This is a genomic window from Stenotrophomonas sp. YJH_SMC_120, assembly GCF_059368675.1.
The window spans coordinates 57,216-113,126 of sequence record NZ_JCAFRY010000009.1 but is presented as its reverse complement, the minus strand read 5'-3'; the positions used below and the strand labels follow the sequence as shown (position 1 = coordinate 113,126).

Here is a 55,911-nt window from a genome sequence, read left to right as displayed (position 1 = left end):
ATCACGCGTTCGCGCAGCGGCTCGGCCACGGCCATCGCCAGCAGCAATCGCGCCATGCGAACAGGATCTCCCTCGCGCAGCAGCCCACGCTGTTGCTGGCGCGCCAGCCAGTCGGCCAGCAGCGCACGGCCGCGTTCGATGCCGTTGTCCAGATAGGCCTGCAGCAGCGCGTCCTTGCCGGGAAAGTCGGTGGCCAGCAGGCGGAATACCTGCACCGCCTGCGCCGACAGCGCCTGCGCGCACACCGCGTGCAGGATGTCCTGCAGCAACGGCACGACCTCTTGGGCATTGCGCGCATCGCGCTGCAGTTGTGGCGCGAAGCCGTCGGTCCACTCACGCACCGCCAACCCAACCAGTTCCTCGCGGTTGCTGGCGTGGCGGTAGACGGTCTTCTTCGCCACCCCGGCGTGCGCCGCCACCGCTTCGATGGTGGTGGCCTCGTAGCCCTGCGCCAGCAGCAGTTCCAGCGTGGCCTGCAGCACGGCGTGGCGGACTTCGGCTTCCGGCCGCGCAGGGCGGCCGCGGCGGCGGGTCGGTGATGTGGGCTCGGGCACGGTGGTGCTGTTCATTGCGCCCATCTTACCGCATCCGGACAATTGCGAAACGAAGAACGTTTCCGTATTGTCGGGACTCCCAACACCGCAGGAGACCCCGATGGATACCGCTGTGAACGCACGCGCCTGGCTGGACCACCACGATCTGCTGGACCCGGCGCCGATGCATCTGGAGACCGGCATCCAGCGCCGCGAAGACGGCACCCTGCTGGTGGCGGTGCGCACCGATCTGCACGGCTGCAAGGGCCGCATGCTGGACTGGTGGTTCACCTTCTTCGAGACCACCCAGCACATCCGCTGGTGGCATCCGGTCGATCATGTCGAGCATCGCGGCTGGGACGCGGCCTGGCAGCGCGGGCGCAGCTACCACGGCGCCAGCATCCATGCGGTGGAATCGCTGGCCGACATTCCGCCGGTGGCGGCGCGCCTGAAGTTCCATGACCCGCGCACGTTGCTGGTGCCCGAGCGCCTGCAGGCGGCACAGGATGCAGGCGATGTATCGGCGGTGATCGCCGCGCGCATCGGCTTCGGCGACCACGTCCGCCTGGATGCAAACGCTGATCCCTGCGACGGGCAGATGCTGCACGTGGCGCGCGATACGCCGTTTGGCTGTGTGCTGCGCAGCCGCTTCGTGCTCGGCCTGGACAGCACCGATCCGCACCGCGATGCCGGCGATGCCGTCGGGCTGGGCCTGCTCAAGCACTGCTACACGGAGTTCAGTTTCCTCTCGCGCCTGCTGCCGTCGCTGTACTACGGCGAGCGCGCCAACGGCGAAGCGGTGCCGTTGCCGTGGTGAGCGGTGCAGCGGTCATTCGACCAGTGCGTCGTAGCCTTCGCCACTGAACTGGATCAGGCAGAAGCCGTGGCCGAACGGATCGGCCAGCACGGCGATGCGTCCCCAGCGACGCTCGCGCACGGATTGCTCGAGCGTCGCTCCGGCTGCGACTGCACGTACCAGCGCGGCTTCGATGTCATCCACCACCCAATCCAGGTGCAGCGGCGTCCAATGGCGCTCGTAGTCGCGCACGTCGCCGTCTTCGGTGGCGGCGCTGCCGGCGTCGTTGTGCAGCAGGTAGAGCGGCGTTGGCCCACCGAGCAGCTCCACGGCGCCCGGGCCGAGACGGCGGCCGATGCGCAGGCCGAAGGCCCGGATGTAGAAGTCTTCGGCGGCGGCCAGGTCGGGCACGTCGAGGTTGACGATGAAGCTGTGGACAGTGGCGTTCATGGCAGCGATGGGCGGCATCCGGTGGTCGCAGTCTAGTCCTGCCGCGTGCTGCGACCCGTTCATCTCCTGCGCGGATTCGGGCAAGCTGGGCGGTCTCTATCGACAAGGACATCCATGAGCGCGCTATCCGGCATCGAACAGGCCACCGGCCAGACCTTCCCGCCCCTGTTCAAGCAGTTGCATGCAGCGGGTCGGTTGAGCTGGGGTGCTACCCATCCGGAATGGTCCGAGGTGGTATTCCCGGCGCTGCAGGCAGAACCGCCGGTGCTGCTGTACGCCCAGGACTATGAGCCGTTGGAACACGATGAACTGCTCGAGGCGTGGCAGGAGCTGACCGCGGAGGATCATTACAATCCCCTGCGCACTGACCTGCAGTTGCTGCCCTTTGCGCGGACCGGCGGCGGCGACAGCTACTGCTTCTGGAGCAACGCGCCCGGCTTTGCCGAGCCCCCCGTCGTGCTGGTGTGGCATGACGATGATCGTGCCGATGTGCTGGCCGCCAGCTATCAGGATTTCCTGTTCCGCAAGATGGTCGAAGCCGTTGCTGACTACCAGGGGCCGTACACGCTGCTGTCGCACGGCGAGCTGGCCAGCAACCTGCGGCGCTGGCTGCGGAGCCACCAGCCGTTCCTGCGCGATGACCAGTACGCAGCCCTGCAGCGGCTGTTCGCCCGCGTTGACGATATCGCTGAAGGGAACATCAGCGACGAGGATGCACAGGCCATCGTCTCTGAGGTGATCGGCTTCGAGCGGTTGGACGAGTCGTTCGCCTACGTGCGCGAGGACGCCTGAAGGCCGGGGTCGGATCCGCGCGCAGCGTGGCTCTGACGCCTTGTGCGCCGAACAGGGGTCAGAGCCCTTTCCGTTGGAAAGGGATCCGACCCCGTGGGGGATCAGCCCGCGGCCGGGTAGTCGAGGTAGCCTGCTTCGCCGCCCCCGTAATAGGTGCTGCGGTCGGGCGTGGCCAACGCGATGTTGCGCTGCAGGCGTTCGACCAGATCCGGGTTGGCGATGAACGGCTGGCCGAACGCGGCCAGGTCGATGGTGCCCGCTTCGACCAGCTGCAGGGCGCGTTCGCGGGTCATGCCACCTGCCAGGATGACGGTGCCACCGTAGGCCTGCCTGAACTGCCGCAGGAACGCCTCGCCCAGCACCGACCGGCCCGCCTGCAGGTTGTCGTTGAGGTGCACGTAGGCCAGCCCGCGCTTGCCCAGTTCCTCGGCCAGGTACAGATAGGTGGCTTCATTGTCGGGATAGAACGGCATGTCGAAGGTGAGGTTGTTCGGTGCCAGGCGCACGCCGATGCGATGCGCACCGATACGCTGCGCCATCGCATCGACGGTGTCCAGGATCAAGCGCGCACGATTGGGCAGCGAGCCGCCGTAGCGATCATCACGCTGGTTGATGAGCGGGTTGAGGAACTGCTCGAACAGGTAACCGTTGGCGGCATGCAGTTCGATGCCGTCGAAGCCGGCCGCAATGGCGTTGTCCGCCCCGCGCACGAAGTCGTCGACGATACCGGGTATCTCCGCAGTCTCCAGTGCACGTGCCGGAGTGGGATCGGCGTGGCCGCGGCTGCCATCGTCCAGGTACACGAACGAGGTGTTCTTCGGTGCGCTGGCCACCGGGCGGGTACCGGCGCTGACCGGTTGCCCACCGTCGGGCTGCAGCGAGGGATGCGACATGCGGCCAACGTGCCAGAGCTGGGCGAAGATCGTGCCCTGTGCGGCATGCACCACCTCGGTGACACGCTTCCACCCGGCCACCTGCTCGGCCGACCAGATGCCCGGCACGTCGATGTAGCCCTGGCCCTGCGGCGAGACAGGCGTGCCTTCGCTGATGATCAGGCCGGCGCTGGCGCGCTGCCGGTAGTACTGCGCGGTGAGTTCGTTGGCGACCGCTCCGGGGTTGCGGGCACGGGTCATCGGCGCCATCGCGATGCGGTTGCGCAGGGAAGTGCCTGCAAGGTCGAAGGGGCGGAACAGGACGGCGGTCATGTCGGTCATCTCGGTGCGGGGGAAGGCGCCAGCGGCGCGATGCACACAGGATGGAGTTGACATGCGGGCGCATAAAGCGCTTCGATCTCCCTGGGTGCGGGACTATTTGTCCCCAATGGAGCGCGATAGATGCTGCCGCTGGAATCGTTGAATGGCCTGGTCACGTTCGTCACCACGGCCCGCTCAGGCAGCTTCACCGAGGCCGCCGACGCGCTGGGTATCTCGCGCTCGGCGGTGGGCAAGGCCATCGCCCGGCTGGAAGCGCGGCTGGGGGTGCGCCTGTTCCACCGCACCACGCGGCGCATCGCGCTGACCACCGATGGCGAGGCGTACTACGCATCGTGCGCGGCGGCGCTGGAAGAAATCTCCGCCGCCGAGGCCTGCCTGGGTTCGGCCGGCTTGCCCAGCGGGCGGCTGCGCATCGACATGCCATCCTCGTTCGGGCGCCTGGTGGTGCTGCCGGTGCTGTTGCGGCTGTGCCGGCAGTACCCGGACCTGCAGTTGACGATGACCTTCACCGATCATTTCGTCGATCCCGTCGAGGACGGCATCGACCTGCTGATCCGCTTCGGCGGGCTGCACCAGGCCGAGCATCTGGTGGCGCGGCGGCTGGGGCGCCAGCGACTGGTCACCTGCGCATCGCCGGAGTACCTGCAGGCCCACGGCGTGCCGCGCACGGTGGAGGAACTGGCGCAGCACCGCAGCATTGTTGGCTTCCGCCACGGGCAACCGGTGTGGTGGCGGATCGGTAGCGAGGAGGACGAAGGGACATTCATCCCGAATGCGCCGTATCAACTCAATGACGGCGACGCGGTGATCGAGGCGGCCATCGCCGGGCTTGGTATCTGCCAGATGCCGGTTTCACTGGTACGACGCCACCTGGATTCCGGCGCTTTGCGGTCGGTGCTGGATGCGCACATGCAACGGCACATCGATATCCACGCACTGTGGCCACCGACGCGCCACCTGCGGCCCAAGGTGCGCTACGTGGTGGATGAGCTGACCCGGTTGGCGGGTGAGGGATTGTTCGATTGAGCCGGCCAGGATTGAGTTCGTGACTTCGGCTTGTATACTGTCCCCCAGTATAGTTCCGAGGTGGCCTCGCCATGCCGCACTCCCCCGAAGAGAAGAAGAAGGTCCTGGCCCGCGTGCGCCGCATCCGTGGCCAGTGCGATGCGCTGGACCGCGCGCTGGAAGCTGGCGCCGACTGCGGGCCGGTGCTGCAGCAGATCGCCGCCATCCGTGGCGCGGTCAACGGCCTGATGTCCGAGGTGATGGAGGCCCATCTGCGCGAGGAGTTCGGGCAACCCGCCGCCTCCGACGAACAACGCGCCGAACGCGTGCGCGACATGAGCGCGTTGATCCGTTCGTACCTGAAATAAACGACGGCGCAACATGACGCCGCCCATCCTGTCATTGCCTGTCTCTGGAGAGTCCACCATGAAGTCCCGTGCCGCCGTCGCCTTTGGTCCCGGCCAGCCGCTGCAGATCGTCGAGATCGACGTCGCCCCGCCGAAGAAGGGCGAAGTGCTGGTGAAGATCACCCACACCGGTGTCTGCCACACCGATGCGTTCACGCTGTCCGGCGATGATCCGGAAGGCCTGTTCCCGGTGGTGCTGGGCCATGAAGGCGCCGGCATCGTGGTTGAAGTTGGCGAGGGCGTGACCAGCGTCAAGCCGGGCGACCACGTGATTCCGCTGTACACCGCCGAGTGCGGCGAGTGCCTGTTCTGCAAGAGCGGCAAGACCAACCTGTGCGTGGCCGTGCGCGCGACCCAGGGCAAGGGCGTGATGCCCGATGGCACCAGCCGCTTCAGCTACAACGGTGAGCCGCTGTACCACTACATGGGTTGCTCGACCTTCAGCGAGTACACCGTGGTGGCCGAAGTGTCGCTGGCGAAGATCAATCCGGAAGCAAACCCGGAACACGTCTGCCTGCTCGGCTGCGGCGTCACCACCGGCATCGGCGCGGTGCACAACACCGCCAAGGTGCAGGAAGGCGACAGCGTGGCGGTGTTCGGCCTCGGCGGCATCGGCCTGGCGGTGATCCAGGGTGCGCGCCAGGCCAAGGCTGGCCGCATCATCGCGGTGGACACCAATCCGTCCAAGTTCGAACTGGCGCGCGAATTCGGCGCCACCGACTGCATCAACCCGAAGGATTTCGATAAGCCGATCCAGCAGGTCATCGTCGAGATGACGACCTGGGGCGTGGACCACAGCTTCGAGTGCATCGGCAACGTCAATGTGATGCGCGCGGCGCTGGAATGCGCGCACCGTGGCTGGGGCCAGAGCGTGGTGATCGGCGTGGCCGGTTCGGGCCAGGAGATCTCCACCCGTCCGTTCCAGCTGGTGACCGGGCGCAAGTGGATGGGCACCGCCTTCGGCGGCGTGAAGGGCCGCAGCCAGCTGCCAGGCATGGTCGAGGATGCGATGAAGGGCGATATCGAACTGGCCCCGTTCGTCACCCACACCATGGACCTGGACAAGATCAACGACGCCTTCGACCTGATGCATGAAGGCAAGTCGATCCGTTCGGTGGTCCACTACTGAGCCGCGTCATGGGCTGGTTCGATGCCCTGCGCCGGCCGCGTGCGGAAGACCCGCGCGCGGCTCTGGTGGTGTCGATCGAGCAGGCGTTGCGTGCGCTGGGCTGGGTCGACGGCGAGGTGGGACCACCGCGTGCGGTGACTTCGGCCTTCGGCAGCGACGATGGCATGCCGTTCGAGCAGTGGCTTGCGCAGGTATTCCTGCCGCGCCTCTACGAGGCCCGCGCCGACGGCCAGTGGCCACCGCGCAGCGACGTGGCGGTGGCGGCGTATCGCAACCTGGACGGCCAGCCTGGCGTCGAATCGTTGCTGCGCCTGCTGGCACAGCTGGATGAACTGATCAACCAAGGCATCCACGCCGGGCGTGGATAAGCCGACCAAGGTCGGCATCTACCAGAAGCACGCGTGCGCTGACGCGCCGCGCAGGAGAGCACCATGGAACGCATTGAACACCGCGCCTGTTTTGGCGGCTGGCAGGACGTCTACCGCCATCATTCGACCACGCTGGGCTGCGACATGCAGTTTGCCGTGTACCTGCCACCGCAGGCGGAAACACAGAAGCTGCCGGTGCTGTACTGGCTGAGCGGCCTGACCTGCACCGAGCAGAACTTCATCACCAAGGCCGGCGCACAGCGCTACGCCGCCGAACACGGTGTGATCATCGTTGCGCCCGACACCAGCCCGCGCGGTGATGACGTGGCCGATGTCGAGGGCTACGACCTGGGCAAGGGGGCAGGGTTCTACCTCAATGCCACCCGCGCACCGTGGGCGAAGCACTACCGCATGCATGACTACGTGGCGCAGGAGCTGCCGGCGCTGATCGAGGCGAACTTCGCGGTGACCGACGCGCGCGCGATCAGTGGCCATTCGATGGGCGGCCATGGCGCGCTGGTGATCGCGCTGCGTAACCCCGGGCGCTATCGCAGCGTGTCGGCGTTTTCGCCGATCGTCGCGCCCAGCCACGTGCCGTGGGGGCAGAAGGCCTTCCATGCCTATCTGGGCGACAACCCGGCCGACTGGGCGCAATGGGATGCCTGCGAGCTGATCGCTATGGCTGACGAGCGCCTGCCGCTGCTGGTCGACCAGGGCGAGGCGGACGAGTTCCAGCAGACCCAGCTGCAGCCGCAGCGCCTGCAGCAGGCCTGCGATGCCGCCGGCCATCCGCTGACCCTGCGCCTGCAGCCCGGCTACGACCACAGCTACTACTTCATCGCCAGCTTCATCGGCGAGCACATCGCCCACCACGCCCGCGCCCTGCAGGGCTGAGCGCCCTGGGAAAAAGGGGACGGAGGGGATTAAGTCGCATTTGCCGCTGTGCCGCAAACGACTTAATCCCCTCCGTCCCCTTTTTCAGCGATGGATCACACCCTTATGGCGCCGCCCCGCGCTATCGTGCGCGTAGACGGCCTTGCGGATCGGGGGGATGCATGCCGGTAGTGCTGGCGCTGCTGTATGTGCTGTGCCATGGCCTGGTGCTGGCCCTGTGGCCTGGCCCCGCCGGGGTAGGCTCCTTCGTTTTCCTGACCGGCGCACCGCTGCTGGCCGCCGCCGCGTGCCTGGTGCGGGCGCAACGTGACCGCGCCGCTCTGGGCTGGCGTTCTACCGCGATGGCACTGCTGCTGTGGGCCGGCGGCATGACGTTCAACATGGTGGATGCGCTGGGTGCCGGCCGGGCTGACTTCACCCCACGCGTCAGCCTGTTGTTGTACGTGCTGTATGGCGTGCCCCTGGTGTTCATCCTGGCGCGGGCACGCCGCGAGCGCCTGAGCATCAGCCTGATCGACGCGGCGATGGCGGCGCTGCTGGGTGTGCTGTTCTTCGTGCACACCGCATCGTTCGCCGCCCGTGTCGAGGTCGACGCCCATGCGATGTCCAACATGCAGCGCATGTTCGACATCCAGAACCTGTGTATCGCCGCGTTCGCCGTGGTGCGATGGCTGGCCGGCGACGTGCCCGAACGGCGCAGGTTCTTCCGCGCACTGGCGCTGTACGCACTGGCCTATCTGCTGGTGGCCTACTACATCAACCACTACACCTCCGATGATGCATTCGGTGCGTTCAACGATCTGCTGATCGACGTACCTTTTCTGCTGATCGCCTGCTTGGCGCTGGACACGGCGCCGGACACAGGCACCACGGCACACCCGCGGCTGGCGAGGACGGTGCAGGCCGCCGGTCCGATCATCCTACCATTGCTGCTGCTGGTGGTCGGCACGCTGGTGGTCGATCATGCGCGGCCGTTGGCCGTTGCCGGCTTCGTCGTAGCCACCCTTGGCTTCGGCCTGCGCAGCGTCCTGCTGCAGACCGATCTTCTGGAACGCCAGGCAGCACTGGATCAACTGGCGCGGCAGGATGGCCTGACCGGCGTGGCCAACCGCCGCGAGTTCGACGCACGGCTGACGTCCGAGTGGAATCGCGCACGGCGCAGCGGCACCGAGCTGGGCCTGCTGCTGGTGGATATCGACCACTTCAAGGCCTTCAACGACCAGCACGGCCATCCAGCCGGTGATCGTTGCCTGCAAGCGGTGGCCGGGGTGCTGAAGGCCATAGCCGGTCGCGGTGGTGACAGCGTTGCGCGTTATGGCGGTGAAGAGTTCGCCGTCATCGTGCCCGGAAGCCCGTTGTCGGGCGTGCTGGCGCTGGCCGAGCGGCTGCGCGAAGCGGTCGAAGCGCTGCCATTGCCGGAAGGCCCCGTCAGCATCAGCGTCGGCGTGGGTTACCTGCATCCGCCGGCTCTGGCCAGTGCCGATCAGTTGCTGGCAGACGCCGATGCCGGCCTGTATGCCGCCAAGCGGGCTGGCCGCAACCAGGTGATCCTGCATGCGCACGTGCTGGACGACGAGGGCAGCACGCACGGAACGATGGACTGCTGAGCAGCTCTCTGCATGCGATCACACGGGGGACGCGACGGCTTATCGCTGCCGCAACCAGCCGGTCGGATCGAGCAGCCTCAGCCCGACCGGTGACAACGAGCGCTGCCGCAACGGCAGGTTTGCCGCCTGCACGGCCATCGCACAGCGTGCCAGTTGACGGCGCAACGGTGCCAGCGTGTCGTCTTCGCGGGGCCGCGCATGCCGCCATTGTGCGATGCGCAGCAGGCAGACCAGCAGGTCCAGCTCGCTGGCGGCAATGAAGGGAGAGCCGGCCGGCAGCAGATCGATCGGAGCGGCGGGGGTGGCCAGCAGCGGCAGCAGGCCGATGAAGGCGTCGCATCCCTCCTGGCCAACCCCGAGTCCGCTCAGCTGGGCAAGGCCATCGGCCTGCAGATCGGGGTCGCGCAACTGCCGTATCGCGCCCAGCAGCGCCTGTTCGCCGCGGCCGAACTGTCGACCGAAGGCGCGGTAGTTGACCCGGGTGGGAAACGACGGGGAACGGGAGGCCATGGTGGCTAGGGCTGTGGGTCGCGGGTTTCCACCAGCACCGGACAGGGCGCGTGGTCGATGGTCCATTGCCCGATCGAGGGTTCGAACAGGCGTTCCAGCCGGGACAGGTGGCGGTGGCCGATGACGATCAGGTCGCACTTCAGGCGCCGGGCCTGCTCGCTGATCACTTCGCCCGGGTCGCCGGAGGGAATCTGCGCGATGGCGTCGACGCCGCGTTCGCACAGCTCGGCCAGGGCTTCGGCCAGCACTGCTTCGGCCCGCGAGCGCTGGCGGGCGGCTTCCGGGTACTCGATGCGGTCGGCTTCGCTGGCATTGGCCGCCAGCGCGAATTCGGGGTCGAGCACGCACAGCAGGTGCAGGCGGCTGTGGGGGCCGGCGATGGCGGCGGCCAGGTCCAGCACGCGTGCGTGCTGGGGGCTACCATCCAGGGCGACCAGCAGGGTATTGAACATGGATGTCTCCTTGGCAGGCCGGGGATGGTCGCCGATGTCACCGCGCGCACCCATGCCGTGCGCGGCAGTCAATGAATGCGTCGAACGCAATCCACCGTGGTTGCAAGTGCCGTAAAGTCATCTGATTTACTGGAGACTCTCATGCCCCTGCCGGACCTGAACCTGTTGCTGGCACTGGACGTGCTGATTGACGAATGCAGCGTGGCCGCCGCCGCGCGCCGGATGAACCTGAGCGCGCCGGCGATGAGCCGTACCCTGGGCCGGGTCCGCACCGCGCTGGGCGACCCGGTGCTGGTTCGTGCCGGCCGCGGTCTGGCGCCCACGCCCCGCGCCCTGCAGCTGCGCGAGCAGGTCCGCGATGTGATCGAGCAGGCCCACCGCGTCTTCAACGCCGGTCGCGAAGTAGACATGCGCGTGCTCGAGCGGACCTTCAGCGTGCGTGCCAATGATGTGTTCGTCGGTGGTTTCGGCGGACGCCTGCGCGAGCTGTTCCGCCAGCAGGCGCCGCGCGCAGTGCTGCGCTTCGTGCCCGAAGGCGATACCGACGACGATGCGATGGCGCAGGGCCGGATCGACCTGTACATCAGCACGGCCGGCAAGCATGCGCCCGATACCAAGGTGCAGAACCTGTTCAGTACCTCGTTCATGGGCGCCGCGCGCGAAGATCATCCGTTGTTCGATGAGGAGATCAGCGCCGAGCGTTTTGCCGCCTGCGACCACATCGCGGTGTCGCGCCGCGGCCTGCCGCGTGGTCCGATCGACGATGATCTGGCCGCGCTGGGCCTGCAGCGGCGGGTGGCGCTGATCAGCCCGACCTTCCACGGCGCGATCTTCGCGGCGGCCGAATCGGACCTGATCCTGCCGCAGATGCCGAGCGTGATGCTGGAGCGGATCGTCAGCATGCGCCTGCCGCTGCGCCTGTTCCCGCTGCCGATCCCGGTGCGGACCGCCGCCATCGTGCAGGCCTGGCATCCACGCCTGGACAACGACGCCGCCCACCAGTGGCTGCGGCGCTCGATCAAGACCATGTGCGAAAGCGCAGGGGAGGCCCCGCGCTGACATCTGCAGGCGTGCGCCTGGCGCACGCCTGGGATGCGGGTCGCGCCATTTTTCGCAGGGTACCGGCTCCCTAGACTGCGCTCCCCGGAGTTTCACTGAGCGCATTCCAATGACCCCCAACATGCCGTGCACCGCACGGATAGGTGCCCGGCGATGAGTACGCCGGCCGCCGCTGTCCCGGCCGCCGCAGCGCCCCGTCCTGCCGCCGCCCCCGGGCTCGATCGCCGCATTCTGGTCGGCCTGTGTGGCGTGCTGCTGGCGGTGCTGGTGTCGGGCTTCAACGAGAACATCACCAAGGTCGCCCTGGCCGACATCCGTGGCGCGATGGGTTTCAGCGTCGACGACGGCAGCTGGGTCGTCGCCCTCTACAGCGCGATGTCGGTCAGCGCGATGGCCTTCGCACCGTGGTGTGCCGCCACCTTCTCGCTGCGCCGCTTCGCATTGGCGATGATCGGTGGCTTCATGGTGCTGGGCGTGCTGTGCCCGCTTGCCCCGAACCTGCAGGTGTTCCTGCTGCTGCGCGCGCTGCAGGGTCTGTGCGGTGGCGCGCTGCCGCCGCTGCTGATGAGCGTGGCGCTGCGCTTCCTGCCCCCGGGCATCAAGCTGTATGGCCTGGCCGGCTACGCGCTGACGGCGACGTTCGGCCCAAGCATGGGCACGCCGCTGGCCGCGTTCTGGGTCGAGCAGGTGGGCTGGCACTGGGCGTTCTGGCAGATCGTGCCGTACTGCCTGGCCGCCATGGCGATGGTCGGCTGGGGCCTGCCGCAGGACCCGCTGCGGCTGGAGCGTTTTGCCCAGTTCGATGGCGTCGGCCTGCTGCTGGGCCTGCCGGCGCTGGTGCTGCTGGTGCTGGGCCTGGTGCAGGGCCCGCGGCTGAACTGGTTCGACTCGCCGATGATCACGCTGATGATCGGTGGCGGTGCCGGCCTGATGGTGCTGTTCATGATCAATGAATGGTTCCATCCGCTGCCGTTCTTCAAGCTGCAGCTGCTGGCCAACCGCAATCTCAGCTACTCGCTGGTGACGCTGGGCGGCGTGCTGTTCGTGCTGCTGGCAGTGATCTCGATCCCGTCCGGGTTCCTGGCCAGCGTGCAGGGCTACCGGCCGCTGCAGACCGCACCGATGCTGCTGTGGGTGGCGCTGCCGCAGGTGATCGCGCTGCCGCTGGTGGCGGCGCTGCTGAACATCCGCGCGGTGGACTGCCGCTGGGTGCAGGCCACGGGCCTGGCGATGCTGGCGCTGGCCTGCTGGCTGGGCTCGCACCTGGACGTGGCCTGGATCCGCGACAACTTCCTGTGGGTGCAGCTGCTGCAGGTGTTCGCGCAACCGATGGCGGTGCTGCCGCTGCTGATGCTGGCCACCGGCGGCCTGGCGCCGCAGGACGGCCCGTTCGCCTCGGCCTGGTTCAACACGGTCAAGGGCTTCGCTGCCGTGCTCGCCGGTGGCGTGCTGGATGCCGTCGCCCAGGGCCGCCGTCATTTCCATTCCACCGTGCTGGTCGACCGCCTTGGCGAGCAACCGTGGCTGGCCGATGGCCCGCAGCTGGGCGCGCGCCTGCATGCACAGGTACAGGCGCTGACTTCGGCCGACCTGTACTGGGTGGTCGCACTGGTGGCGCTGGCCTTCATTCCCCTCATTGCCTGGATGCCCACCCGCATCCATCCGCCACGTGCCGTGGCCTGAACCTTTCGCAGGAACCCCCTCATGACGATCAATCGAACCACCCTCAACACTGGTCTGGGCCTGGGCGTGCTGGCCCTGGCCGTCGGCGCGTGGCTGCTGCTGCGCGATGGCGGCCACCAGACCACCAACAATGCGTACGTGGTGGCCGACTACACCCTGGTAGCGCCGAAGATTCCCGGCTTCGTCAGTGCCGTGGAAGTCGAGGACAACCAGTCGGTGAAGGCCGGTGATGTGCTGGCCCGCATCGACGACCGCGACTACCAGGTCGCCCTGCAGGCGGCCCGTGCCGACCTCGCCAATGCCCGTGCACAGCTGGCCAATGCGCAGGCCGCACTGGCCCAGCAGGACTCGTTGATCGCGCAGGCCAGGGCCAGTGTCGATGTCAGCCGTTCCGAACTGACCCTGGCCAGTGCCGACCAGCAGCGTTACCGCGAACTGGCCCGTGACGGCGCCGGTACCGTGCAGAACGCGCAGCAGGCGCAGTCGAAGCAGGCCGTGGCCAGTGCGCATCTGCAGCAGGGCCAGGCCGCGCTGTCGACCGCACGTCAGCGCACCGACATCCTCAGCGCGGGCGTGCAGGCTGCACAGGCGGCGGTGCAGCGTGCGGAAGCGGCGCAGGCACGCGCCGAACTGGATCTGTCGCACACCGTGCTGCGCGCACCGATCGATGGCATGGTCGGTCGCCGCGCAGTGCGCGTGGGTGCCTACCTGACGCCGGGTACGCCGGTGGCTGCGGTGGTACCGCTGAAGCGCGCCTTCGTGGTCGCCAACTTCCAGGAAACGCAGATGACCCGCATGCAGGCCGGCCAGCAGGTCGAACTGAAGGTGGACGTATTCCCGGGCAAGCCGCTGCGCGGGCACATCGACAGCATTGCACCAGCCACCGGCGTCACCTTTGCTGCCGTCGCACCAGAGAACGCCACCGGCAACTTCACCAAGGTGGTGCAGCGCATTCCGGTGAAGATCGTGCTGGAGCCGGGCCAGCCGCTGCTGGACCAGCTGCGTGCCGGCATGTCGGTGGAAGCCAGCGTTGACCTGGGCAGCCGCGCGCGCGCGCAGAGCGTGCAGCACAGTCCGGGCCACAAGAGCGGGGAGGGCGCATGAGCGCAGTCACCGTGTTCCGCACCTTCGTTGCGACCAGCCTGTGCACGGCCCTGGCTGCCTGCACGATGGGTCCGGACTTCGTACGCCCGCAGGCGGAACTGCCCAGCCACTGGCAGGGTGAGGCCGTCGCCGGCAACGCCATCGACCAGGACGCGGCCTGGTGGGCCGGTTTCGACGATCCGCTGCTGGGGCAGCTGGCCAACCAGGTGCTGGCGGCCAACCTGGACCTGCAGCTGGCGGCCAACCGCGTGCAGCAGAGCCGTGCTGCACGCGGCATCACCGGCGCCGATCGCCTGCCCAGCGTCAGCGCGAGCGCCAGTGGCGTGCGTGCACGCAACAGCGAGGTGGGCCTGAATGATCCGTCCGGCAACGGCGGCCGTGATGACTACGGGCTGTTCCAGGCCGGTATCGGCCTGAGCTGGGAACTGGACCTGTGGGGCCGCGTGCGGCGCCAGGTGGAAGCGGCCGAAGCGCGCGTGCAGATGGCCGAGGAGGATGCACATGCAGCGCGCATCGCGCTGCTGGCGGAAACCGCGCGTGATTATCTGCAGCTGCGCGCGACGCGGCAGCTGCTGGCGATCACCGAGGACAACCTCAGCATCGCCCACGACATCAAACGCCTGACCGAAGCACGCCAACGCCAGGGTGTGGCCAGCACGCTGCAGGTGTCCAGCGCGGCCGCGCAGGTGGCATCGCTGCAGGCACGCATCGCGCCGTTGCGGCATCGCGAATCGCAGCTGCGCAATGCGCTGGCGTTCCTGCTGGCGCAGCCGCCGCAGGCGCTGGACGCGCAGCTGCAGGATGCACGCCGTGACTGGCCGGCGTTGCCGGCCGTAGCGATGGGGCTGCCCAGTGAACTGGCCGAGCGTCGCCCGGACATCCGTCGTGCCGAAGCGGCACTGCATGCGGCAACGGCAGGCATCGGCGTGGCCAAGGCCAGTTTCCTGCCGCGCATCACCTTGAATGGCGACGCCGGCTTCCAGGCCAAGCAGCTCGATGATCTGGATGGCTGGAACGCGCACCGTTTCAGCATCGGTCCGTCGATCAGCCTGCCGATCTTCCAGGGCGGACGGCTGAAGGCCAATCTCGCGCTGAGCAGGCTGCAGCAGCAACAGTCGGCCCTGCAGTTCAGCCGTACCGTGCTGCAGGCATGGCACGAAGTGGATGACGCCATGGATGGCTACAGTGCCGAGCAGCAGCGCACGGTGCAGCTGCACGTGGCAGTGGATGAGAGCGAGACGGCACTGGGGGCGGCGCGCCGGCAGTACCAGGCCGGCGTGGTCGACATGCTGGACGTGCTGACCACCCAGCGCATCGCACTGGACAACCAGGCCGCGCTGGCCAACAGCCAGGCCACCGCCGCGATCGCGCGTGTAGAGCTGTACCGCGCGCTGGGTGGAGGCTGGTAGTGCCGGCCGCTGGCCGGCACCTTCATGGATGTTGCGGATGCCGGCCAGCGGCCGGCACTACCTCGCGTCCCGGTAGTTGCCAACCAAGGTTGGCAACTACCAGGGCAGGGCCTCAACGCACGTCGCGCAGTTCCCAGTGGCTGCCGGCCAGCAGGCGCAGGCGCTGCTTGAACACGTCACTGTCGATGCGGGTGGTGGCGACCAGGTTGATGCGCAGGTCCTTCTGCTCGCCGGTCACGGTGGCCTCCGGATCGGTCACGCCCCACTGCGGTTCCACCGCGTCCGGGTCGGGCTGCTTCGCCTTCCAGCGCTCGAACAGCGTGCCGCTGCGCAGGGCGTCCTGCAGCTCTTCGGCGAAACCGGCGGCGCCCTGCGAGTGGAAGGACAGGTCAGGGTCATTGCCACGGGCCTTGGACGGGTCGGGCAGGCTGATGTGGTACTGCGCAGGCATGGAGTTCTCCTTGAAGTGCGGCAAGACTGGCACAACCGCAGTGGAATCGATGTGCAGATTCCGGCCGTGGCCAGCGCTCATTCGAACCGATGCGGCCCATCGGCGAAGCCTACGGTGACCGCGCCCTTGCCGACGTTGACCATGCCGGTCAGGCTCATCACCGATTCGTACACGGTCACGCCATGGGTGGCGCAGACCTCTTTCAGCTGTGCGTAGCCGGGCAGGGCACGCAGCTCGTCCAGTTCTCCGCCGTAGCTGACGCACACCGTCGGCGTCATCAGTCCGGCACGTACGCGCTGGCCGACCACCGCGAACAGCTTCTGCACGGCATTGTCGAAGCCCTTGATCTTGGCTACCGGCCCGGTTTCGCCGCGGTAGCCGTGCAGCACCGGCTTGATGTCCAGCGCGCTGCCCAGCGCCGCACTGAGCAGGCCGACACTGCGGTCGCCCTTGTGCCGTGCGCGCGCGCGCATGTAGTACAGGTCACGGGTGACCATGTAGCCGTGCACGTTGCCCGCCAGTTCCTCCAGCCGCTCGCGGATCTGCTGCACGCTGGCGTTGCTCTCGCGCAGGCGCACGGCTTCCACCGCCGTAACCGCCTGCGCGGCGAACAGGTTCTGGGTATCGAGCACGCGCAGCGCGAACGGTGAGTTGTAGCCTGCCGCCTGGCGCACCGGCTTGTAGTCGTTGAGGATGGCGAAGCTGGCCTGCAGTGCGTTGTCGTGGATCGGGCTGCGGGTCTTGGTGATGGTCATGCAGAACACGTGGTCGTAATCGATCACCAGCTGCTGCAGGAACAGGTCGCGGATCTGGTTGACACTGAAGGGAATGGTTTCCGCCTCGGCGCCGTGTTCGGCCACGTGCGCGTGCAGGAAGCTCAGCGTGGCCTGCTCATCGCGGTGATCGGCCAGCACGGCTTCGCCGATGCGGACGGTGATCGGCAGCAGCACGATGTTGTGCTCGGCAATGAAGTCCTGCGGCAGGTCGCAGGCCGAGTCGACGACGATTCCGATGCGCATCCGCGGCTCCCCCTCCAGGGCGGTTGTAGGTTCGGAAACGTGAAATCTATCTCAAAACCAGAGCCCGCGCCCGAGGGAAACGCGCCACCCCTGTTCAGCGATCGCGCTGCACCGCCACCGGCAGGCTGTCCAGGCGTTGCCATTCGGGCTGCTGCAGCAGGGCAGGATCGGCCAGCACGGCCGCCATCAGCGGATGGGCGTCGTTGCCCCAGAACAGTTCCTGGTCGATGGCCAGGGTTGGGACCCCGAACACCCCGGCGCCGATTGCGGCCTCGGTGTTGCGCCGCAACTGTTCCTTGACCGCCGGGGCGGCGATGGCGCTGGCGACATCCTCGATGCCCAGCTGCGCACCTGGTTCGCGCAGGGCTTCGGCGCTGTCACCGGCATGGCCGTCGCGCCAGATCCAGTCGAACAGCACGTCCACCGCCTGTGCGCTGGCTCCGGCGGCCAGGCACAGGCGTAGCGCCGACAACGGATTGAACGGATGGCCGGGCGGGAAGCGCATCGGCGTGCCCTCGGCCTGCGCGGTCCATTGCAGCTGGCGGTAGATGAAACGGCGCTTGGCCGGAATCTCGGCCGGCCCGAGATTGCCCAGGTGATGCAGCACCGCGCCGAAGGCGATCGGCACGGTCTGGATCTGCGCGAACTGCGGCAACTGTTTCAGCTTCTGCCAGTGCAGGTAGGAGTAGGGCGAGACGAAGTCGAAGTACCAGCGCAGGGTGGCCATGGTGGTGTCCTTCAATGCGGTCAGGGCTGCGCATTGCGCTGCAGGTAGCGATCACGCAGGTCGGTCTGGCGCGAGCGCATCGGCATCGCACGGCCGCCCAGCCAGACCTGTTCGGCATAGTGCGCCACGTCCAGCGGGTCGCCTTCCCACAGCACCAGGTCGGCGCGCTTGCCGGGCTCGATGCTGCCGATCTGGTCGGCCACGCCGAACGCCTGTGCGGGTACCCGGGTCAGCCCGGCCAGACCGTCAGCCCAGGGCAGGCCGTTGGCCACTGCATTGCCAGCCAGCTGGCGCATCTTGCGCGCATTGTGGGTGGCGTCGCCGCGCTGCACGAAAGAAACCGCCACGCCGGCACGCTGCAGGCGCGCGGCGTTTTCCAGGGTGGCACCGAGCTGATCGAAGCTGGCCGGCAGGTTGGCCAGCACGTCGACGAATACCGGCACGTGCGCAGCGGCCAGCTCCGGCGCGACCTGCCAGGCTTCGCTGGCACCGGCAATGGCGATCTTTACCTTCTCGCGTGTGGCCCAGCGCAGCAGCTGGCGGATGTCCGAGGCACGATCCACCTCCACCACGATGCGGCCCTGGCCGGCCAGGTAGCGACTGAGCGTACGGCGCCCGGCCGGGGTCAACAGCGCGTGCGGAGAATCCACAGCAACCTGGCCGCGTGCTTCGTCGACCATCTGTTGCAGCAGCATCCATTGCGCGGCGCGCGAATGGCCGGTCAGTTCGGAGGCGGCCGCGCCGATGCGCAGGAACAGGGCACGCGGGCCGATCGGGTCGGCGCTGCCGTCCAGCCGCATTACGCCGCCCTGACCGGCCACGAAACCACCACCAGTGGCTGCCCCCAATGCAGTGAAGCCGATGCCTTCCAGGCGCGTGACCGGAATCAGCACCGAGGCCGGGTTGTAGGCGAGGGTGACGTCGAATTCCGGGCGCAGCGGCTGCTCGCCGAGCTTCAACGAACTGTCCACCGTGCTCGATTCACCCGAGACCTCTTCGATGCCGGTTTCGGTGATGCCACCGAACAGGGCCGGGGTCAGCGGCCTGCCATTGGCTTCGACCACGGTCGCCCCGGCCGGCGCGGACAGGCCGGGGCCGACCGCGCGGATGATGCCACCCTGGACCAGCACATCGGCGTTGTGCAGGCTGCCGCGTGCGCTGGCCGTGTGCACCGTTGCGTTGCGCACCAGCAGGTCCTGTGCCTGTGCGGATGCGGAGATGCAGGCCAGCACCATGACAGTAGCGCCGAACCATGCTCGGCTGCCCTTCGCGGCAGACTGCGTCAACTGCTTGAGCACCACCATCAGCGCACCTCCTGGCCAAGCTGGAAATCAGAACGCGGCGGCGCTGCCGGTGCACTGCGGTCGTACAACCTGCGGCCATCAATGAAGACCTGCTCGGCCAGCGCATACGAACTGAAGGGGTTGCCGTTCCAGACCACCACGTCGGCCATCTTGCCGGCCTCCAGGGTGCCGGTCTGGCCTTCAATGCCCAGCGCCTTGGCGGCGTTGGCGGTCATCCAGGTGATGGCGTGTTCGGGCGTGATCTCCGGCATGCGCGCGCGGCGCGCGGACGCCATCACCTTGGCCGCTTCCTGGTTCAGGCGCTGGATGCCCTCGGGTGAATCGGAGTGGACGATGGCGCAGCTGTTCTTCGGCCGGTCGACCAGCGCGATGTTCTCCGGAATGCCGTCGAAGGCTTCCATCTTGAAGCCCCACCAGTCGGCCCACAGCGCACCGCAGACGCCGTCGGCGGCCAGCCTGTCGGCCAGCTTGTAGGCCTCCACGCCGTGGTGGAAGGCGGCTACCTTGAAGCCGAATTCCTTGGCCAGATCGAGCATGGTGGCCATCTCGTCGGCGCGGTAGCAGTGGATGTGCACGCGGATGTCGCCTTCGATCGCGCCGGCCAGTGTGTCCAGCTTGAGATCGCGCTTGCCGCCGGCATCACCGGCGCTGTCGCCCTTGTCGCTGCCGAACCAGCTCTTGCGCTTTGCCGGCTTGGGCTTGTTCTTGGCGATGTAGTCGGCGGCATCGATGAAGGCGGCACGATAGCCGGCCACGTTGCCCATGCGCGTGGCCGGGGTCACGCCCTTGCCCTCGCCATAGACCCGCTTGGGGTTCTCGCCGCAGGCCATTTTCAGGCCCCACGGCGCACCGGGGAACTTCATCGCCTGGTAGGTGATGGCCGGGACGTTCTTCAGCGTCACGCCGCGGCCACCGACAAGGTTGGCCGAGCCCGGCAGCACCTGCATGCTGGTCACGCCGCCGGCCAGCGCGGTGGCGAAGCCCGGGTCCTGCGGCCACACCGAGTGTTCGGCCCAGACGTTGGCGGTGACCGGTGCGGTCATCTCGTTGCCGTCGCTGTGCGCACCGACACCCGGGCTGGGATACACGCCCAGGTGCGAATGCACGTCGATCAGGCCCGGAGTGACCCACTTGCCCTGTGCATCAATGCGGGTGACGCCCGCATCGGCCTGCAGCTGGCGGCCGACGGCAACGATGCGGCCGTCGCGCAGCAGCACATCGGCGTTGTCCAGGCGCTGGCCGGTACCGGTCAGCACGGTGCCATTCTGGATCAGTACCGGCGCATCGGGATGCGCCTGGTAGGTGCTGGGGTAGGGATCGGCGACAAAGCGCGAGGCGCCCACCGCCGGAGCCGTACTCAATGAAAGCAGCGCCAGGGCCACCCCGGCGCGCAACAACGTCGATGCCATGCAGTTCCCCTTGCAACCTGGTCCAACCCCCGACGCTAGCCCGGTGGTGGCGGGCTTGCCAAGTGACCTTCTTCACAGGACGGTCGACGGCGGCTCGACTGCACCGGCCGGGTGGCCGAAAATACCCGGTCCCCCGCCGTACCGGACCGCCCATGAAAAGCAAGCAGGAAATCGTCGACAACTGGCTGCCCCGGTATACCGGTGTGCCTCTGGACCAGTTCGGCCAGCACATCCTGCTGACCAACTTCGGCGGCTACCTGCATACCTTTTCCGAGCTGACCGGTGCGCCGGTCATCGGCCTGGACCGGCCGATGGCAAGCGCCACGATCGACGGCATCACCATGATCAACTTCGGCATGGGCAGCCCCAATGCCGCGATCATCATGGACCTGCTGTCGGCGGTGATGCCCAAGGCGGTGCTGTTCCTGGGCAAGTGCGGCGGCCTCAAGCGCAAGAACCAGCTGGGCGACCTGGTGCTGCCGATCGCTGCGATCCGTGGTGAGGGTACCTCGGGTGACTACCTGCCGCCGGAAGTGCCGGCGTTGCCGGCGTTCGCGCTGCAGCGTGCGGTCTCGACCATGATCCGCGACCTCGGCCACGACTACTGGACCGGTACCGTCTACACCACCAACCGCCGGGTCTGGGAACACGACGAGGCCTTCAAGGAGCGGCTGCGGGCGATGCGCTGCATGGCCATCGACATGGAAACCGCCACCGTGTTCGCCGCCGGCTTCGCCAACCACATCCCCAGCGGTGCGCTGCTGCTGGTGTCGGACCAGCCGATGATCCCCGATGGGGTCAAGACCGAAGCCTCCGATGCCAAGGTCAGCTCCCAGTTCGTGGAAAACCATATCCAGATCGGTATCGAGGCGCTTAAGCTTATCCGGCGCAACGGCAAGTCGGTCCGCCACCTGCGCTTCGACGAATGATGATGATGGCCTGGCGCGGCGCGCCGGCCCTGGGGAGTAGGTGATGGACGTTGCCGCGCAAGTGGTGGAATTCTGGAACGAGGCGGGCCCTGCGAAGTGGTTCGCCCGCGACGACGCGTTCGACGTGCAGTTCCGCCAGTTGTTTCTGGATGAGCATTTCGCCGCCGCTTCGCGCGCGCGCGAACATTGGCTGGGCAGTGCCGAAGGGGCGCTGGCCCTGATGCTGCTGCTCGACCAGTTCCCGCGCAACTGCTTCCGGGGTACTGCCCATTCCTACGCCACCGATGGCCTGGCCCGGCATTACGCCATGCGCGCCATCGAGGAAGGCCTGGATCTGCAGCTGGTGCCGAAGCTGCGCGCCTTCATCTACCTGCCGTTCGAGCACTCCGAGGATCCGCTGGACCAGGACCGCTCGGTGGCGATGTTCGACGTGCTGGGTGACAAGGAATACCTGCAGTACGCCGAACTGCACCGCGACATCATCCGCCGCTTCGGTCGTTTCCCGCATCGCAATGCCGTGCTCGGTCGCTTCCCCACGGCGGAAGAGCTGGATTACCTGGCCGAAGGCGGGTTCGCCGGCTAAGAAAAAGGGGACGGAGGGGATTAAGTCGTTTGTGCCATAAACGACTTAATCCCCTCCGTCCCCTTTTTCAGTGCCGATCAGTACTTCGGCACGCCGTTGTCCACCTCTTCCGACCAGGCGTTGATGCCGCCGGTGACGTTGAACACCTTGGTGAAGCCCAGTGCACGGAACTGCTCGGCAGCCTGTGCGCTGCGGCCGCCGTGGTGGCACATGAAGGCCAGTGCGGTGTCCTTCGGCAGGGCCTCCAGCTGCGCACGGCCGTTGCCGTCGAAACTCTTGAACGGCACGCCCACGGCAGCGATCTCGCGCTCCTCGGCCGGGCGCACGTCCACCAGGGTGATGTTGCCGGCACGCACCAGGTCATCGGCATCACGCACGCTGATTTCCTGCACCGGCTTGGGTGCGTTCGGATTGTCGATGGCCAGGCCCTTGCCGCGGATGTCGTCCACCCAGTCGATGGTGATGCCGTTGGCGCGACGCGCGCTGGCCAGGTCGAACTGCACGCGCAGGCCGTTGGACTCGGCAGCGATCGCGCCTTCGTCGTGCGGGGCCAGCTGGAAGTTCGGCTGGAAACCGGCGTCGATGCTCAGCTGCAGGGCAGCGCCCGGGGCATCGGCCAGCGCGCCCTTGAGCATTTCCACGGCGGCCGGGGTGACGGTGATGCTCGGCGGGGTGCGGTCCGGTGCGGCCAGGCCCAGCACGCTGCTCAGCTCGCCGCTGGCGGCCATCTGCAGCACGATGTCGCTGCCACCGACCAGTTCGCCGTCGATGTACAGCTGCGGGATGGTCGGCCAGTCGCCGTAGGCCTTGATGCCTTCACGGATTTCCTGGTCGGCCAGCACGTTGACGTGGGCGAACTCGACGCCGAGATCCTGCAGGGCGCCCACGGCCTTGGCCGAGAAACCGCACTGCGGCATCGACGGCTGGCCCTTCATGAACAGCACGACGCGGTTGGCGTTGAGGATGGATTCGATGCGCGAACGCAGGGCGGGATCGAGGGACATGGACGTCGGGTTTCCGGGAATTCGAATCATCAATTCTACCCCTCATGGCATCATGGGGGATGAGCAACGCAGGAACATTGCATCGCATCCCGACCCGGCCCTGGCGCTGGCTGCCCTGGCTGGTGGCGTCGCAGTTGGCCGTGATCCTGGTATGGGTGCTGGCAGGCTGGCACTGGGGCCTGCCGCTGATGGTGGCCAGCCACGCGCTGTTCATGGTGCCGATATTCCTGCCCAACAGCCGCTTCTACGCACCGGTGCTGAGCCGGTTGCCAGAGGCCGGCAACAGCGTCTGGCTGACGATCGATGACGGCCCCGGCCCGGAAACCCGCGCCGTGCTCGACCTGCTGGACCGCCGCCAGGCGCGCGCCACCTTCTTCCTGGTGGGGGAACGTGCGCTGGCACAGCCGGAACTGGTGCAGGAGATCCTGCGCCGCGGCCACGACCTGGGCAACCACAGCCACAGCCACCCACAGGCGCGCTTCTGGCGTCTGGGCCCGGCGGCGATGCGGGCCGAGATCGAGGGCTGCCAGCATGCACTGCAGGCCCTGAGCGGGCATCCGGTGCGCTGGTACCGCTCGGTGGTGGGCATGACCAATCCGTTCGTGGCACCGGTGTTGAAGGCGCTGGGCCTGGTGCGCGTGGGCTGGAGTGCCCGGGGCTACGACGGCGTCGGCTGCACGCCGGAGGGCGTGCTGTCGCGGCTGCTGCCTGACCTGCAACCCGGCGCCATCGTGCTGCTGCATGAGGGCGCCGCCCACGGTCACAATCGGGTGATCATCGAACGCGTGCTGCAGGCGCTGGACGAGCGGGGGCTGAAGGCGCGGCTGCCGGTCCTGTAAACCAGGCTTCTGGCCGCTTGGGGCAGCCGGGCGTGGGCTCGCCCCTACAGGAATGGTCGCGAGGCCATCCACGCATGGCGTGGATCTACCGCAACAGCACAGCCGAGCCTGGGTTCGGTCCTACAACGCGGGGCGTTTGGCCACCAGCAGCCAGCTGTTGAAGGGGGTACGCCCGTGCAGCGGGCGGGGTGCGGTCACCTGCAATCCAGCTTCGGCAAGCGTTGTCTGCAATACCTGCGGATCGGGGTAGTGGCGTGGTCGCGTGCCCATCCAGCCGATCAGCCAGGCCAGCCGGTCCGCCACCCGCGTGGTGCGGTCGCGGCCATCGCCGGTGGCCAGCGGCGTGCGCAGCAGCAGGCAGCCGCCACGGGCCACCTGAGCGCTGGCCGCGCGCAGCAGTGCCTGCTGTGGGCCCGCGTGCAGGTACTGCAGTACGTCCAGCAGCAGGACGTGCCCGGCCTGCGCCGGCAGCGGCGCCTGCACATCCACGCAATCGAAGCGCACGTCATGCAGGTCGGCGGCAGCACGCTTCGCGCGGGTGATCTTGCCGGCATCCACGTCCACGCCGAGGTAGCGCTGGGTACCGCCGCGCTGGCGCAGTACATGGGCGAACAGGCCCAGCCCGCAGCCCAGGTCCAGCACCGGCTGCCCATCGTCAGGCAGATGCTGCAGCACGCCGTCGTACAGCGGATCGCTGCCGAGCTTGCCACGGGTGTAGTAGTAGTCGCGGCGGCTGCCCCAGGCCTGCGCCGGGCGGAAGGCCTCGGCAATCAAGCGGGCCTGCGGGGCCGTCAGGGGAGTGCAGGGCAGGGGCGGGCCGTTCCGTGGCGTGCCGTCCATCGCCTCAGTCCGTGCCGCCGAGCAGGTGCGCGGCCACCGGAAGGGCGCGTGCGCTCCACAGCGCGTACATCCGCGCCGAAGGGTGCAGGCCATCCTCGGCGATCATCGTCGGGTCTTCGCCCTGTGCGCGGCTGATATCGGTGATGTCGACGAAGGCCACGCCCTGCTGGGTGCTGATCACCTCGGCCGCCGCGTTGAACTCGTCGGTCTCGATCTCGATCGCGGCCAGGTCGCGGCCACTGCCTGCGCCGAACGGGGTCGCGCCCCAATCGGGGAAGGACAGCACCAGCACGCGTCCGGCATCACCGCCAGCGAAGCCGATCGCCCGCTGCAGAAGCGCCTGGAACTGGCTGCGGTATTCGTCCAGCGGACGCCCGCGGTACTGGTTGTTGACGCCGATCAGCAGGCTGACGAAATCGAACGGCCCCTGCGGCGCAGCCGCATCGATGCCCGCATCGAGTTCGTCGGTGGTCCAGCCGGTGGTCGCAATGGTCTGCGGATCGGACAGCTCAATGCCCTGCGCACGCAGCGTGGCGGCCAGCTGGTGCGGCCAGCGGCCTTCGACTGTAACCGCTTCACCGATGGTGTACGAATCGCCCAGCGCCAGGTAGGACAGCGCCACGCTCAGGCCACCGAACGGCGCGGCTTCAGCGGCACGACCTTGGTCGCGTCCTCGGCACGCCGCGCCAGCACGCGGTCGATGCGCGCGAACACATCGCGCATCACCGAGGCCTCCGGCATCAGGGTCACGCGGAAATGATGGCGGTAGGGCACGTTGAAGCTCGAGCCCGGCACCACCAGCACGCCTTCGTTGTTCATCAGGTCCAGCGCGAAGCTGTGGTCGTCGAAGCCCTTCGCAGCGGCGCCGACCACGGCCGGGAACGCGTACAGCGCGCCGGCCGGTGCGACCAGCGACAGGTGCTCGCTGGCTTCGCAGGCCTCGATGACCGCGCGGCGGGTTTCATACAGGCGGCCGCCCGGCGTGCACAGTTCGGAAATGGTGTCCGGACCGTTCACTGCGGCCTCGATGGCGTACTGGCCCGGCACGTTGGCGCACAGGCGCAGCGCACCCAACAGATCCAGTGCCGCGCGGAAGTCACCCAGGCGGGCATCGTCGCCGCTGAGGTGGGCCCAGCCCACGCGCCAGCCGCAGGCGCGGTGCACCTTGCTCAGGCCGCTGAAGGTCAGGCACGGATGATCACCGGCCAGCGGCGCGACCGGCTGGAACACCGCGTCGTCGTACAGGATCTGGTCGTAGATCTCGTCGACCAGCAGCAACAGGTTGTGGCGGCGTGCGATCTCGACCACGCGCTCCAGCAGTTCGCGCGGGTAGCTGGCGCCGCTGGGGTTGTTCGGATTGATCAGCACGATGGCGCGGGTGCGCGAGGACACCAGCGTCTCGATCTCGCTCGGGTCCGGCTGGAAGCCGTTCTCCGGTGCGCAGCGGTAGTACACCGGACGGCCATCATTGAGGATGGTCGAGGCCGACCACAGCGGGTAGTCGGGCGAGGGCACCAGCACTTCATCGCCCGGGTTGAGCAGCGCACGCAGCGACAGGTCGATCAGTTCGCTGACGCCGTTGCCGAGGAAGACGCGGTCCGGGTGCGCATCGGGCGCGCCACGGCGAGCGTAGTAGCTGGCGATGGCTTCACGTGCCACCGGCAGGCCCTGCTGGTGCGTGTACGGGTCGGTGCGGCCCATGTCGTCAGCGATCGCACGCTGCAGGTGCTCCGGCGCGCGGAAGCCGAAAGCGCCCGGATTGCCGATGTTGAGCTTGATCAGCTTGCGGCCCTGCGCCTCCAGCTCCCGGGCTCGCCGCGCCAGTTCTCCGCGGATTTCGTAGCGCACTTCGGAAAGGCGCTCGCGGATGGCCAGGGGCTTGGGCGAGTTGGTGGACATGGGAGCTGGGCCGTCAAAAGGCATGGGGCTTCCATCCTACCGGAATTGCTGCAATGCATGGCAAGGGCGCCGGGCCCGTCATTGCTGGGCTGGCAGGGCGCCGGCACAGGTAGAATGGCGGCGATGACCCAGACCCCCGATTTCATCGCCCTGCAGACCATTGGCTGGCCCTGGCCGGGCCCGGCGCAGCAGGCCGACTGGCAGGCCGCGATGGCCGCACATCCGCAGGCCCGCCCGGCACGGGTGATCGAACAGCACCGCACCCACTACGTGGTGGCCGATGGCCCGGATGCGTCGATCAAGGCCGAGTCGCTGCCGGAATGGCAGCGCCCGCGCTTCCCCAGCCATGAACGGCCGGCGGTGGGTGACTGGGTGCTGCTCGATGGCATCCGCATCGTCGCCCTGCTGCCACGCCGCACCGCGATCAAGCGAGGCGCCGCCGGCGAGCACTACCACCAGCAGGTGATCGCGGCCAATATCGACACGGTGTTCATCGTCTGCGGCCTGGATGCCGACTTCAATCCGCGCCGCATCGAGCGCTACCTGCTGCTGGTCGGCGGTGGCGGTGCCGAACCGGTGGTAGTGCTGACCAAGGCTGACCAGACCGAGTACAGCGAAGACGCGCTGGCGGTGCTGGAAGAGCTGGAGATGCAGGGTATCGCCCTGCATGCGATCAATGGCCTGGATGCCGACAGCGTGGCGGTGCTGCAACCGTGGCTGGGCCCGGGCCGCACGGTGGTGCTGGTGGGCTCGTCCGGTGCCGGCAAATCGACGCTGACCAACACCCTGCTCGGCGAGCAGCGGATGAAGACCAACGCGGTGCGCGCCAACGATTCGCGCGGACGCCACACCACCACGCACCGCGCACTGATGCCGCTGCCGACCGGCGCCTGCCTGATCGACACCCCCGGCATGCGCGAGCTGAAGCCGACCGGTGAAGAGACGCTGTCCGAAGGCGGCTTCGCCGATATCGAAGCGCTGGCCGCACAGTGCCGTTTCAACGACTGCAAGCACCAGCAGGAACCGGGCTGTGCCGTACGCGCAGCGATCGACGCAGGTGAGATCGAAGAGAGCCGGCTGCTCAATTACTTCAAGCTGAAGGAAGAAGTGGCCGCCGCCGCCGCCAAGCTGGCGGTCCGCCAGGCCGAGACCGCGCAGGAGCGTGGCGGCAAGAAGGGCAAGGGCCAGCAGTTCCGCCCGGCCGGCAAGCCGCGTAGGCGCTGATCGGTACCGCGGGGTCGGATCCCATTGCGCCGCAATGGGCGCTGATCTGCGCAATGCATCCCGCCTCTGCCCGCGCCTGGCAGGTGCAGGAAACCTGCTTCTGGTAGGTGCCAACCTTGGTTGGCACGGACGTGTCCGAAGCCCGCCTTCGGCGGATGCCAACCAAGATTGGCACCTACCAACGCGCGGGCAGGGCGCTATAGTCCGCGCATGGAACCGACTGCGACGCTGGACCGTGACGTGGCCCACCATGCAGCGCTCGATGCGCGCCTGGTCGAGGCCGTGGGAGGCATCCGCCTGCTGGGCCTGACCAGCTGGCCGGCAACGGTGCAGGCACCGTTCCTGGACAGCGTGGCACGTGGCCAGCCGGTGCTGCCGAAGGTGGATTACCCACGGCTGGACTTCAGCGAAGAACGTCGCGCGCTGGCCGCGATCGCCACCGACTGCGACGACAGCCACCCACTGGGCCACTACGTGCGGCAGTCGGCGCAGAGCTGGGATCTGGCCGCGCAACTGCTGGAAGGGCTGGGCACCGCCGCCGTCGATACCTGTTCGGTGCAGCTGTTTGGCGCACCCGAGCAGCCGCTGCCGGGCAATGGCCCGAGCACGCGCGAAGCGGCGCGCCACTTCATCCAGATTGCCGCCGAACTGGACCACGAACTGCTGGCGCCGGAAGAGCAGGTGCCAGTGTCGGCCATCGCCCTGCAGCTGCAGCTGCAGAACGACCTGGATGCCTTCTTCGAATCGCGCATCATCCAGGTACAGCTCGACCCGGAACTGGTGTCCAAAGCAGCTGCCGGCCCGACCCGCATCCGCCTGCGCACCAGTGCGCGCTTCAGTGCCTACGACCGCGCGCAGCTGTTCCACCACGAAGCGCTGGTGCATTCGCTGACTGCATTGAACGGCCGCGAACAGCCGGTGCTGCCGAGCCTGGCATTGTCTTCGCCGCGGGTGACCGCGACACAGGAAGGCCTGGCCACGTTCGCCGAGCAGATCACTGGCAGCATCGACATCGAGCGCCTGAAGCGCATCAGCCTGCGTACCGAAGCGATTGCGATGGCACGCGAAGGCGCCGATTTCATCGAAGTGTTCCGCTATTTCTGCGACGCCGGACAGAATGCGGAGGAGAGCTTCGCCTCGGCACAGCGCGTGTTCCGCGGCGTGCCGCCGAGTGGCGGCCTGGCCTTCACCAAGGACACGGTGTACCTGCGCGGCCTGGTGTCGGTGCACACCTTCTTCCGCCACATGCTGGCCGAGGACCGCCTGCAGGTCTGCCGCTGGTTGTTCGCCGGCAAGATGAGCCTGGCCGATGCGATCGCGTTCGCGCCGTTGTTCGAGGCGGGGGTGCTGAAGCCTCCGCGCTGGCTGCCGCACTGGGTGAGCCGGGCGAATGGCCTGGCCGGGATGCTGGCGTTCTCGCTGTTTGCCAACCGGATACGGATGGACCAGCTGGCGCCGGAATGAAAGGCGTTGGCGGATTCTCCAGCGCCTGCCTGCTATCGGTGGGGAGGAGGCGGGGCACCCTGGCCAGGACACGCAAAAACCCCTCCATGGTGCTCGATGGCGCCATCCATGGCGCCAACGGTCCTGGCCAGGGTGCCCCGCCTCCTCCAGATAGTTTTCTGCGGGCGCGGCAGCAGGTCCACCAGAGGAATTGCGCTTGAAGAGCTTGAAAAGCAAAGCGCCGGGCAATGCCCGGCGCTTTGCTTTTGCTCTTGCTTTCCATTGCCTCCGCGCCGGCGCAGTGAATTGTCGAGCGCGGGTAGGCAGGCCCATGCAGGACCGTGAGGCGCATGGATGCGCCGATCGAGCCCCCAAGGGTGAGGGCGCTTTGCTTGCGAAGCACTGCTTCGCAAGCGCCCGAACGCACAGCCGCCAGCGGCTGGGCCGGACCGTGGAGCGGGGTTTACGGCGTGTCCTGCATGGGCCTGCCTACCCACGCCATGCAGGAACAATCAACGCGCCGCAGCGCCCGCTTTCGATTTAGAACTCCGCCGCCAACGTCATGAACAACTGTCGCGGCGCGCTTGCATGGATCGCATAACGCGTGCCCTTCGGATCAGTCGGTGCGAACGAACTCAGCTGGCCGGCATAGCGCTTGTTGGTCAGGTTGGTCGCGTTCAACGACACCCGCACGTTGCGCAGGCCCAGGCCGGGGCCGAAGTCGTAGCCCGCACCGGCGTCGAAGGTGGTCACGCCCGGCACCGACTGGTCGTTGGTGTAGGTGTAGTAGCGCTTGCCGGTGTACTTGGCACGCAGGCTGGCGAAGAAGCCATCGCGGTTCCAGCTGATCTCACTGGAGGCCATGCGCTGCGGCGTATCCACCGTGATCTTGCCGGCCACCGGAACGATGGCGCCGCCCGAGGTGTAGTCATCCTCGTAGGTGGTCTTGTTCCAGGACAGCGCGTTGTACCACTGCAGGCCGTCGATCGGCTTGAGGATGAAGGTCAGTTCCGCGCCGTAGCTCTTCACCGAACCGACGTTGATGAAGCGCGTCACGCACTCCGGACGCGTGCCGACTTCGATGCTCGAGCACGGGTTCAACGACAGCAGGCGGTTGTCGAACTTCACGTTGTAACCCGCGATCGACGCCTGGTACTTCTCGCCGAAGGTACGGAAGCCGGCTTCCAGGCTCTTGGACTTCTCCGGCTCCAGGCCGGCGCTGGCCGCGAACGATTCCGGCGACACCTGCAGCGGGCCGCCGCTGCCACCGCCGACGAAGGCGGCGATGTTTTCGGCGTACGAGGCGAACAGCTCGTTGTTGGCGTTGAGCTGGAAGCCCAGGCCCACCTGCGGCAGCACCGATTCCTTGGCGGTCAGCGTGCCCGAGGCGATGCTGGTTTCCACGCCCGGCTGGGCGGTGGCACGCATGCGGGTGTTCGGGCTCTTGATGCCCACGTCCACGGTCAGGCGCTGGTCCAGGAAGCGCATGCGGTCCTGCACGTAGAACTGGCGCGTGCGGATGTCGAAGTCCTGGTTGAACAGCAGGCGATCAGGGTTCTTCAGGTACAGGTCGTCCAGGAACGGGCCACTGATGTAGTAGAAGTTGCGCGAGACGTTGTGGTCGTTCTGCTCGTACCACAGGCCGGCTTCCAGTTCGTGGATGCCCACCGTCCACGACAATGCGGCGGTCAGGCCATCGCGGTTGATCGTGTAGTTGGTGCTGCGGATCGAGATCGGCAGCATCCTGTCGGTGCCCGGGTAGGATGGCTGGCCCGGTGCCCACCAGTGGCCCTGGCCACGGTTGTCGTGGTGATAGGCCAGCAGCTTCAGGCGGCCCTGCCCGCCCAGGCGAAGGTCGGCATCGACCGAATAGAGATTGTCGTCGCGCAATGCGCGGCTCTGGTAGTAGGCATCGTCGATGCTGTTGACGCCGCCGCTGAACTTGCAGCGTGCCTTGTTGTAGGTGCCCGGCGCGCAGTACGCGGCGGCCACGGCGCGATCCCAGTCCGGCGCGTAGATGTTCCAATCCCAGCCCAGGCCACGCGCCAGCATGTCCTTGGACAGGTAGGCGTAGTTGGCCTGGCTGGCGCGCGAGGTGGCCACGAACGCACCGAAGCGGTGGTCGCCGACATTCCACACCGCCTTGGCGTTGAACTGGCGGGTGGTCTGGTTCTGGTAGGGCGCGGCCCACATGTCCTGGTCCTGGTGCACGCCGGACACGTAGGCCGAGAAGCCGTTGATGTCGCCGCTATCCACGCGCAGGTAGCCACGGCGCTGGCTGTTGTCGCCGACGGTGATGCTGGCGCGGCCACCGAACTCGGTGGACGGGTCCATCGAGAAGTACTGGATGGTGCCGCCCAGGTTGCTGGTCGAGGCCACGCCCAGCGAACCGATGCCCTGCGACAGCTCGGCACCGGCCAGATTCTCGGCGATGATCGCGCGGGCGATGCTCAGGCCGTTGTAGTTGCCGTAGCTGTTGTCGCCCAGCGGGATGCCGTCCAGCGTGTAGCCGAGGCGGCTCTTGTCGAAGCCGCGCAGGCTGATGGTCTGCGATTCTTCGTTGGCGCCGAAGGCATCGTTGGACTGCACCGACACGCCCGGCAGGCGGTCGAGGATCTTCTGGCCGCTGGTGCCCGGCGGCAGCACCTGCTTGTCGACGGTGGTGATGCGCTGCACCTGGCGGGTCTCGCCCTGGCCGATCACGGAGACGGTATCCAGCGTCTGCGCGCTCAGCGCGGCATCGGTGCTGGCGCCGGTATCGGCGGCGGTGGCGGCATGGGCGCTGGTGGCGGCGGAGAGGGCGACCGCCACGGCGATCGTCAGGTGTCGGGTCTGCATGGTGGTCCGTTGCATTGGGGGTGGTCACCGGCACGCGTGCGCGGTGCATGGCCACTATGCGAACGGAACATGAAACCTTCTTTACGAAAAACCAACGAACGATGCAGGGCAGTGGTGCGTGTCCTGCAACATGTTCGTCATGCTGGTAGGCCGGTGGGAATCAGAAGCGCTCCCCAGGCCAGCTCAATTTGAGCTGGTCCATGCAGTCACGGTCATGTTCGGAGAATGAGAACCCGATCTGGATGCCGTTCACTACTGTGCCGAACACCGTCGACTCGTCCAGGCTATGCCCTGACGGCACGGAAAGGACATTGAAGTCGGGGTAGCGACGACCCATCTGCTTTCGCGAGATGCAGGCGCCGCTCAGCCGCAGCGTAATGCCTTTGATGATTCGCCCCGACGCGTCGGTGTAGATCTGGCCAGAGGGCCCCTTGATCCTCCCAGCGACCGCGAATGGCGCCAGATCGATGGTGGCGCTGTCGCCCCGGCCCATTCTTGCTTCCGAACGCGAGCCGGCCGGAGCCAGGGCTGATAGCTGCGCGACAAGGTCAGAGCGTGACAGCTGCAAGGACCAGCGCTCCACGAGCCGCCAGGTTGCATCCGCCTCTTCCGCAGTGGCAGCGGACGTGGCTGCTGTTGCAGAACCGGCAACCAACAGGCTCAGGATCAGAAGAAGTTCAGGGACGGGCTGCGATCGCTTCATCGTAGATTCTTCCGTAGAAGTCGTTGTAGTTCTCGCCGGTGGTTGACGTTACGTTGTTGTCGCAGAACAGCTTACCTACCTGCCGGTCCAGGTCTTCACCGCCGGCATCGGCCTGTGCGATGAGGCCAGGACCGTTGGACGCAGCTACGCCGATGTCGTAGTACCCCAGGCTGGTCACCAGAAGCTCACTGCGCGCGGTGAGGTTGTTGAGTACCGCTTTCCCCTCCATGGTGCAGAAGTGCTGGATGAACGCACCTCGGGTGCTCAAGGCGATACCTTCGAAATACAGTGCGTGTCCCACTTCATGGGCAATGGCTGCGATCCGGAAGTAATAGCCTGCAATGTCGGAGGAATCGCAGTCGAAGGACTGGATGTAGATCCGGATGGGATCGCGATTGGTATAGGACGCGGGAGCCCAGGCGAAGGTCCACTCCGGATGGCCGGTGATCTGCGCGTCGAGCGTGGGCGCGCCTGGGATCAGCCAGTCGGGGCAGCCCAGGCCCGTGATCACCCGCATAGGCGGGGGCTCCGCGCGGGTCGGTGTCGCCAGCAGCGTAGTGGCGACCACGAGAAGCGCAATCAGCAATGCACGCATGCCAACCTCCTTGATCCGCGATTCCAGCCGTTCATCCATCGGGCTCGGCGAGCGCTGGCAGGTATAGCACCGGTTCTGCCGATGTATCGGGAAGTGCGTCTCAGAAATGCAGAAACAAAAGGGGCCGGATCACCTTCACAACTGAAGGTGATCCGGCCCCCGCGCACTCCGTGGGGGAGGGCTTAGCCCATGTACAGACCACCGTTGACCGGATAGTCGGCACCGGTCACATACGAGGCTTCATCCGACGCCAGCCACGCGCACAGGCCGGCCACTTCCTCGGGGCGGCCCAGGCGGCGCACTGGTACCGAGGCGGCCAGCCGGTCCAGCACATCCGGCGGGAAGCTGCTGATCGCCTGGCTGGCGATGTAGCCCGGCGACAGCGTGTTGACGGTGACCCCGCGCGACGCAACTTCGGCAGCCAGCGCACGGCTGAAGCCATGCATCGCGGCCTTGGCGGTGGCGTAGTTCACCTGGCCGATCTGTCCCTTGTGGGCACTGACCGAACCGATGTTGATGATGCGGCCCCAGCCCCGCGTGGCCATGCCGTCCACCACCTGCTTGGTCAGGTTGAACAGCGCGTTGAGGTTGGATGCGATCACCGCGTTCCAGTCCTCCACCGTCATCTGCCGGAACAGCAGGTCGCGGCTGCCGCCGGAGTTGTTGACCAGCACGTCCACTTCACCGACTTCGGCGCGGACCTTGGCGAACGCCGCGCTGGTCGAGGCCCAGTCCGTCGCGTTGCCTTCGGAGGCGATGAAGTCGAAGCCCTGTTCGCGCTGCTCGCGCAGCCAGTTGGCCTTGCGCGGCGAGTTCGGCGCGCAGCCGGCAACCACGGTGTGGCCGCTGCGGGCCAGGCTCTGGCAGATGGCAGTGCCGACACTGCCCATTCCACTGGTGACGTAAGCGATTCGAAGCGTCATTGCAGAAGGCTCCTTGGCAAAGGGTCAGGCGGCGAGGGGATAGAGGCCGAACAGCAGGCTGCCGATCATCAGCAGCATCGAGATGGCGATGGCCCACTTCAGGGTGAACTTCTGGTGGTCGGCGAATTCGACCTTGGCCAGGCCCACCAGCAGGTAGGTGGACGGCACCAGCGGGCTGAGCAGATGCACTGGCTGGCCGGCCAGCGAGGCGCGTGCCATTTCCACCGGGGTGATGCCGTAGTTGCCAGCGGCCTCGGACAGGATCGGCAGCACGCCGAAGTAGAACGCGTCGTTGGACATGAAGAAGGTGAACGGCATCGACGCCACCGCCGTGATCACCGCCAGGTACGGGCCCCACGATTCCGGAATCACCGCCAGGAAGCTGTGTGACATCGCTTCGACCATGCCGGTGTTGTTGAGGATGCCGGTGAAGATGCCCGCGGCGAAGATCAGCGACACCACCGACAGCACATTGCCGGCATGGTTGACCACGCGGCGGCGCTGCTCGGCCAGGTTCGGATAGTTGATCACCAGGGCGATGGCGAAGCCGACCATGAACAGCACCGGCATCGGCAGCACGCCGATGATCAGCGCGGTCATCAGTGCCACGGTCAGGGCCAGGTTCACCCACAGCAGCTTCGGGCGCTTGATGTCTTCGGCGTCTTCCACCGTCGGCAGCGGGTTGCTGTCATCGGACACGCTGTTGTCCATCCAGCTGCCGCCCTTGGGCAGGGTCACCACGCCGAGGCGGCGGCGTTCCTTCAGGCCCAGGTACCAGGCCAGCAGCAGCACGCCGGCACAGGCGATCACCATCGACGGGATCAGCGGCACGAACACGTCGGCCGGGTCCACGTGCAGCGCGGTGGCCGCGCGTGCGGTCGGGCCGCCCCACGGGGTCAGGTTCATCACGCCGCCGGCGAGGATGGTCACGCACGTCATGTTCAGCGCGTTCATGCCCAACCGCTGGTACAGCGGCAGCATCGCCGAGACGGTGATCATGTAGGTGGTCGAGCCATCGCCATCGAGCGAGATCAGCATCGCCAGCACCGCGGTGCCAAGCACGATCTTCATCGGGTCGCCCTTGACGAAACGCAGGATCACCCGCACCAGCGGATCGAACAGGCCGGCGTCGATCATCACCCCGAAGTAGAGGATGGCGAACATCAGCATCACGCCGGTCGGCGCGATCTTCTTGATGCCCTCCAGCATCATCTCGTCGATGCCGGCACCGAAGCCACCGATCAGCGCGAACAGGATGGGGATGGTGATCAGGGCGACGAGCGGCGACAGGCGCTTGCTCATGATCAAGTACATGAACGTAATGACCATGCCAAAGCCGAGGATGCTCAGCATCATCTGCGGACTCCTTGCGAAAACAGGGCGTGGGGAGTGGAAGGGGCCCGGGCGGAATGCCCGGAATGTCGGGCCTAGAAGTCGTACTGCAGGCGGCCGGTGACCGCGCGCGTGCGGTCCACCGTGACCCCGGCCAGGCGATCACGGTTGCGGCTTTCGATCACGTTGAGCATGAAGCGCAGGTTGTCGCGCAGGTACCAGTTGCCACCCAGCGTCCAGGCTTCGGTGCTGCCGCGACGCAGGTCCGGCGCACCGTCGAGATGCTGCGCGCCCCACATCTGGTCGTAGCGCAGCGCCACTTCGAAGGCTCCGGCCTTGTGCCGGATGTCCTTGACCCGCGCGAATCGACCGGTCTTGCGGTCGTAGGCACGGCTTTCGCCGGTGACGAACCAGCTGAGCATGCCGTAGGCCGCCATTACATCGCCGCGCTGCGCGCCGTCGTCGAAGGTGGCGCCACTGAACTCGCCCTGCCACGACAGCGGGCCGCGCACCTGCGCGTATTCCAGCGACCACTTGTTGACGTCGGTATCGCGGCCGGCGGAGAAGTCGACCAGGGTCAGGCGGCTGTTGTCGGACAGATGGCCGGCCGGGCGCGGGCGGATGCGCAGGCCGGGCACGCCGTTGGCGCCGGGGTTGTCGTAGGCCTCGCGGGCCAGCGACAGGCCCAGGTGCAGCACGTTGCCATCGCTGGGCGAGGGTGCCCAGGTGACGCGGCCACCGGCGGCGCGACCCTTCACCTGCCAGGCGTCGATGCTCTCCAGGCTGTAGAGGCTGGCCGCCCAGGTGAAGTCACCGGGGTTGGCCTGCCATGACGCACCCAAGCGGTACAGCGGCGCCAACGTGGTGCCGGCGTTGCCACGTTCCAGGAAGCTGCCGTAGTTGGAGCTGGTGCGGTCATCCAGCGAGAAGTACTGCTTGAACTGGCCCACGGTCAGCTTGCCGGCCTTGCCGAAGCTGCGTGCCAGGTACACGTCCTTGGCCTCGACGCGGTCGCCGGAGAAATCGGCTTCCAGCTTGTAGTCGACCACGAAGAACTTGCCGGACACGTCAACCCACGCACGGCGGATTTCGGTGTCGTCCTTGTTCGGGGTGCCCCGGTTGTCGTTGTCGAAGGTGGCGAAGTCCAGGTGCAGGCGACCACCGAGGGTGGCGGTGACCGGACGGTCGTCTTCCGCGGCGAAGGCCGGCGCCGACAGGGCAGCCAGCGCCATCATGGCGGCAGGGCGCCGCCAGGCAAACGTGAATTCCACAAACCCTCCCAGGTGCGCGCCAGGCGCGCGGCAATCGTGGGCACCGGACGGTGCGCGGCCGCAGTCTGGGTCGCGCAAGCTGTCATCGTCCTGTCAACGGATTGTGCGGTGCAGCGTAAAGCGGCCCGCTGCCACCTCCGGGCGGGGCGCGGCGAGCGCGGCAGCGGCATGCGGTAGCATTCGTTTCCCTTCCCACCCCCGTGCCCATGCGCCTGCTGCTGGTCGAAGACAACCCGGATCTGGCCGATGCGATCATCCGCCGCATGCGCCGCAGTGGGCATGCCGTGGACTGGCAGGCCGATGGCCTGGCGGCGGCCAGCGTGCTGCGCTACCAGAGCTTCGACCTGGTGGTGCTGGATATCGGCCTGCCCAAGCTCGATGGCCTGCGCGTGCTGGCCGGCATGCGCGAGCGCGGCGACAGCACGCCGGTGCTGATGCTGACCGCGCGCGATGGCATCGAAGACCGCGTGCAGGCGCTGGACGTCGGCGCCGACGACTACCTGGGCAAACCGTTCGATTTCCGCGAGTTCGAAGCACGCTGCCGCGTGCTGCTGCGGCGTGCGCGTGGTCAGGCCAGCGAAGTGGTGCAGATCGGTGGCTTCCAGTTCGATAACGCCGCGCACCGGGTCAGCCTCGACGGTGAACCGATCGAACTGCCCAACCGCGAATATCGGTTGCTGGAAATCCTGGTCGGGCGCATTGGCCAGGTGGTTGGAAAGGACGAAATCGGCAACGGCCTGTTCGGCTTCGACGACGAAGCCGGCCCGAATGCCATCGAGCTGTATGTCGGTCGCCTGAGAAAGAAGCTGGCAGGCGCACCGCTGCGCATCACCACGGTGCGCGGCGTTGGCTACCTGCTGGAAGCCAGTGACGGCAGCGCCGACGCCGATGGCTGACGCGCGTACCGCGAATGCCGCGCCGGGCTCGCTGCGGCGCACGTTGCTGCTCTATCTCGGCGCGTTGCTGGCGGTGTTCGCGGTGGCCCTGCTGTTTGCGGCGCGCGGCTATGGCCAGCGCGCCGCCAACCGTTCCTATGATCACCTGCTGGTGTCCTCGGCGTTGTCCATTGCCGATTCGGTGGCCCTGGTCGATGGCCAGTGGCAGGTCGATCTTCCCTATGCCGCGCTGGACCTGCTGGCGATGGCCCCGGAAGACCGTGTGTTCTATCGGGTCGCCGACAGTCGCGGCAACCTGATCACCGGCTACGGCGACCTGCCGGCGCCACCGCGCCGGCCCGGCACGCAACCGCAGCTGTTTGATGCGGCGTACAGCGGCGAGACCGTGCGCTTCGTGGTGGTCGGCCGCAGTTTCGCCGCCGCGTCGGCGCAGGGCGAGGTGCAGGTGCAGGTCGGCCAGACCCGGCGTGCACGTGAAGCGGTTGCGCAGGACATGGTCAACCGTGCATTGCTGGCGATCGGTGTGCTGTCCGGGCTGCTGCTGGCGCTGGTTGCCTTTGGCGTGCATCGCGCGTTCCGGCCATTGGTGCGGGTGGAACGCGAGCTGTCGCGTCGCGAGCCGTCCGATCTGAAACCGCTGGATGCGCGCGTGCCGCGCGAGATGGACCAGATGGTGGCGGCGTTGAACCGCTTCATGGAACGACTGTCCAGCAGCAACGAGACCTTGCGCGCGTTCATGGCCGAGGCCGCGCACCAGATGCGTACGCCGTTGGCTGCCCTGCGCGCGCAGGCACAGCTGGCGCTGGATGACGACGACCCCGAGGACATGCGGCGCAGCCTGCAGGCGATCGAACGCAATGCCACCCACATGAGCCGGTTGCTGAACCAGCTGCTCAGCGATGCCAGCGTGATCCATCGCTCGCATCTGCAGCGCTTTGCAGCGGTGGACCTGGCCGAGACCGTGCACCAGGCCCTGCATGAAGCACTGCCGCAGGCCGGGCCGGCACCGCGCGTACAACTGGCGATGACCGCCGAGCCGGTACAGGTACATGGCGATGCGCTGCTGTTGCGCGAGGCGATCAAGAACCTGGTCGACAACGCGTTGAAGTACGGTGGTGATGGGCCGTTGCAGATCGCATTGACCGTGGAAGGCGGGCAGGCCGTGCTGACCATCGCCGACCACGGTGCCGGCATTGCCGCCGCCGATGCCGAACGCGTGTTCGAGCGCTTCGCCCGTGGCGAAGGCGCGCCGTCCGGCGGCGCCGGGCTTGGCCTGGCCATCGTCAAGCGCGTGGTCGACAGCCATGGCGGTCGCATCGACCTCAGCAACCGTCCGCAGGGCGGGCTGGTCGCCACCATCCGCCTGCCCCGGAGCACTCCATGATCCGCCTGTTCGCTGCTGCCGTTGCCTTGCTGCTGGCCCTGCCGGTGCTTGCAGCACCGGGCGACGTGCGCCGCTTCCCGGCCCAGGCAAAGGCCACTGCGCAGCTGCGCATCCACGGCACCACCGACATCGAGGTGTTCGCGGTAGTGATTGCCGACTACCAGCGGCTGCACCCCGGCACCGAGGTGGTGTACGAGGACATCATCACCCAGGACCTGTACGCGCGGTACCTGCACGACCGCGGCGGACCGGCATCGCCGGACCTGCTGATCTCCAGCGGCATGGACCTGCAGACCAAGCTGGTCAACGACGGCCACGCGCTGCCGCATCGTTCGGCGCAGACCGCCGCGCTGCCTGCCTGGGCGCAGTGGCGCAACGAGGCCTTCGGCATCAGCTACGAGCCGGTGGTGATGGTCTACAACACCCGCGCACTGCCGGCTGCGAAGGTGCCGCACACGCGTCGGCAACTGCTGGACCGGTTGCGCGCGGAGGGGGCACCGCTGCGCGGCAGGGTCGGTACCTATGACATCGAGCGCAGCAGTGTCGGCTACCTGTTGTCTACCCAGGATGCACAGCGTGGCAGCATCGCTGGCGCGTTGCTGGGCGCGCTGGGCGACAACGACGTGGTGCGCGAGGAGCGCACCGGCGTGCTGCTGGACAAGGTCGCCAGCGGACAGCTGTCGCTGGTCTACAACGTACTCGGCTCCTACGCGCAGGCGCGCATCGACGCGGGTGCGCCGCTGGCGATCGTGGAGCCCGAGGACTACACGCTGGTGGTGCTGCGTACCGCGGTGATTCCACGTACCGGCCCACACCCGGAAGAAGCCCGGCGCTTCCTCGACTACCTGTTGTCACCGCGTGGCCAGCAGGTGCTGTCGCGCGAGGCACGCCTGATGCCGATCGTGACCGGCAACGCACGTGGCGACGATGCGCCCGGCCGCAGCCGCCGCCCGATCCAGCTCGGCCCGGGCCTGCTGGTGTACCTGGACGCGCTCAAGCGCCGCCAGTTCCTGGATGCCTGGCGCAGCAGCGTGGAGCCGGCGGGGCGCTGAGGCTCCGGCCTGCCCGTACAATGGCGGCATGAGCGAATACACCATCCTGATCGCCGATGACCACCCGCTGCTGCGTTCGGCGGTGGTGCAGTCACTGCGGCAGAGTCTGCCGCTGGCGCAGGTGCGCGAGGTCGCCAGCGCCGAGGCATTGGCCGAAGCACTCGACGCGCACCCGGACGTGGACCTGGTGCTGCTCGACCTGACCATGCCCGGCGCGCACGGTTTCTCCGCCCTGCTGCACGTGCGCGGCTCGCATCCGGACATTCCGGTGGTGATCCTCTCGTCCAACGACCATCCGCGGGTGATCCGTCGTGCCCAGCAGTTCGGCGCGGCTGGTTTCATTCCAAAGTCTGCTCCGGCCGAGACCATCGGCGAGGCGGTGCAGGCGGTGCTCGATGGTGGCCTGTGGTTCCCGGCGATGGCCGCCGAACGCTCCGAGGCCGACGCACTGCTGGCCAGCCGCCTGGCCCAGCTGACCCCGCAGCAGTTCCGGGTACTGCTGTGCCTGGCCGATGGCCTGCTCAACAAGCAGATCGCCTACACGCTGGGGTTGGCCGAGAACACGGTGAAGGTACATGTCACTGCGATCCTGAAGAAGCTCGAATGCCACAGCCGCACACAGGCGGCGGTGCTGGTGAAGGCGCTGGAGCCTGAGGGCGACGCCGGCATCGGGTTGTAGTTTCCAGCCAACGGCGCAGCCCCTCGTGGGTGGGTTTGGGTTGGTCGCTGAAAGCAGAAGCTGCGAGCGGGCCGGTCGGGTTGGGTGCGCGGGGGACGCCGTGAATCCGTCCCTGGAGGCTTGGCAGCCGCATCCATGCGGCTGACACCCCCGCGCACCCAACCCGACCGCCCTCTGACAGATTTCGGTGGCCTGCCACCCACGGAAGAGAAAAGAAGATCAAAAGCAAAGGCAGCCTGGCAGGCCATTTTTCGTAGAGCCGAGCCCACGCTCGGCTGCTTTCCGGCCCGTCCGTGAGGCCGAGCATGGGCTCGGCTCTACACGAGCAAGCGCAGCGCGCGACCCGCTTTTGATCTTTTTTCTTCTCCGAGGGTGGACGCGCACGGAACGTGTCCGTGGCCGGGCAGATGGGCTGCACAGGGGCGTGAGCCGCATGGATGCGGCGACCGAGCTTACAGGGACGTACTTGCAGCGGCCCCTGTGCAGCCCATCTGCCCGGCCCCACCGATGAACTGCTTTGTGCGACCACCCACGAGGGGCTGCGCCGTTGGCTGGAAACTACCCGCGATGCCGGATCAACAACTGGCTCATCAACGCCCGCAGCGCCGGCGGCTTCACCGGCTTGGCCATCATTCCCCAGCCGCGCTCGGCGGCCATCTCACGCAATCCCGCATCGCGCTCGGCGGTGACCAGCACCACCGGCGGACGGGCCTGCCACAACTCGGCCAGCGTCTCGTACAGCACCGGCCCGTGGTGATCGCCCATGCGCACATCCAGCAGCACCAGTTCCGGCACCGCGCCTGTTGCCGCCAGCTGCAGCGCCGCCTGCGGGCCGTCGGCCAGCGCCACCTCGCAGCCCCAGCGCTCCAGCAGCGCGCGGCTGGCGGCGCAGACGTGCGGATCGTCGTCGATCACCCACACCCGGCGACCGCGCAGCGGATTGTCCGCGGCCGGTTCCTGCACCAGCACCGGCACAGGAGCAGTAGCGGGAATCGCGCTGGCTTCGCCGAACGGCACGCCCACCGCGAACACGCTGCCCTGGCCCAGCTGCGAGCGCAGGCGGATGGGGTGGCCGAGCAGCCGACCGATGCGGTCGACGATCGCCAGGCCAAGGCCGGCGCCGCGCTGCTGGCCGTCGTGCAGGCGGCGGAACTCCTCGAAGATCTCGCCCTGCAGCGCATCGGGAATGCCGGGGCCCTGGTCGTGAACTTCGATCCACAGCAGGCCTTCGCGGCGACGGCAGCCGAGCAGCACGCGGCCACGTTCGCTGTAGCGCAGTGCGTTGGACAGGAAGTTCTGCAGGATGCGGCGCAGCAGCGCTTCATCGCTGACCACCACCGCAGCGGTATCGACCCAGTCGACCGCCAGCCCGCGTGACTGCGCGGCGATGCCGAACTCGCGTGCCAGCGTCTGCAGCAAAGGCCCGAGCCGGAACGCCTGTACGCGCGTGGGCAGGCTGCCCGATTCCAGGCGCGCGATATCCAGCAGGCTGTTGAGGATCGCATCCTGCGCGGCCAATGCAGCATCGATGTGGTCGCTGGTCTGTTGCTGCGCCGGGTCACTCAGCTTGCCGCGCAGCACCGAGACGAACATGCGCGCCGCGTTGAGGGGCTGCAGCAGGTCGTGCACGGCCGAGGCAACGAAACGGGTCTTGTAGCGGTTGGCCTGCTCGGCTTCGCGGCGTGCTTCTTCCAGATCATGGGTGCGCTCGGCGATGCGGTGCTCCAGCGCATCGGCCAGCGAGCGAAGTTCGCGCGCGGCGTTCTTGTAGCTGGTGATGTCGGCATAGCTGGTGACGAAGCCGCCGTCAGGCAGCGGATTGCCACGGATCTCCAGCACCGTGCCGTCGTCCTTCTCGCTCTCGCGCATGTGCGGGCGGCCGCTGCGCAGGTGGTTCAGGCGGCGCTCGATTGCTTCATCGACCGGGCCCGGACCGAGCAGGCCACGGCGTGCGTTGAAGCGGAACAGTTCCTCGATCGGCCGGCCGACGCGAACCAGGTCCTGTGGGAAACGGAACAGTTCCAGGTAGCGCGAGTTCCACGCGACCAGGCGCAGTTCGCGGTCGATCACCACCACGCCCTGCGGCAGGTGTTCGAGGCTGCGGCTGAGTCCGCTGTCGGCGTCGGTGGCCGCCTGCAGCAGGCCATCCTGTGCGGTGCGCAGTTCCTGTGCGTGCTGCTTGAGCAGGGTTTCCAGTTCGCGGCGGCTTCGCAGGCGATGCTTGGCCAGGCGTCGGCGCTGCTGCACGAACAGCACCAGGAAGCCCAGCGCCAGCCACGCGGCACCGCCGGTGAGGGCGGCCGCGCGACCGGCGGCGGTGGCGGCGCTGGCGTCGTGCAGCAGATGCAGGTTCCAGCCTTCGGCGGGCAGCGGCAGGCTTTGCCACAGCATCGGCTGCGGCAGTGCGGGATCGAGCAGGCGCACCATGCGGCCACCATCGGCAAGCACGTCTTCAGTACGCGCGCGCAATGGCTGCAGCGCGCGGTCGGCGTATTGGCGGGCGTCCAGCATTTCGCGGCGCTCATCGGCGCCCAGCGGGCGCAGCAGGCGGTAGCGCCAGCTGTCACGGTTGGCCAGGAACACCACGTCATGGTCGTCGCTGGCCAGCACCACGTCCGGGCTGCTCAACCATTCCTGCTCCAGCGCCGACAGCTCGACCTTGATCACCACCACGCCGAGCCGCTTGCCGTCTTCCTCGATGGCCTGCGACAGGTAGTAGCCGGGTACGCCGGTGGTCATGCCGATGCCGTAGAAGCGGCCGCGGCCCTGCGCCAGTGCCTGCCGGTAGTAGGGGCGGTAGCTGTAGTTCTCGCCGACGTTGCTGGTCGGCTGGTCCCAGTTGCTGGCCGCCACTGCCACGCCGTCGTGGCCGACCAGGGTCAGGGTCGAGGCACGGGTGACTTCATTGGCGCGTTGCAGCTTGAGGTTCAGCCGCTGCTGTTCGGTGGGCGAGGGTGGCACACGCAGGGCGTGCAGCAGATCCGGATCCAGCGCCAGTACCTGCGGCAACGTGCCGAAGCGGTCGATGCGCTGCTGCAGGCCCTGGCCGTACAGCTGCAGCTGGCGTTGCACCTGGCTGCTTTCCTCGCCGAGGGCGCGCCGCCAGGCGTAGTGGCCGGCGGCGACTGCACACAGCACGGTGCCACCGACCATCACCAGGATGGTCAGCAACAGCATCCGATGGCGGCTGAGCCAGTACATGGCGGCAGTCTACGCAGGGCCGGCGGGCGTGGCGTGCACGCCCGCCGGGATCTGACGTGGAAGGGGTCAGAAGTGCATCTGCGCGCGCAGCTCGAAGATCTCCGGCGTGCTGTGCACACCGCGACGGCTGGCGTCGACCTTCACGTAGTTGGCCTGGAACTTGAAGTGGCTGGTCAGGTACCAGTTCGCGCCCAGGGTCAGGTCGTGCTGGCGGCCACCAAGGATGCTGCCATCGTCCAGGTCCATGCGGCTGTAACGGGCCACCAGTTCCACCGCGCCGTAGTCGTGCGCCGGCTTGATGTTGGCCACGGCACCTGCGTTGTACGGGCGCGACTCGCCGGTCAGCACCCAGCTGGCCATCGCATACTGGCCGCTGCCGGTGTAGTCGGGCTTGCCGTCATGGCGGGTGACCGTGGCGCGCAGGGCTTCGGCCTGCAGCGAGAACGGGCCGCGGATCCAGATGCCTTCCAGGCCGGTGCGGCGGATCTGGTCGGCGGTGACCAGGGCGCCGGAATCGACGTAGCGGATGTCGGTCAGGCCGGCTTCCGGGCGTGCGCGAAGGCGCGCGCTGGCCTCGTGGTGCACGTCACGGCCATCGCTGTAACCGCGCGGATTTTCCTGCGAGTAGGCCAGGCCCAGGTGGATCACGTCACCGGGCGCCTTCACCGGGGTCCACACCGCACGTACTGCCTGGGTGGTGCCGGGGTTGTCACCCTGCAGGTCCTTGCCGCCATAGGCGCCGGCCTGCAGCAGGTACTGCGGGCGCTCCAGCACCCATTCCACGCCGGTGCGGCGGCCTTCGTAGAAGGCCTGCACGGGCAGTGCGGTTTCCAGGAAGCTGCCGGCACGCGAAGAGGTGTTCGCATCAAGGCCGACCGGCGTCTTCATGTAGCCGAAGCGGAAGCGACCGATGTCGCGACCGAAGAAGGCCTTGCTCTCGAAGCGCACGAACACGTCCAGCCAGGTATCGGACTGGAAGTCGTAGTAGACCATCGCGTCGTAGACGCCCTTCTTCTTCAGCGTCGCACCGAACTCCTTGCGGCGCACGGCGTCGTCGTCCTCCAGGCCGCTGCCCGAGGAGAAATCGTTGTAGTCGTAGGCGATGTTGGCGGTAGCGGCCAACTCGGTGCCGTCGCCGAAGGCGTACTTGGTCGGCCAGTTGTCGAAATCGGCAGCCGAAGCGAAGACGGGAAGCGCGGCCAGCGACAGGGCCAGCAAGGTGGGAATCGGGCGCATGTTGGGTGCGGCTCTCTCAGATTGCGTGTGGACAGGACAACAACGGCCGCAGGGGCCGAAACTTTCGCAATGACGCGCCCGGCCGTTCAGCACGGGCCACCGGCCTCCCCAGGATCGGGCGGTGCGGCGCCAGTGTAGGCATCGCCGCCACCTGAACCGGGGGGCTAGTACCAATAGGTTATCTGCGCCGGCGTGCCCGGCGCGTACAAAGGCGTCCATTGGTCGCACCTCCTGCGCATGCAGCACAGGGCCTGCGATCAGTTTCCACGGTAACGGTTCCCGTGCTGTCCCGGGGCCGTACGTGCCTGAAAACGCCCCTTCCGGAGTCCGCCATGCACATCCCGACCGCAGCCCCGGCGCCTGCAAAGCCGTTGCCGATCTATCGCCAGCTGTATTTCCAGGTGATCGTGGCGATCGTCCTGGGCGCCATCCTCGGCCACTACGAACCGCTGATCGGCGAGAAGATGAAGCCGCTCGGCGATGCCTTCATCAACCTGGTGAAGATGATCATCGCGCCGGTGATCTTCCTCACCATCGTCACCGGCATCGCCAGCATGACCCACCTGCGCACGGTGGGCCGGGTGTTCGCCAAGGCGATGGCGTACTTCCTGTTCTTCTCCACGCTGGCACTGATCGTGGGCATGATCGTGGCGCACGTGGTACAGCCCGGCGCCGGCATGAACATCAACCCGGCCGAGCTGGACCAGACCGCGGTGCACAGCTACGTCGAGAAGTCGCACGACCTGACCCTGGTCGGTTTCCTGATGGACATCATTCCGAAGACGCTGGTGAGCGCCTTCGTCGACGGCAACATCCTGCAGGTGCTGTTCATCGCGGTGCTGTTCGGCATCGCGCTGGCCTCGGTGGGCGAGAAGGGCAAGCCGATCCTGAACTTCCTGGAGGCGCTGGTCGCTCCGGTGTTCAAGCTGGTGCACATCCTGATGAAGGCCGCCCCGATCGGTGCCTTCGGCGCCATCGCCTTCACCATCGGCAAATACGGCGTCGGTTCGCTGGTCAACCTGGCGTGGCTGGTGGGCTCGTTCTACCTCACCGCGTTCCTGTTCGTGGCGGTGATCCTCGGTGTGGTCTGCCGACTGTGCGGCTTCTCGGTGTTCAAGCTGGCGCGCTACCTGAAGGCCGAGCTGCTGCTGGTGCTGGGCACTTCCTCGTCGGAGTCGGCGCTGCCGTCGCTGATGGAGAAGATGGAACGCGCCGGTTGCAGCAAGTCGGTGGTGGGCCTGGTGGTCCCGACCGGCTACTCGTTCAACCTGGACGGCACCAACATCTACATGACCCTGGCGGCACTGTTCATTGCCCAGGCCACCAACACCGAACTGACCCTGGGCCACCAGATCGCCCTGCTGCTGGTTGCCATGCTCAGCTCCAAGGGGGCGGCCGGCGTCACCGGTGCCGGCTTCATCACCCTGGCCGCCACCCTTGCCGTGGTGCCGGAGGTACCGGTGGCCGGCATGGCGCTGATCCTGGGCGTGGACCGTTTCATGAGCGAATGCCGCTCGCTGACCAACTTCATCGGCAATGCGGTGGCCACCGTGGTGGTTTCGCGCTGGGAAGGCGCGCTGGACCGCAACCGCCTGCAGCTGGCGCTGGATGGCCGCGAAAGCGAGCTGCCGCCGCCGGTGGACGCACTGCCCGAGGCGCTGCCGGCCAAGGGCTGACCCAGGTGTGTGGTACCGCGGGGCCGATCACGACAGTGGTACGGCCCCGCGGCGTTTCAGGGCGTCCCATGGCTGTCATCGGGGGCGCCGATGCTGGCATCCCAGTACCGTCGCATACGGCACGGAATTGTGCAGTCGCAGCATGCCTGCGACAGGATAGCGACAGGTCCAGACGCTCCAACGGGGGTATCATCCCCTGTCCCTTCTGCCCATTCATGTAACCCACATCGATGTCCAACGAAGATTTCAAACAGGCCGCCCTCGATTACCACCGGATGTCCCCGCCGGGAAAGATCAAGGTTTCCGCTACCAAGCCCATGCTGACCCAGCGCGACCTGTCGCTGGCGTATTCGCCGGGCGTGGCGTACGCCTGTGAAGCGATCAAGGCCGACCCGCAGCAGGCCAGCGAGCTGACCGCGCGCGGCAACCTGGTGGCGGTGATCTCCAACGGCACCGCGGTGCTGGGCCTGGGCAACATCGGCGCGCTGGCCGGCAAGCCGGTGATGGAAGGCAAGGGCGTGCTGTTCCAGAAGTTCGCCGGCATCGATGTGTTCGACATCGAAGTGGATGAAACCGACCCGGACAAGCTGGTCGACATCATCGCCTCGCTGGAGCCGACCTTCGGCGGCATCAACCTGGAAGACATCAAGGCGCCGGAATGCTTCGTGGTCGAGCGCAAGCTGCGCGAGCGCATGAAGATCCCGGTGTTCCATGACGACCAGCACGGCACGGCGATCATCGTCGGCGCGGCGGTGCTCAACGCCATGGCGATCACCGGCAAGAAGATCGAAGACGTGAAGCTGGCGACCACGGGCATGGGCGCGGCCGGCATTTCCTGCGTGAACATGCTGGTGCAGCTGGGCCTGAAGCCGGAAAACATCCTGGCCTTCGACCGCGAGGGCGTGATCCACACCGGTCGTACCGACCTGGATCCGGAAAAGCAGCGCTATGCGCGCGACACCGACAAGCGCACTCTGGCCGAGATCGTCGACGGCGCGGACATCTTCCTGGGCCTGTCGGCACCGGGCATCCTGACTGCCGACATGGTTAAGACCATGGCGCCGGACCCTGTGATCTTCGCGCTGGCCAACCCGACCCCGGAAATCATGCCGGAGGTGGCGCGCGCCGCGCGTCCGGACGCGATCATCGGCACCGGCCGTTCGGACTACCCGAACCAGGTCAACAACGTGCTGTGCTTCCCGTACCTGTTCCGTGGTGCGCTGGACGTGGGCGCCACCGCGATCAACGAGGAAATGAAGATCGCCTGCGTGCGCGCCATCGCGGCGCTGGCACGTCGTGCGGCCACCGACATGGGCTCGGCCTACGGTGGCGAGACGCCGAGCTTCGGCCGTGAATACCTGATCCCGCGCCCGTTCGACCGCCGCCTGCTGGTGGAGCTGTCGGCCGCCGTGGCCCAGGCCGCGATGGACTCGGGCGTGGCCTCGCGCCCGATCGAGGACATGGGCGCCTACCGTGACAAGCTGGCCCAGTTCGTCTACCGCACCAGCCTGATGATGAAGCCGGTCTACGACCGCGCGCGCAGCGACAAGCAGCGCGTGGTGTACGCCGAGGGCGAAGAGGAAGTGGTGCTGCAGGCGGTGCAGAACGTGGTCGACGACGGCCTGGCGCACCCGATCCTGATCGGCCGCCCGGAAGTGATCGAGTCGCGCATCGAGCGCCTCGGCCTGCGCCTGAAGATCGGCGAGAACGTTGAAGTCACCAACATCAACGACGACCCGCGCTTCAACGAATACTGGCAGTACTACCACGGCCTGACCGGCCGTCGTGGCGTGACCGTGGCCGCGGCGAAGAACCTGATGCGTTCGCGCCCGACCCTGATCGCGGCGGTGATGGTGGCCCGTGGCGAAGCTGATGCGATGCTGACCGGCATCGTCGGCCGCTTCCACAAGAAGCTGGGCTACGTGCGCAGCGTGCTGCCGCTGGAGCCGAAGGTCACCTCGACCTCTGCGATGACCGGCGTGATCAACCAGCAGGGCGTGTTCTTCTTCGTCGATACCCACGTGCAGGAAGACCCGACCGCCGAGCAGCTGTGCGAAGCGACCCTGCAGGCGGCCTACCGCATGAAGCTGTTCGGCATCGAGCCGAAGGTGGCGCTGCTGTCGCACTCCAACTTCGGCAGCCACGATTCCAAGGACGCGCTGAAGATGCGCCAGGTGCGCGAGCTGCTGCTCAAGCGCAACCCGCGTCTGAACGTGGACGGTGAAATGCAGGGCGACACCGCGTGGGATGAAGCGCTGCGCCAGAAGCTGCTGCCGGGCTCGACCCTGCAGGGCCGCGCCAACCTGTTCGTGCTGCCGAACCTGGAAGCGGCCAACATCGCCTACAACCTGGTGCGTGTGTTCACCGACGGCGTGGCGATCGGCCCGATCCTGATGGGCGTGAACAAGCCGGTGCACATCCTGACCACCAGCGCGACCTCGCGCAGGATCCTGAACATGACCGCCATTGCGGCGGTGGATGCGCAGATTCGCAAGCAGCTGGAAGCGGAAAAGAAGGCGTAAGCCTTCTTTTCAGCGACAGCTGCAGAAACGCGCCCCACGGGGCGCGTTTCTGTTTCCGCAAAGCGGAAACGGGTAGAGTCGACTGTTAGTCGACTGCTCTTGATTCGGACGCCGAAAATCCCGCGCGATCGCGCGATAGTCAACTAGCAGTCGACTCTACCGGTCCCGATGCCGGTCCCACCGCTGCCACACGCGCTACGCAACCCGGTCATGTCCCTGCAACGCCGTTGCGGCCCAATACGTCCACGCGGCCTGGCCGTGGGAAGGGACCGGACCGGCCTTCCCACCCTGGGCCCGACCAACTTTCCATGGGCGAGGGTGTCATGCGCAATCGAGTGACGCGGCGGTACTTCCAGCAGCTGTTCGCGCTGTACGCCGGCTTCGTGCAGTCGCGCTGAGGCGTAGACGCCAGCGAGGTAGAGTCGACCGTTGGTCGACTATCGCGCGAAGCGCGGGGTTTTCGGGGGCCGTACGAAAGGCAGTCGACTAACAGTCGACTCTACCCAGTCGACTCTACCCAGTTGATCGCCCAGTCAGTGCCGCTTGCCGCGGCGCGCTGGTGCCGGCGGCGGTGCATCCGAACGCGGCTTGGCGTACTGCGTCCACAGCGCCGGCAGTGCCTTGCCGGTGTGCTTCTGCCACAGCGCCGGCGTATAGCGGCCGTCGCGCAGGGCCTTGTCCAGCGCCAGCACCAGGCCGGGATACTCGGCCTCGGCCCATTTCAGGAACGCACCGGTCACCCGGTAGCCGCTGTCGAAATTCTGCTCCTTCTCGACCTTGCCCGGCAGCACCCAGCCTGCGGCGGCATTGTCCATGCCGTAGCGGTCGCGTGCGTAGTCGGCGATGCCTTCCACCAGCCAGCCCGGCACCCGTGCATCGCCGTAACCTGGATAGCCCTGCACGATGTGCATCGCCTCATGGGTGACCAGGTCGATGTCGTTCGGGTGCTGCGCCAACCAGCCTGGGTTGATGGTGATCGTCGCTGCCTGGTCCTTGTCGCCGACGAAGGCGATGCCGGTGTAGGCCGGATCGATCACAATGCGCACCATCGCCGGCGCGGCCGGGTGGAAGTCCGCGCGTTCGCGCAGGTAGGCGAAGAAGAACGTATCGATCACCCGCTTGCGCTGCGGCGCGGCCAGGGCGCCACGGGCGTCCTGGTAGTTCAGCGTCACGCCGTCGCGGGTCAGCTGCGTATCGAACGCCTGGGTCTGGCCGAAACTTGAGAAGGACAGGGCAACAAGGGCCAGAGGCAGAAGACGGTCGCGCATGCCGCTCATTGTACGGTGCCGGCCGCCAGCAGTTCGATCTCCGCCAGTGGCAGCCGTGCCGGTGCCGCCAGGCGCAGGCGGTATTCGCTGTAGCGGCCGGGTCTGGCGATGCGGAACGGACGGGTCTGGCGGGCGGATTCGAAGTCTTCGCCGCTGCGCTGGTCGAGCACGGTCCAGCTGCCGCCGCCGTTGCGCGCCTCCAGCGTCCACTCACCGCCCTGGATGCGGCCGTCGCCGCTGGTGAGCGTGTACATCGTCGGCGTGCCGTCGCTCAGTCCGGTCAGCGCGATGGTTGCGCCGCCGCCCAGGCCCACGGTGGTGCTCGCATCGTCATCGACCAGTGCGGGCAGGGCGCGGCCGTCGGCCAGCGTCGCCTTCGCGCCGCTGCCGAGCAGGTCGTGCAGCAGCTGCGGGCGCTGGCCGCGCGCGGTCAACGAGCGCGGCACATCGTCCACGCCGCTGCCCCAGCGCGAGGGACGGGGTCCCATCACGAAGTCGAGGGTCGCGCCCTTGGCGATCAGGTCGTGGGGCACCCAGGTCTTCGTCCACGGCTTGCCGTTGATCTTCAGCGACTGCACGTAGACGTTCTCGCGCGAGTTGTTGGCCGCGTTCACGGTCAGCACCGCGCCACCCTGCAGCTCCACGCGTGCATGCTCGAAGGCCGGCGAGCCGATCACGTACTCCGGGGCGCCCATGCGCAGCGGGTACAGGCCCAGCGAGGCCAGCACGTACCATGCCGAGGTTTCGCCGTTGTCCTCATCGCCCGGATAGCCCTGGCCGATCTCGCTGCCGACGTAAAGCCGCAACAGGATTTCGCGCACGTGCTGCTGGGTCTTCCACGGCTGCCCGGCATACAGGTACATCCACGGGATGTGGTGCGCCGGCTGGTTGCTGTGCGCGTACATGCCCATGCGTACGTCGCGCGCTTCGGTCATCTCGTGGATGGTGCCGCCGTAGGAACCGGCCAGTGCCGGGTCTGCGGTTTCCGGCGTGGCGAAGAAGGTATCCAGCTTCGCCGCCAGCTTGTCGCGGCCACCGTACAGCGCGGCGAGGCCTTCGCCGTCATGGGCGGCAGTGAAGGCGAAGGTCCAGCCGTTGGATTCGGTGTAATCGTGGCCCCACACGCGCGGGTCGTAGTCCTTGGCGTCCACGCGCCAGCGGCCATCGGCCCTGCGGCCCTGGAAGAAGCCGGCGGCAGGGTCGAACATCGTCGCGTAGCTGGCAGCGCGGTGGCGGAAGTAGTCGGCTTCGGTGCTGTAGCGCTCGCGTGCGGCGGGTGCGGTCGCGCGCTTGGCCAGCGCATCGGCCATGTTGGCGATGCCGAAGTCATTGAGTGCGCCTTCCATCGTCCACGACATGCCCTCATGCACGTCGGCGCTGGCGTAGCCCCGGAAGGTCGAACGGTCCATGCCCTTGCGGCCGACATGGCGGTCGGGTGGTACCACGGTCGCGTTCTTCAGCGCGGCGGCGTAGGCCTCGCCCGGATCGAAGCCGCCGACGCCCTTCAGCCACGCATCGGCGAAGGCCACGTCCGAGCTGGTGCCGACCATCAGGTCCGCGTAGCCCGGCGACGACCAGCGCGCGATCCAGCCGCCAGCGCGGTACTGCTCGATGAAACCCTGCACCATCTGCCCGGCATCGTCGGGCGTGAACAGCGCGTAGGCCGGCCAGGTGGTGCGGAAGGTGTCCCAGAAGCCATTGTTGACGAACACCTTGCCATCGCGCACGGCGGCAAAGGTGCGGGTCGCGCTGCCCTCGGTGTTGTCATCGCTGGCGCTGGCCTGGTTGGCGTAGCGCCACTCCGGTGCGGCGGCGCTGCCCACGTTTTCATGGCCGGAATTCGGGTACAGGAACAGCCGGTACAGGCTGGAATACAGCGTGGTCTTCTGGTCGTCGCTGGCATCGCCGATGTCGAAGCGGGCCAGGCGTGCGTCCCATGCATCCTGCGCACGGCCGGCCACGCTCTCCAGCGTATCGGTGGCGGCGATTTCCAGCGCCAGGTTGTGTCGTGCCTGCTCCACCGAGATCAGCGAAGTGGCGATGCGCATGGTCACCCGCCGGTCGCTGCCGGCATCGAACTTGATGTAACCGGTCGGTCGGCCGGTGTCGAGGCGACCGCTGCTGCGCCAGGGTCTGTCGAAGCTGGCTGCCACGTACATGCGGCTGGCGCCGTTGGACAGGCCGCTGCGCGTGTCGGTGTAGCCGGACAACGTCTGCGTGGCGGCGTCCAGAGTCAGGCCACCGCGGGCATCGACGTTGTCGAACAGCAGGTTGGCGTCGCCTCCCTCCGGGAAGTCAAAGCGGAACAGCGCGGCATGGTCGGTCGGCGCGATCGATGCCGCGACGCCGTTGTCGAAGCGCACGTCGTAGCGGTAAGGGCGGGCGCTTTCGTGGCTGCGGTCGAACGACAAGGCACGTTTGCGGCGGTCAGCCTCCGGCACGCCACGACTGGCCGATGGCATCACCTGGAAGGTCTGGCGGTCGCCCATCCACGGGCTGGGTTGATGGCTCAGCGCAAGCGCCTGCAGCTGCGGACGGTTCTGAGCGTCGTTCTGCTCGTTCCAGCGGTACAGCCAGTTCAGCGCACCGGCATCGGTGACCGGGGTCCAGAAGTTGAACCCGTGCGGCACCGCCGTGGCCGGGAAATTGTTGCCACGCGAGAAGGTGCCGTTGGCCTGCGTACCGCGGGTGGTCAGCACCCAGTCGGAGACGCGCGCTGGCTGCTGCCGTGGCACTGCGTCCAGGCGAACGTCATCAATCCAGCCGGAGACCGGTGCGCCGTCGGCACTGGCCACCTCCAGTTCGATCGCCACCACGCGGCGGCCCTTCAGCGCGGGCACATCGCCCAGCCGCACCGCCTTGCGCGCCCATTGCTGCGGGTACAGCGTCTTCGAGTCGCCCTGCGCGCGGGCGCCGAGGGCCACCCCATGCTGGTCACGCGCAGCGCCGGCCGAAACCCGACTGCCATCGTCCAGCAGCAGGTCCAGAGACACATAGGTCGAAGCCACGGTGTCCTTGCCGACGATCTCCGGCAGCACCAACCACGACAGGGTGGTATCGGCCTCGATGGTCACGTCCGCCTTGAACAGTTCGCGCCGCACATTGCCACCTTCACTGCTGTAGCGCAGTGCGTGCAGGCCGCTGTAGCCGACATTGCGCTTGGCGGCGTAGGGCGCCGCGGGGCCATTGCCGATCATGACCTGCAATGCGCCTGCGGCCGGTTCCGGAGCCGGCTGGCCCGGCTCGAACGAGCTCTGCAGTCCCTGTGCCAGCACCGGCATCGCGGTAGTCGCACAGGCCAGGGCCAGGGCGAGTGGAAGCAGGGCGCGGCGTGGATCGGACAGGGTCATGCAAGGGTCTCCCGGAAGGGCTGGCGGCGGGCATAACCCGCATCGGCGGACACCACGGACAGCATCGCTCCGCCCGCCGCGATGGCAGTGGAAGAGGCGATGCCGGTCCGGTGGGGGCGGGCCATGCGATCGGGTCGGATTGGGGCAGGCCGGTTCACGACCTGGCCCGATCCTGCAACAGCCGTGGCAACCTGACAAGTGCCATTTAGTTCGATCCAAATGCGGTAAATATCGTTGTCGGTGGTTTCCCGGGGTGAATCTGCAGGATCGGTCGGGAATTCCCGCCGGCACCTCATCCCGAAGTGGCACGCAAGGTCGCAGGGAATCGGCCCGGTACGCGCAAAGACCCGTTGCGGCGCAATGTCGGGGCGGCCTGGATGCTAGAATCACAGGCCTCGCAACCCGTTCATCGACATCCGCCATGAGCCATACCGCCACTGCGCCCGCCAACGCCGAGAAGCGCTACACCGTGCACCGCAGCGATCTGCCGCTGAGCTGCCCGACCCCGGAAATGGCGCTGTGGAACTCGCATCCGCGCGTGTACCTGCCGATCGAAGACGAGCCCAATGGCGAAGCGCAGTGCCCGTACTGCGGTTCCGTGTTCGTGCTGGCCGACTAAGCGGCCGCCCCTTCGATGCGCCGATTGACCGTGGTGCAGTTGCTGCCGGCGCTGCACTCCGGCGGCGTCGAGCGCTCGACCCTGGAAATCGCTGCGGCCCTGGTCGCCGCCGGCCATCGCGCGCTGGTGGTTTCCGCCGGTGGCCGCCTGGTGCAGCCGCTGCTCGACAGCGGTGCCGAGCACCTCACCCTGGACATTGGCCGCAAGTCGCTGCTGACCCTGCGCCACTTGCCGACCCTGCGTCGCTTGTTTGCCGAGGTTGGTGCGGACATCGTGCATGCCCGCTCGCGGCTGCCGGCCTGGCTGGGCCTGTACGCAATCCGTGCCCTGCCTGCCGCGCAACGCCCGCACTGGGTGACCACCGTGCATGGGCTGAATTCGCCCAGCCGCTACAGCGCGGTGATGACCAGCGGCGAACGCGTGATCTGCGTGTCCAACACCGTGCGCGATTACGTGCAGCGCCACTACCCGACCGTGCCCGAACAGGCATTGCAGGTGATTCCGCGTGGCGTCGATGTGGCCCAGTTCCCGCGCGTGGCGCGTGCCGATCGCCGTGCGCGGATGGCGCTTGCGGCAGAGTACCCATGGCTGGCGCAGGTTGAAGGCCCCTTGCTGCTGTTGCCGGGGCGTGGCACCCGTCTGAAGGGTCACGCACACGCATTGCAGCTGCTGGCGGATGTGCGCGCCGCCGGCGTGCCGGCACAGTTGTGGATGCTGGGCACCGATGAACCCGGCCGTGAAGCCTACGTGGCCGACCTGCGCCGGCAGGCGGCCGCGCTCGGCGTGGCCGAGGCCGTGCACATCAGCACGCCGACCGCACGCATCGCCCAGGCCTACGCGGCCAGCGACCTGGTACTGCAGCTGTCGGACAAGCCCGAAGCGTTCGGCCGCACCGTGGTCGAGGCGTTGTCGGTGGGCCGGCCGGTGCTGGGTTGGGACCATGGCGGAGTTGGTGAGCTGCTTCGGCAGCTGCAACCCGCAGGTGCCGTGCCGCTCGGCGATGCGCGGGCATTGGGTGAACGTGCGCTGGCCCTGCTGGCCCAGCCCCCGTCCTTGCCGACCCGCATCCCGTTTACCCTGCAGGCCATGCAGCGCGATACCCTCCGCCTCTATGCCGACCTCGCCGGCTGACCCCGCCGTCATCGTGCGCGACGACCGCGCCGGGCGCTGGGCGCCCTGGTGGGTGCTGGCGTACGTGGCGATGTGGCCGTTGCCAGGCATCGCCGAAACCGTGTTGGGCCTGGGCGCGCTGTACGCGGCGGCGCGCATGGTGACGCGCCGCC

The 55,911-nt window shown here is 67.4% G+C and carries 50 protein-coding genes (2 of these 50 running past the window's edge); 26 read left to right on the top strand and 24 right to left on the bottom strand.

Going from position 1 to position 55,911, the window contains the following annotated elements; translation table 11 throughout:
• A protein-coding gene (locus tag AC5P60_RS12785) for a TetR/AcrR family transcriptional regulator (protein WP_024956057.1) crosses the window boundary here: on the bottom strand, positions 1-578 show its 5' portion. Its footprint begins 85 nt before the window's first position; only the first 578 of its 663 coding nucleotides appear in the window; the start codon lies at positions 576-578; the stop codon falls past the left edge of the window.
• A gap of 76 nt (positions 579-654) precedes the next feature.
• Here AC5P60_RS12785 and AC5P60_RS12780 point away from each other — a divergent pair, with 76 nt between their 5' ends.
• Entirely contained in the window at positions 655-1,350 is a 696-nt protein-coding gene (locus AC5P60_RS12780) for a DAPG hydrolase family protein (protein ID WP_088429203.1), read from the top strand.
• 12 nt (positions 1,351-1,362) lie between these two features.
• Here AC5P60_RS12780 and AC5P60_RS12775 read toward each other — a convergent pair whose 3' ends face one another.
• The gene (locus AC5P60_RS12775) at positions 1,363-1,779 is read right to left on the bottom strand and encodes a VOC family protein (protein ID WP_483693621.1); all 417 of its coding nucleotides are present in this window, start codon (positions 1,777-1,779) and stop codon (positions 1,363-1,365) included.
• 114 nt (positions 1,780-1,893) lie between these two features.
• Between AC5P60_RS12775 and AC5P60_RS12770 the strand changes: the two genes are divergently transcribed.
• Positions 1,894-2,571 (top strand): SMI1/KNR4 family protein, encoded by a 678-nt coding sequence (locus tag AC5P60_RS12770; RefSeq protein WP_483693620.1) that lies wholly within the window; start codon positions 1,894-1,896, stop codon positions 2,569-2,571.
• 101 nt (positions 2,572-2,672) lie between these two features.
• Here AC5P60_RS12770 and AC5P60_RS12765 read toward each other — a convergent pair whose 3' ends face one another.
• The gene (locus AC5P60_RS12765) at positions 2,673-3,776 is read right to left on the bottom strand and encodes an alkene reductase (RefSeq protein ID WP_495201751.1); all 1,104 of its coding nucleotides are present in this window, start codon (positions 3,774-3,776) and stop codon (positions 2,673-2,675) included.
• A 129-nt stretch (positions 3,777-3,905) separates the two neighbouring features.
• Between AC5P60_RS12765 and AC5P60_RS12760 the strand changes: the two genes are divergently transcribed.
• The 6 genes from AC5P60_RS12760 (at position 3,906) to AC5P60_RS12735 (ending at position 9,195) form a co-directional block, all read left to right on the top strand.
• A complete protein-coding gene (locus tag AC5P60_RS12760) occupies positions 3,906-4,811 on the top strand; it encodes a LysR family transcriptional regulator (RefSeq protein WP_049433571.1) in 906 nt (301 codons plus the stop codon).
• A gap of 71 nt (positions 4,812-4,882) precedes the next feature.
• On the top strand, positions 4,883-5,158 hold the full coding sequence (gene frmR / locus AC5P60_RS12755) for a formaldehyde-responsive transcriptional repressor FrmR (protein ID WP_005411009.1): 276 nt from the start codon (positions 4,883-4,885) through the stop codon (positions 5,156-5,158).
• 58 nt (positions 5,159-5,216) lie between these two features.
• On the top strand, positions 5,217-6,326 hold the full coding sequence (locus tag AC5P60_RS12750; protein ID WP_032960685.1) for an S-(hydroxymethyl)glutathione dehydrogenase/class III alcohol dehydrogenase: 1,110 nt from the start codon (positions 5,217-5,219) through the stop codon (positions 6,324-6,326).
• A gap of 8 nt (positions 6,327-6,334) precedes the next feature.
• The gene (locus AC5P60_RS12745) at positions 6,335-6,694 is read left to right on the top strand and encodes a YqcC family protein (protein ID WP_049433572.1); all 360 of its coding nucleotides are present in this window, start codon (positions 6,335-6,337) and stop codon (positions 6,692-6,694) included.
• 63 nt (positions 6,695-6,757) lie between these two features.
• A complete protein-coding gene (gene fghA, locus AC5P60_RS12740) occupies positions 6,758-7,588 on the top strand; it encodes an S-formylglutathione hydrolase (RefSeq protein WP_483693619.1) in 831 nt (276 codons plus the stop codon).
• 161 nt (positions 7,589-7,749) lie between these two features.
• Complete coding sequence (locus AC5P60_RS12735) at positions 7,750-9,195, top strand: GGDEF domain-containing protein (RefSeq protein ID WP_483693618.1); 1,446 nt, start codon at positions 7,750-7,752, stop codon at positions 9,193-9,195.
• 39 nt (positions 9,196-9,234) lie between these two features.
• Here AC5P60_RS12735 and AC5P60_RS12730 read toward each other — a convergent pair whose 3' ends face one another.
• Both AC5P60_RS12730 and AC5P60_RS12725 read right to left on the bottom strand, forming a co-directional pair.
• The gene (locus AC5P60_RS12730; protein WP_483693617.1) at positions 9,235-9,705 is read right to left on the bottom strand and encodes a hypothetical protein; all 471 of its coding nucleotides are present in this window, start codon (positions 9,703-9,705) and stop codon (positions 9,235-9,237) included.
• Between the two features lie 5 nt (positions 9,706-9,710).
• Positions 9,711-10,157 (bottom strand): universal stress protein, encoded by a 447-nt coding sequence (locus tag AC5P60_RS12725; protein ID WP_049403545.1) that lies wholly within the window; start codon positions 10,155-10,157, stop codon positions 9,711-9,713.
• Between the two features lie 141 nt (positions 10,158-10,298).
• Between AC5P60_RS12725 and AC5P60_RS12720 the strand changes: the two genes are divergently transcribed.
• From AC5P60_RS12720 to AC5P60_RS12705, 4 genes are all read left to right on the top strand, one after another.
• Positions 10,299-11,216, top strand: a complete 918-nt coding sequence (locus AC5P60_RS12720) for a LysR family transcriptional regulator (protein ID WP_033835215.1) — start codon at positions 10,299-10,301, stop codon at positions 11,214-11,216.
• A gap of 153 nt (positions 11,217-11,369) precedes the next feature.
• Entirely contained in the window at positions 11,370-12,899 is a 1,530-nt protein-coding gene (locus AC5P60_RS12715) for an MFS transporter (protein ID WP_033835214.1), read from the top strand.
• 21 nt (positions 12,900-12,920) lie between these two features.
• Entirely contained in the window at positions 12,921-14,003 is a 1,083-nt protein-coding gene (locus AC5P60_RS12710) for an HlyD family secretion protein (protein WP_012481236.1), read from the top strand.
• Positions 14,000-15,412 carry an efflux transporter outer membrane subunit gene (locus AC5P60_RS12705; RefSeq protein WP_164208755.1) on the top strand — a complete coding sequence of 471 codons (1,413 nt, stop codon included), beginning with the start codon at positions 14,000-14,002 and terminating at the stop codon, positions 15,410-15,412. The genes AC5P60_RS12710 and AC5P60_RS12705 overlap by 4 nt, the downstream gene beginning before the upstream one ends.
• Positions 15,413-15,524: 112 nt before the next feature.
• Here AC5P60_RS12705 and AC5P60_RS12700 read toward each other — a convergent pair whose 3' ends face one another.
• The 5 genes from AC5P60_RS12700 to AC5P60_RS12680 all read right to left on the bottom strand — a co-directional run bounded on the left by AC5P60_RS12700 (position 15,525) and on the right by AC5P60_RS12680 (position 20,322).
• Positions 15,525-15,863 (bottom strand): hypothetical protein, encoded by a 339-nt coding sequence (locus AC5P60_RS12700; RefSeq protein ID WP_005410998.1) that lies wholly within the window; start codon positions 15,861-15,863, stop codon positions 15,525-15,527.
• A 77-nt stretch (positions 15,864-15,940) separates the two neighbouring features.
• Entirely contained in the window at positions 15,941-16,882 is a 942-nt protein-coding gene (locus tag AC5P60_RS12695) for a DegV family protein (protein ID WP_005410997.1), read from the bottom strand.
• A gap of 94 nt (positions 16,883-16,976) precedes the next feature.
• Positions 16,977-17,609, bottom strand: coding sequence for a 2-hydroxychromene-2-carboxylate isomerase (locus tag AC5P60_RS12690; protein ID WP_049433577.1), 633 nt, complete (start codon positions 17,607-17,609; stop codon positions 16,977-16,979).
• Positions 17,610-17,629: 20 nt separating this feature from the next.
• A complete protein-coding gene (locus AC5P60_RS12685; protein ID WP_024956047.1) occupies positions 17,630-18,913 on the bottom strand; it encodes an amidohydrolase family protein in 1,284 nt (427 codons plus the stop codon).
• Positions 18,913-20,322 (bottom strand): amidohydrolase, encoded by a 1,410-nt coding sequence (locus AC5P60_RS12680; RefSeq protein ID WP_483693616.1) that lies wholly within the window; start codon positions 20,320-20,322, stop codon positions 18,913-18,915. Before AC5P60_RS12680 ends, AC5P60_RS12685 begins: the two co-directional genes overlap by 1 nt.
• A gap of 152 nt (positions 20,323-20,474) precedes the next feature.
• Here AC5P60_RS12680 and AC5P60_RS12675 point away from each other — a divergent pair, with 152 nt between their 5' ends.
• Together AC5P60_RS12675 and AC5P60_RS12670 are read left to right on the top strand one after the other, a co-directional pair.
• On the top strand, positions 20,475-21,251 hold the full coding sequence (locus tag AC5P60_RS12675; protein WP_005414446.1) for an AMP nucleosidase: 777 nt from the start codon (positions 20,475-20,477) through the stop codon (positions 21,249-21,251).
• A 43-nt stretch (positions 21,252-21,294) separates the two neighbouring features.
• Positions 21,295-21,834, top strand: a complete 540-nt coding sequence (locus AC5P60_RS12670) for a DUF924 family protein (RefSeq protein WP_495201750.1) — start codon at positions 21,295-21,297, stop codon at positions 21,832-21,834.
• A gap of 77 nt (positions 21,835-21,911) precedes the next feature.
• Here the strand turns inward: AC5P60_RS12670 and grxD are convergent, their stop codons facing one another.
• Entirely contained in the window at positions 21,912-22,838 is a 927-nt protein-coding gene (grxD, locus tag AC5P60_RS12665; protein ID WP_049396503.1) for a Grx4 family monothiol glutaredoxin, read from the bottom strand.
• A gap of 59 nt (positions 22,839-22,897) precedes the next feature.
• On the opposite strand from grxD, the gene AC5P60_RS12660 reads away from it, so the two are divergent.
• On the top strand, positions 22,898-23,677 hold the full coding sequence (locus tag AC5P60_RS12660) for a polysaccharide deacetylase family protein (RefSeq protein ID WP_483693614.1): 780 nt from the start codon (positions 22,898-22,900) through the stop codon (positions 23,675-23,677).
• 120 nt (positions 23,678-23,797) lie between these two features.
• Here the strand turns inward: AC5P60_RS12660 and AC5P60_RS12655 are convergent, their stop codons facing one another.
• From AC5P60_RS12655 to AC5P60_RS12645, 3 genes are read right to left on the bottom strand one after another with little or no spacing between them, the layout of a single operon-like run.
• Entirely contained in the window at positions 23,798-24,517 is a 720-nt protein-coding gene (locus AC5P60_RS12655; RefSeq protein WP_164208761.1) for a class I SAM-dependent methyltransferase, read from the bottom strand.
• 4 nt (positions 24,518-24,521) lie between these two features.
• Positions 24,522-25,139 (bottom strand): SGNH/GDSL hydrolase family protein, encoded by a 618-nt coding sequence (locus tag AC5P60_RS12650; RefSeq protein ID WP_483693613.1) that lies wholly within the window; start codon positions 25,137-25,139, stop codon positions 24,522-24,524.
• 2 nt (positions 25,140-25,141) lie between these two features.
• Entirely contained in the window at positions 25,142-26,416 is a 1,275-nt protein-coding gene (locus AC5P60_RS12645; protein WP_049459653.1) for a pyridoxal phosphate-dependent aminotransferase, read from the bottom strand.
• Positions 26,417-26,530: 114 nt separating this feature from the next.
• On the opposite strand from AC5P60_RS12645, the gene rsgA reads away from it, so the two are divergent.
• Together rsgA and AC5P60_RS12635 are read left to right on the top strand one after the other, a co-directional pair.
• Positions 26,531-27,640: a ribosome small subunit-dependent GTPase A gene (gene rsgA / locus AC5P60_RS12640; RefSeq protein WP_032965961.1), complete on the top strand. Its 1,110-nt coding sequence runs from the start codon at positions 26,531-26,533 to the stop codon at positions 27,638-27,640.
• Positions 27,641-27,850: 210 nt separating this feature from the next.
• On the top strand, positions 27,851-29,104 hold the full coding sequence (locus tag AC5P60_RS12635; RefSeq protein ID WP_483693612.1) for a flavohemoglobin expression-modulating QEGLA motif protein: 1,254 nt from the start codon (positions 27,851-27,853) through the stop codon (positions 29,102-29,104).
• Between the two features lie 519 nt (positions 29,105-29,623).
• Here AC5P60_RS12635 and AC5P60_RS12630 read toward each other — a convergent pair.
• The 6 genes from AC5P60_RS12630 to AC5P60_RS12605 form a co-directional block, all read right to left on the bottom strand.
• A complete protein-coding gene (locus AC5P60_RS12630; RefSeq protein ID WP_483693611.1) occupies positions 29,624-31,921 on the bottom strand; it encodes a TonB-dependent receptor in 2,298 nt (765 codons plus the stop codon).
• A 160-nt stretch (positions 31,922-32,081) separates the two neighbouring features.
• On the bottom strand, positions 32,082-32,624 hold the full coding sequence (locus AC5P60_RS12625; protein ID WP_033835204.1) for a hypothetical protein: 543 nt from the start codon (positions 32,622-32,624) through the stop codon (positions 32,082-32,084).
• A complete protein-coding gene (locus AC5P60_RS12620; RefSeq protein WP_065426815.1) occupies positions 32,599-33,219 on the bottom strand; it encodes a hypothetical protein in 621 nt (206 codons plus the stop codon). Before AC5P60_RS12620 ends, AC5P60_RS12625 begins: the two co-directional genes overlap by 26 nt.
• 182 nt (positions 33,220-33,401) lie before the next feature.
• Entirely contained in the window at positions 33,402-34,142 is a 741-nt protein-coding gene (phbB, locus tag AC5P60_RS12615) for an acetoacetyl-CoA reductase (RefSeq protein WP_005419193.1), read from the bottom strand.
• A gap of 24 nt (positions 34,143-34,166) precedes the next feature.
• Positions 34,167-35,495 (bottom strand): CitMHS family transporter, encoded by a 1,329-nt coding sequence (locus AC5P60_RS12610; protein ID WP_005419191.1) that lies wholly within the window; start codon positions 35,493-35,495, stop codon positions 34,167-34,169.
• A 74-nt stretch (positions 35,496-35,569) separates the two neighbouring features.
• Positions 35,570-36,709: an OprO/OprP family phosphate-selective porin gene (locus tag AC5P60_RS12605; RefSeq protein WP_033835202.1), complete on the bottom strand. Its 1,140-nt coding sequence runs from the start codon at positions 36,707-36,709 to the stop codon at positions 35,570-35,572.
• Between the two features lie 242 nt (positions 36,710-36,951).
• Between AC5P60_RS12605 and AC5P60_RS12600 the strand changes: the two genes are divergently transcribed.
• From AC5P60_RS12600 to AC5P60_RS12585, 4 genes are read left to right on the top strand one after another with little or no spacing between them, the layout of a single operon-like run.
• Entirely contained in the window at positions 36,952-37,641 is a 690-nt protein-coding gene (locus tag AC5P60_RS12600) for a response regulator (protein WP_005414431.1), read from the top strand.
• Positions 37,634-39,025, top strand: coding sequence for a sensor histidine kinase (locus AC5P60_RS12595; protein WP_005414430.1), 1,392 nt, complete (start codon positions 37,634-37,636; stop codon positions 39,023-39,025). The genes AC5P60_RS12600 and AC5P60_RS12595 overlap by 8 nt, the downstream gene beginning before the upstream one ends.
• Positions 39,022-40,077, top strand: a complete 1,056-nt coding sequence (locus AC5P60_RS12590) for an ABC transporter substrate-binding protein (RefSeq protein WP_005414429.1) — start codon at positions 39,022-39,024, stop codon at positions 40,075-40,077. Before AC5P60_RS12595 ends, AC5P60_RS12590 begins: the two co-directional genes overlap by 4 nt.
• 28 nt (positions 40,078-40,105) lie before the next feature.
• Positions 40,106-40,756, top strand: a complete 651-nt coding sequence (locus AC5P60_RS12585; RefSeq protein ID WP_005414428.1) for a response regulator — start codon at positions 40,106-40,108, stop codon at positions 40,754-40,756.
• Between the two features lie 558 nt (positions 40,757-41,314).
• Here the strand turns inward: AC5P60_RS12585 and AC5P60_RS12580 are convergent.
• A complete protein-coding gene (locus tag AC5P60_RS12580) occupies positions 41,315-43,957 on the bottom strand; it encodes a hybrid sensor histidine kinase/response regulator (RefSeq protein WP_227843772.1) in 2,643 nt (880 codons plus the stop codon).
• Between the two features lie 66 nt (positions 43,958-44,023).
• Positions 44,024-45,193 (bottom strand): OprO/OprP family phosphate-selective porin, encoded by a 1,170-nt coding sequence (locus AC5P60_RS12575; RefSeq protein WP_483693610.1) that lies wholly within the window; start codon positions 45,191-45,193, stop codon positions 44,024-44,026.
• Positions 45,194-45,525: 332 nt separating this feature from the next.
• Here AC5P60_RS12575 and AC5P60_RS12570 point away from each other — a divergent pair, with 332 nt between their 5' ends.
• Together AC5P60_RS12570 and AC5P60_RS12565 are read left to right on the top strand one after the other, a co-directional pair.
• A complete protein-coding gene (locus tag AC5P60_RS12570; RefSeq protein WP_005410972.1) occupies positions 45,526-46,869 on the top strand; it encodes a dicarboxylate/amino acid:cation symporter in 1,344 nt (447 codons plus the stop codon).
• A gap of 230 nt (positions 46,870-47,099) precedes the next feature.
• The gene (locus tag AC5P60_RS12565) at positions 47,100-49,391 is read left to right on the top strand and encodes an NADP-dependent malic enzyme (protein ID WP_005410971.1); all 2,292 of its coding nucleotides are present in this window, start codon (positions 47,100-47,102) and stop codon (positions 49,389-49,391) included.
• Between the two features lie 533 nt (positions 49,392-49,924).
• On the opposite strand, the gene AC5P60_RS12560 is transcribed toward AC5P60_RS12565, so the two are convergent.
• Together AC5P60_RS12560 and AC5P60_RS12555 are read right to left on the bottom strand one after the other, a co-directional pair.
• The gene (locus AC5P60_RS12560; protein ID WP_495201749.1) at positions 49,925-50,668 is read right to left on the bottom strand and encodes a basic secretory protein-like protein; all 744 of its coding nucleotides are present in this window, start codon (positions 50,666-50,668) and stop codon (positions 49,925-49,927) included.
• The gene (locus AC5P60_RS12555; RefSeq protein WP_049453156.1) at positions 50,665-54,009 is read right to left on the bottom strand and encodes a GH92 family glycosyl hydrolase; all 3,345 of its coding nucleotides are present in this window, start codon (positions 54,007-54,009) and stop codon (positions 50,665-50,667) included. The genes AC5P60_RS12560 and AC5P60_RS12555 overlap by 4 nt, the downstream gene beginning before the upstream one ends.
• A 421-nt stretch (positions 54,010-54,430) precedes the next feature.
• On the opposite strand from AC5P60_RS12555, the gene AC5P60_RS12550 reads away from it, so the two are divergent.
• The 3 genes in view from AC5P60_RS12550 to AC5P60_RS12540 are tightly spaced (at most 15 nt apart) and all read left to right on the top strand, a layout consistent with a single transcriptional unit that may run on beyond the window.
• Complete coding sequence (locus AC5P60_RS12550) at positions 54,431-54,628, top strand: zinc-finger domain-containing protein (protein ID WP_005410967.1); 198 nt, start codon at positions 54,431-54,433, stop codon at positions 54,626-54,628.
• 15 nt (positions 54,629-54,643) lie between these two features.
• On the top strand, positions 54,644-55,759 hold the full coding sequence (locus AC5P60_RS12545; RefSeq protein ID WP_049453155.1) for a glycosyltransferase: 1,116 nt from the start codon (positions 54,644-54,646) through the stop codon (positions 55,757-55,759).
• A protein-coding gene (locus tag AC5P60_RS12540) for an O-antigen ligase family protein (RefSeq protein WP_033835646.1) crosses the window boundary here: on the top strand, positions 55,740-55,911 show its beginning. Its footprint extends 1,160 nt past the window's final position; 172 of the gene's 1,332 nt are visible here — the first part of the coding sequence; the start codon lies at positions 55,740-55,742; its stop codon lies beyond the right edge, outside the window. The genes AC5P60_RS12545 and AC5P60_RS12540 overlap by 20 nt, the downstream gene beginning before the upstream one ends.

Excerpts from the sequence above, each read along its gene's own strand:
- AC5P60_RS12780 (WP_088429203.1), top strand. The coding sequence starts at position 655 with ATGGATACCGCTGTGAACGCACGCGCCTGGCTGGACCACCACGATCTG.
- AC5P60_RS12775 (WP_483693621.1), bottom strand. The coding sequence starts at position 1,779 with ATGAACGCCACTGTCCACAGCTTCATCGTCAACCTCGACGTGCCCGAC.
- AC5P60_RS12770 (WP_483693620.1), top strand. The coding sequence starts at position 1,894 with ATGAGCGCGCTATCCGGCATCGAACAGGCCACCGGCCAGACCTTCCCG.
- AC5P60_RS12765 (WP_495201751.1), bottom strand. The coding sequence starts at position 3,776 with ATGACCGCCGTCCTGTTCCGCCCCTTCGACCTTGCAGGCACTTCCCTG.
- AC5P60_RS12760 (WP_049433571.1), top strand. The coding sequence starts at position 3,906 with ATGCTGCCGCTGGAATCGTTGAATGGCCTGGTCACGTTCGTCACCACG.
- frmR (WP_005411009.1), top strand. The coding sequence starts at position 4,883 with ATGCCGCACTCCCCCGAAGAGAAGAAGAAGGTCCTGGCCCGCGTGCGC.
- AC5P60_RS12750 (WP_032960685.1), top strand. The coding sequence starts at position 5,217 with ATGAAGTCCCGTGCCGCCGTCGCCTTTGGTCCCGGCCAGCCGCTGCAG.
- AC5P60_RS12745 (WP_049433572.1), top strand. The coding sequence starts at position 6,335 with ATGGGCTGGTTCGATGCCCTGCGCCGGCCGCGTGCGGAAGACCCGCGC.
- fghA (WP_483693619.1), top strand. The coding sequence starts at position 6,758 with ATGGAACGCATTGAACACCGCGCCTGTTTTGGCGGCTGGCAGGACGTC.
- AC5P60_RS12735 (WP_483693618.1), top strand. The coding sequence starts at position 7,750 with ATGCCGGTAGTGCTGGCGCTGCTGTATGTGCTGTGCCATGGCCTGGTG.
- AC5P60_RS12730 (WP_483693617.1), bottom strand. The coding sequence starts at position 9,705 with ATGGCCTCCCGTTCCCCGTCGTTTCCCACCCGGGTCAACTACCGCGCC.
- AC5P60_RS12725 (WP_049403545.1), bottom strand. The coding sequence starts at position 10,157 with ATGTTCAATACCCTGCTGGTCGCCCTGGATGGTAGCCCCCAGCACGCA.
- AC5P60_RS12720 (WP_033835215.1), top strand. The coding sequence starts at position 10,299 with ATGCCCCTGCCGGACCTGAACCTGTTGCTGGCACTGGACGTGCTGATT.
- AC5P60_RS12715 (WP_033835214.1), top strand. The coding sequence starts at position 11,370 with ATGAGTACGCCGGCCGCCGCTGTCCCGGCCGCCGCAGCGCCCCGTCCT.
- AC5P60_RS12710 (WP_012481236.1), top strand. The coding sequence starts at position 12,921 with ATGACGATCAATCGAACCACCCTCAACACTGGTCTGGGCCTGGGCGTG.
- AC5P60_RS12705 (WP_164208755.1), top strand. The coding sequence starts at position 14,000 with ATGAGCGCAGTCACCGTGTTCCGCACCTTCGTTGCGACCAGCCTGTGC.
- AC5P60_RS12700 (WP_005410998.1), bottom strand. The coding sequence starts at position 15,863 with ATGCCTGCGCAGTACCACATCAGCCTGCCCGACCCGTCCAAGGCCCGT.
- AC5P60_RS12695 (WP_005410997.1), bottom strand. The coding sequence starts at position 16,882 with ATGCGCATCGGAATCGTCGTCGACTCGGCCTGCGACCTGCCGCAGGAC.
- AC5P60_RS12690 (WP_049433577.1), bottom strand. The coding sequence starts at position 17,609 with ATGGCCACCCTGCGCTGGTACTTCGACTTCGTCTCGCCCTACTCCTAC.
- AC5P60_RS12685 (WP_024956047.1), bottom strand. The coding sequence starts at position 18,913 with ATGGTGGTGCTCAAGCAGTTGACGCAGTCTGCCGCGAAGGGCAGCCGA.
- AC5P60_RS12680 (WP_483693616.1), bottom strand. The coding sequence starts at position 20,322 with ATGGCATCGACGTTGTTGCGCGCCGGGGTGGCCCTGGCGCTGCTTTCA.
- AC5P60_RS12675 (WP_005414446.1), top strand. The coding sequence starts at position 20,475 with ATGAAAAGCAAGCAGGAAATCGTCGACAACTGGCTGCCCCGGTATACC.
- AC5P60_RS12670 (WP_495201750.1), top strand. The coding sequence starts at position 21,295 with ATGGACGTTGCCGCGCAAGTGGTGGAATTCTGGAACGAGGCGGGCCCT.
- grxD (WP_049396503.1), bottom strand. The coding sequence starts at position 22,838 with ATGTCCCTCGATCCCGCCCTGCGTTCGCGCATCGAATCCATCCTCAAC.
- AC5P60_RS12660 (WP_483693614.1), top strand. The coding sequence starts at position 22,898 with ATGAGCAACGCAGGAACATTGCATCGCATCCCGACCCGGCCCTGGCGC.
- AC5P60_RS12655 (WP_164208761.1), bottom strand. The coding sequence starts at position 24,517 with ATGGACGGCACGCCACGGAACGGCCCGCCCCTGCCCTGCACTCCCCTG.
- AC5P60_RS12645 (WP_049459653.1), bottom strand. The coding sequence starts at position 26,416 with ATGTCCACCAACTCGCCCAAGCCCCTGGCCATCCGCGAGCGCCTTTCC.
- rsgA (WP_032965961.1), top strand. The coding sequence starts at position 26,531 with ATGGCGGCGATGACCCAGACCCCCGATTTCATCGCCCTGCAGACCATT.
- AC5P60_RS12635 (WP_483693612.1), top strand. The coding sequence starts at position 27,851 with ATGGAACCGACTGCGACGCTGGACCGTGACGTGGCCCACCATGCAGCG.
- AC5P60_RS12630 (WP_483693611.1), bottom strand. The coding sequence starts at position 31,921 with ATGCAGACCCGACACCTGACGATCGCCGTGGCGGTCGCCCTCTCCGCC.
- AC5P60_RS12625 (WP_033835204.1), bottom strand. The coding sequence starts at position 32,624 with ATGAAGCGATCGCAGCCCGTCCCTGAACTTCTTCTGATCCTGAGCCTG.
- AC5P60_RS12620 (WP_065426815.1), bottom strand. The coding sequence starts at position 33,219 with ATGCGTGCATTGCTGATTGCGCTTCTCGTGGTCGCCACTACGCTGCTG.
- phbB (WP_005419193.1), bottom strand. The coding sequence starts at position 34,142 with ATGACGCTTCGAATCGCTTACGTCACCAGTGGAATGGGCAGTGTCGGC.
- AC5P60_RS12610 (WP_005419191.1), bottom strand. The coding sequence starts at position 35,495 with ATGCTGAGCATCCTCGGCTTTGGCATGGTCATTACGTTCATGTACTTG.
- AC5P60_RS12605 (WP_033835202.1), bottom strand. The coding sequence starts at position 36,709 with ATGATGGCGCTGGCTGCCCTGTCGGCGCCGGCCTTCGCCGCGGAAGAC.
- AC5P60_RS12600 (WP_005414431.1), top strand. The coding sequence starts at position 36,952 with ATGCGCCTGCTGCTGGTCGAAGACAACCCGGATCTGGCCGATGCGATC.
- AC5P60_RS12595 (WP_005414430.1), top strand. The coding sequence starts at position 37,634 with ATGGCTGACGCGCGTACCGCGAATGCCGCGCCGGGCTCGCTGCGGCGC.
- AC5P60_RS12590 (WP_005414429.1), top strand. The coding sequence starts at position 39,022 with ATGATCCGCCTGTTCGCTGCTGCCGTTGCCTTGCTGCTGGCCCTGCCG.
- AC5P60_RS12585 (WP_005414428.1), top strand. The coding sequence starts at position 40,106 with ATGAGCGAATACACCATCCTGATCGCCGATGACCACCCGCTGCTGCGT.
- AC5P60_RS12580 (WP_227843772.1), bottom strand. The coding sequence starts at position 43,957 with ATGTACTGGCTCAGCCGCCATCGGATGCTGTTGCTGACCATCCTGGTG.
- AC5P60_RS12575 (WP_483693610.1), bottom strand. The coding sequence starts at position 45,193 with ATGCGCCCGATTCCCACCTTGCTGGCCCTGTCGCTGGCCGCGCTTCCC.
- AC5P60_RS12570 (WP_005410972.1), top strand. The coding sequence starts at position 45,526 with ATGCACATCCCGACCGCAGCCCCGGCGCCTGCAAAGCCGTTGCCGATC.
- AC5P60_RS12565 (WP_005410971.1), top strand. The coding sequence starts at position 47,100 with ATGTCCAACGAAGATTTCAAACAGGCCGCCCTCGATTACCACCGGATG.
- AC5P60_RS12560 (WP_495201749.1), bottom strand. The coding sequence starts at position 50,668 with ATGAGCGGCATGCGCGACCGTCTTCTGCCTCTGGCCCTTGTTGCCCTG.
- AC5P60_RS12555 (WP_049453156.1), bottom strand. The coding sequence starts at position 54,009 with ATGACCCTGTCCGATCCACGCCGCGCCCTGCTTCCACTCGCCCTGGCC.
- AC5P60_RS12550 (WP_005410967.1), top strand. The coding sequence starts at position 54,431 with ATGAGCCATACCGCCACTGCGCCCGCCAACGCCGAGAAGCGCTACACC.
- AC5P60_RS12545 (WP_049453155.1), top strand. The coding sequence starts at position 54,644 with ATGCGCCGATTGACCGTGGTGCAGTTGCTGCCGGCGCTGCACTCCGGC.